The organism is Pseudomonas bananamidigenes (genome assembly GCF_001679645.1).
In the GTDB taxonomy this organism is placed as follows: Bacteria; Pseudomonadota; Gammaproteobacteria; order Pseudomonadales; family Pseudomonadaceae; genus Aquipseudomonas; species Aquipseudomonas bananamidigenes.
In genome coordinates this window covers 1-46,689 of sequence record NZ_LRUN01000044.1, presented here as the reverse complement: position 1 = coordinate 46,689, position 46,689 = coordinate 1, and the positions used below count along the sequence as shown (strand labels likewise).

General features: G+C 59.0%; 42 protein-coding genes, 1 pseudogene and 1 riboswitch. Of the genes and pseudogenes, 24 read left to right on the top strand and 19 right to left on the bottom strand.

Annotated features, from left to right (window positions below):
• Window positions 1–184 precede the first annotated feature (184 nt).
• The 5 genes from BBF94_RS16470 to BBF94_RS16450 all read left to right on the top strand — a co-directional run bounded on the left by BBF94_RS16470 (window position 185) and on the right by BBF94_RS16450 (window position 6,809).
• Window positions 185–1,045, top strand: a complete 861-nt coding sequence (locus BBF94_RS16470) for a putative selenate ABC transporter substrate-binding protein (protein WP_065260044.1) — start codon at window positions 185–187, stop codon at window positions 1,043–1,045.
• Window positions 1,042–1,839 (top strand): phosphonate ABC transporter ATP-binding protein, encoded by a 798-nt coding sequence (locus BBF94_RS16465; protein WP_065260043.1) that lies wholly within the window; start codon window positions 1,042–1,044, stop codon window positions 1,837–1,839. Before BBF94_RS16470 ends, BBF94_RS16465 begins: the two co-directional genes overlap by 4 nt.
• Window positions 1,833–2,660, top strand: a complete 828-nt coding sequence (locus tag BBF94_RS16460; RefSeq protein ID WP_065260042.1) for a PhnE/PtxC family ABC transporter permease — start codon at window positions 1,833–1,835, stop codon at window positions 2,658–2,660. The genes BBF94_RS16465 and BBF94_RS16460 overlap by 7 nt, the downstream gene beginning before the upstream one ends.
• Window positions 2,657–3,424 carry a phosphonate ABC transporter, permease protein PhnE gene (phnE, locus tag BBF94_RS16455; protein WP_065260041.1) on the top strand — a complete coding sequence of 256 codons (768 nt, stop codon included), beginning with the start codon at window positions 2,657–2,659 and terminating at the stop codon, window positions 3,422–3,424. The genes BBF94_RS16460 and phnE overlap by 4 nt, the downstream gene beginning before the upstream one ends.
• A gap of 289 nt (window positions 3,425–3,713) precedes the next feature.
• The gene (locus tag BBF94_RS16450; RefSeq protein ID WP_065260040.1) at window positions 3,714–6,809 is read left to right on the top strand and encodes a TrlF family AAA-like ATPase; all 3,096 of its coding nucleotides are present in this window, start codon (window positions 3,714–3,716) and stop codon (window positions 6,807–6,809) included.
• A 212-nt stretch (window positions 6,810–7,021) separates the two neighbouring features.
• Here the strand turns inward: BBF94_RS16450 and BBF94_RS16445 are convergent, their stop codons facing one another.
• Complete coding sequence (locus BBF94_RS16445) at window positions 7,022–10,906, bottom strand: YobI family P-loop NTPase (RefSeq protein WP_065260039.1); 3,885 nt, start codon at window positions 10,904–10,906, stop codon at window positions 7,022–7,024.
• 736 nt (window positions 10,907–11,642) lie between these two features.
• Between BBF94_RS16445 and BBF94_RS16440 the strand changes: the two genes are divergently transcribed.
• Window positions 11,643–12,002: a DUF6124 family protein gene (locus BBF94_RS16440; RefSeq protein ID WP_065260038.1), complete on the top strand. Its 360-nt coding sequence runs from the start codon at window positions 11,643–11,645 to the stop codon at window positions 12,000–12,002.
• An 82-nt stretch (window positions 12,003–12,084) separates the two neighbouring features.
• Here the strand turns inward: BBF94_RS16440 and BBF94_RS16435 are convergent, their stop codons facing one another.
• From BBF94_RS16435 to BBF94_RS16420, 5 genes are all read right to left on the bottom strand, one after another.
• Window positions 12,085–13,065: an AraC family transcriptional regulator gene (locus tag BBF94_RS16435; RefSeq protein WP_065260037.1), complete on the bottom strand. Its 981-nt coding sequence runs from the start codon at window positions 13,063–13,065 to the stop codon at window positions 12,085–12,087.
• A gap of 26 nt (window positions 13,066–13,091) precedes the next feature.
• Window positions 13,092–13,265, bottom strand: a complete 174-nt coding sequence (locus BBF94_RS27230; RefSeq protein WP_082302423.1) for a DUF2256 domain-containing protein — start codon at window positions 13,263–13,265, stop codon at window positions 13,092–13,094.
• Window positions 13,262–14,800 (bottom strand): cryptochrome/photolyase family protein, encoded by a 1,539-nt coding sequence (locus BBF94_RS16430; protein WP_065260036.1) that lies wholly within the window; start codon window positions 14,798–14,800, stop codon window positions 13,262–13,264. Before BBF94_RS16430 ends, BBF94_RS27230 begins: the two co-directional genes overlap by 4 nt.
• 149 nt (window positions 14,801–14,949) lie before the next feature.
• Window positions 14,950–16,260, bottom strand: coding sequence for an ArnT family glycosyltransferase (locus BBF94_RS16425; RefSeq protein ID WP_065260047.1), 1,311 nt, complete (start codon window positions 16,258–16,260; stop codon window positions 14,950–14,952).
• Window positions 16,261–16,592: 332 nt separating this feature from the next.
• Window positions 16,593–17,114, bottom strand: a complete 522-nt coding sequence (locus BBF94_RS16420) for an AidA/PixA family protein (RefSeq protein WP_065260035.1) — start codon at window positions 17,112–17,114, stop codon at window positions 16,593–16,595.
• Window positions 17,115–17,493: 379 nt separating this feature from the next.
• On the opposite strand from BBF94_RS16420, the gene BBF94_RS16415 reads away from it, so the two are divergent.
• The gene (locus BBF94_RS16415; protein WP_065260034.1) at window positions 17,494–17,874 is read left to right on the top strand and encodes a c-type cytochrome; all 381 of its coding nucleotides are present in this window, start codon (window positions 17,494–17,496) and stop codon (window positions 17,872–17,874) included.
• Between the two features lie 18 nt (window positions 17,875–17,892).
• Here BBF94_RS16415 and BBF94_RS16410 read toward each other — a convergent pair whose 3' ends face one another.
• On the bottom strand, window positions 17,893–18,396 hold the full coding sequence (locus tag BBF94_RS16410; RefSeq protein WP_065260033.1) for a hypothetical protein: 504 nt from the start codon (window positions 18,394–18,396) through the stop codon (window positions 17,893–17,895).
• Window positions 18,397–18,532: 136 nt separating this feature from the next.
• Window positions 18,533–19,189: an O-methyltransferase gene (locus BBF94_RS16405; protein ID WP_065260032.1), complete on the bottom strand. Its 657-nt coding sequence runs from the start codon at window positions 19,187–19,189 to the stop codon at window positions 18,533–18,535.
• A 111-nt stretch (window positions 19,190–19,300) separates the two neighbouring features.
• Here BBF94_RS16405 and BBF94_RS16400 point away from each other — a divergent pair, with 111 nt between their 5' ends.
• Together BBF94_RS16400 and BBF94_RS16395 are read left to right on the top strand one after the other, a co-directional pair.
• Complete coding sequence (locus BBF94_RS16400; protein ID WP_065260031.1) at window positions 19,301–19,933, top strand: TetR family transcriptional regulator; 633 nt, start codon at window positions 19,301–19,303, stop codon at window positions 19,931–19,933.
• Window positions 19,934–20,230: 297 nt separating this feature from the next.
• Window positions 20,231–20,974, top strand: a complete 744-nt coding sequence (locus BBF94_RS16395; RefSeq protein WP_065260030.1) for an NYN domain-containing protein — start codon at window positions 20,231–20,233, stop codon at window positions 20,972–20,974.
• Window positions 20,975–21,057: 83 nt separating this feature from the next.
• Here BBF94_RS16395 and BBF94_RS16390 read toward each other — a convergent pair whose 3' ends face one another.
• Entirely contained in the window at window positions 21,058–21,495 is a 438-nt protein-coding gene (locus tag BBF94_RS16390) for a DoxX family protein (protein WP_065260029.1), read from the bottom strand.
• Window positions 21,496–21,656: 161 nt separating this feature from the next.
• Here BBF94_RS16390 and BBF94_RS16385 point away from each other — a divergent pair, with 161 nt between their 5' ends.
• From BBF94_RS16385 to BBF94_RS16335, 11 genes are all read left to right on the top strand, one after another.
• The gene (locus tag BBF94_RS16385) at window positions 21,657–22,565 is read left to right on the top strand and encodes a LysR family transcriptional regulator (RefSeq protein ID WP_065260028.1); all 909 of its coding nucleotides are present in this window, start codon (window positions 21,657–21,659) and stop codon (window positions 22,563–22,565) included.
• A gap of 33 nt (window positions 22,566–22,598) precedes the next feature.
• A riboswitch (cobalamin riboswitch) is annotated at window positions 22,599–22,804 on the top strand.
• Window positions 22,805–22,895: 91 nt separating this feature from the next.
• On the top strand, window positions 22,896–24,833 hold the full coding sequence (locus tag BBF94_RS16380) for a TonB-dependent receptor plug domain-containing protein (protein WP_065260046.1): 1,938 nt from the start codon (window positions 22,896–22,898) through the stop codon (window positions 24,831–24,833).
• Window positions 24,833–25,192, top strand: coding sequence for a (2Fe-2S) ferredoxin domain-containing protein (locus BBF94_RS16375; RefSeq protein WP_065260027.1), 360 nt, complete (start codon window positions 24,833–24,835; stop codon window positions 25,190–25,192). The genes BBF94_RS16380 and BBF94_RS16375 overlap by 1 nt, the downstream gene beginning before the upstream one ends.
• Window positions 25,189–26,115 (top strand): ABC transporter substrate-binding protein, encoded by a 927-nt coding sequence (locus tag BBF94_RS16370; RefSeq protein ID WP_065260026.1) that lies wholly within the window; start codon window positions 25,189–25,191, stop codon window positions 26,113–26,115. The genes BBF94_RS16375 and BBF94_RS16370 overlap by 4 nt, the downstream gene beginning before the upstream one ends.
• A 99-nt stretch (window positions 26,116–26,214) precedes the next feature.
• On the top strand, window positions 26,215–26,517 hold the full coding sequence (locus BBF94_RS16365) for a hypothetical protein (protein WP_065260025.1): 303 nt from the start codon (window positions 26,215–26,217) through the stop codon (window positions 26,515–26,517).
• Between the two features lie 264 nt (window positions 26,518–26,781).
• Window positions 26,782–27,105, top strand: coding sequence for a gamma-glutamylcyclotransferase family protein (locus BBF94_RS16360; RefSeq protein WP_065260024.1), 324 nt, complete (start codon window positions 26,782–26,784; stop codon window positions 27,103–27,105).
• Window positions 27,080–27,784, top strand: a complete 705-nt coding sequence (locus BBF94_RS16355; protein WP_065260023.1) for a phytanoyl-CoA dioxygenase family protein — start codon at window positions 27,080–27,082, stop codon at window positions 27,782–27,784. The genes BBF94_RS16360 and BBF94_RS16355 overlap by 26 nt, the downstream gene beginning before the upstream one ends.
• 56 nt (window positions 27,785–27,840) lie before the next feature.
• Window positions 27,841–28,764, top strand: coding sequence for a bifunctional helix-turn-helix transcriptional regulator/GNAT family N-acetyltransferase (locus BBF94_RS16350; protein ID WP_065260022.1), 924 nt, complete (start codon window positions 27,841–27,843; stop codon window positions 28,762–28,764).
• Window positions 28,761–29,228, top strand: a complete 468-nt coding sequence (locus tag BBF94_RS16345) for a metallophosphoesterase family protein (RefSeq protein WP_065260045.1) — start codon at window positions 28,761–28,763, stop codon at window positions 29,226–29,228. Before BBF94_RS16350 ends, BBF94_RS16345 begins: the two co-directional genes overlap by 4 nt.
• Before the next feature lie 43 nt (window positions 29,229–29,271).
• Window positions 29,272–29,892: a LysE family translocator gene (locus BBF94_RS16340; protein WP_065260021.1), complete on the top strand. Its 621-nt coding sequence runs from the start codon at window positions 29,272–29,274 to the stop codon at window positions 29,890–29,892.
• 133 nt (window positions 29,893–30,025) lie between these two features.
• Complete coding sequence (locus BBF94_RS16335; protein WP_065260020.1) at window positions 30,026–30,496, top strand: arsenate reductase ArsC; 471 nt, start codon at window positions 30,026–30,028, stop codon at window positions 30,494–30,496.
• 70 nt (window positions 30,497–30,566) lie between these two features.
• On the opposite strand, the gene BBF94_RS16330 is transcribed toward BBF94_RS16335, so the two are convergent.
• The 5 genes from BBF94_RS16330 to BBF94_RS16310 form a co-directional block, all read right to left on the bottom strand.
• The gene (locus BBF94_RS16330) at window positions 30,567–30,923 is read right to left on the bottom strand and encodes a copper-binding protein (RefSeq protein WP_065260019.1); all 357 of its coding nucleotides are present in this window, start codon (window positions 30,921–30,923) and stop codon (window positions 30,567–30,569) included.
• Window positions 30,920–34,078: an efflux RND transporter permease subunit gene (locus tag BBF94_RS16325; protein WP_065260018.1), complete on the bottom strand. Its 3,159-nt coding sequence runs from the start codon at window positions 34,076–34,078 to the stop codon at window positions 30,920–30,922. Before BBF94_RS16325 ends, BBF94_RS16330 begins: the two co-directional genes overlap by 4 nt.
• The gene (locus BBF94_RS16320; protein ID WP_065260017.1) at window positions 34,075–35,322 is read right to left on the bottom strand and encodes an efflux RND transporter periplasmic adaptor subunit; all 1,248 of its coding nucleotides are present in this window, start codon (window positions 35,320–35,322) and stop codon (window positions 34,075–34,077) included. Before BBF94_RS16320 ends, BBF94_RS16325 begins: the two co-directional genes overlap by 4 nt.
• Complete coding sequence (locus BBF94_RS16315; RefSeq protein ID WP_065260016.1) at window positions 35,319–36,569, bottom strand: TolC family protein; 1,251 nt, start codon at window positions 36,567–36,569, stop codon at window positions 35,319–35,321. Before BBF94_RS16315 ends, BBF94_RS16320 begins: the two co-directional genes overlap by 4 nt.
• A gap of 99 nt (window positions 36,570–36,668) precedes the next feature.
• Window positions 36,669–37,010: a hypothetical protein gene (locus tag BBF94_RS16310; RefSeq protein WP_065260015.1), complete on the bottom strand. Its 342-nt coding sequence runs from the start codon at window positions 37,008–37,010 to the stop codon at window positions 36,669–36,671.
• Window positions 37,011–37,167: 157 nt separating this feature from the next.
• On the opposite strand from BBF94_RS16310, the gene BBF94_RS16305 reads away from it, so the two are divergent.
• Together BBF94_RS16305 and BBF94_RS16300 are read left to right on the top strand one after the other, a co-directional pair.
• Window positions 37,168–39,552, top strand: coding sequence for a DUF3772 domain-containing protein (locus tag BBF94_RS16305; RefSeq protein ID WP_065260014.1), 2,385 nt, complete (start codon window positions 37,168–37,170; stop codon window positions 39,550–39,552).
• Window positions 39,553–39,689: 137 nt separating this feature from the next.
• Window positions 39,690–41,336: an alkaline phosphatase D family protein gene (locus BBF94_RS16300; protein ID WP_065260013.1), complete on the top strand. Its 1,647-nt coding sequence runs from the start codon at window positions 39,690–39,692 to the stop codon at window positions 41,334–41,336.
• Between the two features lie 34 nt (window positions 41,337–41,370).
• Here BBF94_RS16300 and BBF94_RS16295 read toward each other — a convergent pair whose 3' ends face one another.
• From BBF94_RS16295 to BBF94_RS16280, 4 genes are all read right to left on the bottom strand, one after another.
• Window positions 41,371–41,541: a DUF2986 domain-containing protein gene (locus BBF94_RS16295; protein ID WP_065260012.1), complete on the bottom strand. Its 171-nt coding sequence runs from the start codon at window positions 41,539–41,541 to the stop codon at window positions 41,371–41,373.
• Between the two features lie 50 nt (window positions 41,542–41,591).
• Window positions 41,592–42,287, bottom strand: a complete 696-nt coding sequence (locus tag BBF94_RS16290; RefSeq protein WP_065260011.1) for a tRNA (adenine(22)-N(1))-methyltransferase — start codon at window positions 42,285–42,287, stop codon at window positions 41,592–41,594.
• Between the two features lie 64 nt (window positions 42,288–42,351).
• On the bottom strand, window positions 42,352–42,948 hold the full coding sequence (locus BBF94_RS16285; RefSeq protein WP_065260010.1) for a LysE family translocator: 597 nt from the start codon (window positions 42,946–42,948) through the stop codon (window positions 42,352–42,354).
• A 51-nt stretch (window positions 42,949–42,999) separates the two neighbouring features.
• Window positions 43,000–43,836: an AraC family transcriptional regulator gene (locus tag BBF94_RS16280; RefSeq protein WP_065260009.1), complete on the bottom strand. Its 837-nt coding sequence runs from the start codon at window positions 43,834–43,836 to the stop codon at window positions 43,000–43,002.
• Window positions 43,837–43,996: 160 nt separating this feature from the next.
• Between BBF94_RS16280 and BBF94_RS16275 the strand changes: the two genes are divergently transcribed.
• Window positions 43,997–44,191, top strand: coding sequence for a PLDc N-terminal domain-containing protein (locus BBF94_RS16275; protein WP_065260008.1), 195 nt, complete (start codon window positions 43,997–43,999; stop codon window positions 44,189–44,191).
• A 219-nt stretch (window positions 44,192–44,410) separates the two neighbouring features.
• Entirely contained in the window at window positions 44,411–45,469 is a 1,059-nt protein-coding gene (locus BBF94_RS16270) for an alpha/beta fold hydrolase (protein WP_065260007.1), read from the top strand.
• A 33-nt stretch (window positions 45,470–45,502) separates the two neighbouring features.
• Here BBF94_RS16270 and BBF94_RS27225 read toward each other — a convergent pair.
• Window positions 45,503–46,516 (bottom strand): annotated as a pseudogene (locus BBF94_RS27225) (GlxA family transcriptional regulator); the annotation flags it as partial.
• Between the last annotated feature and the right edge of the window lie 173 nt (window positions 46,517–46,689).

Here is a 46,689-nt window from a genome sequence, read left to right as displayed (position 1 = left end):
GCAAGCCCGCTCCCACAAGGACGGCGCCAATCCTGTGGGAGCGGGCTTGCCCGCGATAGCGGTAGTCCAGACGCCTTCACCCCTAACGGCAAGACACGCCGATTCAACTAACCTGACGTTGCAGCCGACGACGATTTTGCGCAGGCTGTGCACCGATCCTGACGCCCCTGAAATGGAGATTCCCATGCTCAAACGCACCCTGGCACTGACCGCAGGCCTGGCCCTGTCCTTTACCGCCGTGCTGGCGCAAGCCGCCGACGTGTTGAAGGTCAGCGCAATCCCCGATGAAGCCCCGACCGAACTGCTGCGCAAGTTCGAGCCGCTGGGGGCATATCTGGAGCAGCAACTGGGCATGAAAGTGCAGTTCGTTCCCGTGGCCGACTACCCGGCGGTGGTCGAAGCCCTGGCCACCGACCGCCTCGACATGGCGTGGCTGGGCGGTTTCACTTTCGTTCAGGCGCGGCTGAAAACCGATGCCACCACCCCGGTGATCCCGTTGGTGCAGCGTGAACAGGACGCGCAGTTCACCAGCAAATTCATCACCGCCGACCCGAACGTGAAAAGCCTCACCGACCTCAAGGGCAAGACCTTCGCCTTCGGCTCCGTATCGTCCACCTCCGGCAGCCTGATGCCGCGCTACTTCATGCTCAAGGACGGCATCAAGCCCGAAACCTACTTCAGCCGCGTCGGCTACTCCGGCGCCCACGACGCCACCGTCGCCTGGGTGCAGGCCGGCAAGGTCGATGCCGGTGTGCTGAACGCCAGCGTCTGGCAGAAACTGGTGGACGCCGGCAAGGTCGACACCAACAAGGTCAAGGTCTTCGCCACCACCCCGGCCTACTTCGATTACAACTGGACCGTGCGCGGCACCCTCGACCCGGCGCTGGCAGGGAAAATCAAAAAAGCCTTCCTCGCCCTTGACCCGGCCAACCCCGAGCAGAAGAAAATCCTCGACCTGCAGGCCGCCAGCCGCTTCATCGAAACCAGCCCGGACAACTACAAAGGCATCGAAGAAGCCGCCCGCGCCGCCGAACTGCTGAAATGACCCTGAGCCTCAAGCAAGTCGTCCTGCACCACGCCAACGGCGTCGAAGCCCTGCGTGGTGTGGATTTGCAGATCAACGGCGGCGAGCAGGTGGCGATCATCGGCCCGTCCGGCGCCGGTAAATCCAGCCTGCTCAACCTGTTGGCCACCGCCATTCGGCCCAGCCGTGGCGACATCGACGTGCTGGGCCAGCGGGCCTGGCATTTGTCCGCCCGCCAGCGCCAACGCCTGCGTGCCAGAATCGGTCTGGTGCATCAGGCACCGCCGCTGCCGCCCCGGCAACGGGTGGTGACGGCAGTGCTGGCCGGCAAGCTCGGGCAATGGAGCATGGGCAAAAGCCTGATCAATCTGCTGCACCCGCTGGACATCCCCGGCGCCCGCGCCGCATTGGCGCGGCTGGATCTGGCGGACAAACTCTTCAGCCAGTGCCAGCAACTTTCCGGCGGCCAATTGCAGCGCGTGGGCATCGCTCGCGTGCTGTATCAGGCGCCGGACGTATTGCTGGCGGACGAACCGGTGTCCGCCATGGACCCGGTACTCGCCGGGCACACCCTGACCGTCCTGTCGCGCCATGCCCGGGAGCACAACGTCACGCTGGTGGCGAGCCTGCATGCGGTGGAACTGGCGCTGGCGCACTTCCCGCGCATCATCGGTTTGCGCGAAGGGAAGATCCTGTTCGATTGCCCGTCCGATCACGTCAGCCACGACATGCTCGACAGCCTGTACGCCAACGAACAACTGCAATCCCCGGCGCCGACCGTGACGCCGCTGATTGTGCAGATTCCACGATGCTGAGTACCGACACCCGCGACCCCGCCGCCTGGCCGCGCCTGCTGCTGACCCTGCTGGCGATTGCGCTGTTGTGGCCGGGCATTCAACTCAGCGAACTCGACCTCGGCGTGTTGCTGCACGCCGACAGCCAGAGCGAAATGGGCCGCTTCGTCGCGACCTTCTGGCCGCCGGCCCATGACCGGGACTTTTTGCACCTGCTGCTGAAGGCCACCCTGCAAACCCTGGCCATCGCCACGGCGGGCATGGCCTTGGCTCTGGTGTTGGCGATCCCCGCCGGCCTGCTCGCCAGCCGCGCCTTGTCGCTGTCCGCCGCGTCCCACGGCGGCCGACCGAGCCTGATGGGCCGGTTGCTGCGCTGGCCGGTGCGGGGCTTGCTGATCTTCCTGCGCAGCGTGCCGGAAATCGTCTGGGCGCTGCTGTTCGTGCGCGCCGTCGGCCTCGGCCCGGCGGCGGGCGTGCTGGCGATCGCCATCACCTACAGCGGCATGCTCGGCAAGGTCTACGCGGAAATCTTCGAATCCACCGACCAGCGCCCGGCCCACGCCTTGCTCCAGGCCGGCAGCGGACGCCTGGCGAGTTTCGCCTACGGCGTGCTGCCCAACGTGGCGGCGGAACTGCTCTCCTACACCGTGTACCGCTGGGAATGCGCGATCCGCGCCTCGGTGGTGATGGGCTTCGTCGGCGCCGGCGGCCTCGGCCAACAGATCGACCTGTCGATCCGCATGTTCGCCGGCGGCGAAGTCGCCAGCATGCTGCTGACCTTCCTGCTGCTGGTGCTCGGCGCCGACCAACTCAGCCGCCTGTTGCGCTGGAGACTGACATGAAGCGCCTGATCAACACGGCGCTGATCCTCGCCATCGTCTTCGCCGTCATCGCCTCGTTCGCCTACCTGGGCCTCGACCTCGAAGCCCTCGGCAGCGCCGACAGCCTGAAACAGATGGGCAGCTACGCCCAACGCTTCCTCAGCCCCGACCTCAGCGCCGGTTACCTCAACGCCATCCTCCACGGCGCCATGGAAACCCTCGCCATGTCCGCCCTCGGCACCCTCCTCGCCGCCGTGTTGGGCCTGTTACTGGCACTCCCCGCCGCCGGCCGCTTCGGCTGGCCACTACAAAGCGCCGCCCGCATGCTGCTCAACGGCCTGCGCGCCATCCCGGAACTGGTCTGGGCCGCCCTCATGGTCTTCGCCGCCGGCCTCGGCCCCAACGCCGGCACCCTCGCCCTCGCCCTGCACACCACCGGAGTCCTCGGCCGTCTGTTCGCCGAAGCCCTGGAAAACACCCCGCCGGAACCGGCGGAAGCGATTCGGCTGCAAGGGGGGAATCCGGTTGTCGCGTTCTGTTACGGGACCCTGCCGAACCTGGCGCCGCAATTGCTGGCGTACTGTTTGTATCGGTGGGAGAACAACATCCGGATGGCCAGCGTGCTGGGGTTTGTCGGCGCTGGAGGGCTGGGGCAGATGTTGTATGTGAGCTTGAGCCTGTTTCAGGAGGCGCAGGCGGGGACGGTGATTTTGGCGATGTTGGGGTTGGTGTTGGGGGTGGATTCGTTGAGTGCTTGGAGTCGGGGGCGGTGGGTTAAGGCTTAGGTTGATTAACCTTTGAAACGGGCTAAAAGCAGTACTCGGAAGGTCCGCTTTCGGCCAAAAGCAGCCATTCGCATGCTTCTAGAGAGAGTCTGGAATTCACTATTCCCTATAAATTGCAACCTGGTTACGGCCACTACCCTTCGCCAGATATAGCCCCTTGTCAGCAAACTCGATCAGCAGTTTGCTGCTTTCCAAACTTGTCGGTGCTGGCATCCCAACCTAATCTCTGGCAAGCCCTGATGCTGTAAGCGAATGGGGTGGAGCAGTCTAACGCACTGGAAGGTGAGAAATGGCTATTCAAGGCGGCAGTGAACGCGGGTCAGAGTGGCGGCAGTGGGATTTGCATATTCACACTCCAGCGTCATTCGAGTGGAGAGGAGCGAAGTTCGACCGGAAGAATCCGGATTCAGCAGCGAATAAAGCTCTTGTTGATGAAATGATCGGAGCACTTAACGCAGCGAAACCTGACGTTTTTGCGCTTATGGATTACTGGACATTCGACGGATGGTTTGCACTCAAGCGCAGATTAGCTGAGCCAGACGCACCGATCCTGAAAAAGACTGTTTTCCCTGGTATTGAGCTGAGACTGGCAGCCCCAATGAGGGGACGCTTGAATGCCCACGTTCTCTTCTCTAACGAAATTGACGACCAGATTCTGAAGGACTTCCTTGCTCACCTCCGTATTGCGTTGATTGACAGACCCTTGTCTGACGCCGCTCTCATAAACTACGCACGCGAAGCACCTGAAGGCTTGCTGAAACCACACGGGATCAAGCGTGAACAGATTGCAGCCGATGATGAACAGGCTTACATAGCAGGCGCAAAAATTATTGAACTGACTTGCGAGAGCTACAAAGAAGCGATTGCCAAAGTTCCAGACGACCAGGCAATTGGCTTCATGCCATACGATACAAGCGATGGTTTAAGTGATGTGAAATGGACGGAGCACTATGCATATTTTTTGGGCTTGGTTAGGTGCTCACCGATTTTCGAGAGCCGGAACTTGGATGTGCGCTCTGCTTTCGTTGGAGAAGAAACGCCAGGAAATGCCAAATTTTACTCTGGCATAAGGAAAGGATTGAACGACATATCTCGATTGGTTGTGGCAGGTAGTGACGCTCACTGCTTTGTCGGCATACCAGGAAGTAATGATCGGCGGGGATACGGAGACTTTCCATCAGACAAGAAAACCTGGATAAAAGCTGATCCCACATTCCGTGGGTTGCAGCAGGCTATCCGAGAGCCTGCGAAACGCTCATACATAGGCGTTATACCACCGAAGCTTGACCATATTGCCGCCAACAAAACATTTTTCATCGACCATGTGGTCATTAGCAAGGTGATGGGATCCCCACTAACCTCACATTGGTTGGACGATGTCTGCCTTCCGCTTAATTCTGACCTCGTCGCCATCATTGGCAACAAGGGGAGCGGCAAAAGTGCTTTGGCCGATGTCCTTGCTTTGTTAGGCCATTCAAGGCAAACCACCCATTTTTCATTCCTTCGAAAAGATCGATTCCGGGGCAAAGCTGGTGAGCCTGCTCGACAGTTCGAAGGCTTTCTCTTCTGGCATGACGGGACAATAAACACTTGCAACCTAAATACTGACCCGCCTGCTGAGAAAGTTGAGATGGTGAGGTACATACCGCAAGGACATTTTGAAGAGCTCTGCAACGCTCATGTTACGGGACAATCTGACGCCTTCGAAGATGAGCTTAGGTCGGTCATTTTTTCGCATACCGATGACGCAATTCGACTAGGGGCACTGGATTTCAGTCAACTGATCGAGCAGCAGGAAAGCACCTTCCGTCTCCAGTTGAACGAGTTTCGAAAAGATCTGAAAAGACTCAATCTTGAGATTGCAAGATCTGAAAACCAGCTCCACCCACTAATCAAGAAAAGCCTAGTGGAACAGCTTGGGCTCAAGCAACGTCAGCTCGCCGAACACGCAGCCTTAAAGCCAGTAGAAATAGCAAAGCCATCTGCTGATCTATCGCCTGAGCAACAGGTGACGGCTACAACTCTTGAGAGAGTCGCGGCGGAACTCAAGCGTCTGGATGAGGAGCGGGTCGCAGCCAACGAGACGGCTTCACAGCTCGCCGCTAAGAACAAGGCTTTAAAGGATGTTAGGGAACAGGTTCGACTACTCCAACGCACCTACGACCAGTTCATTGCTGATACGAGAAAGGACCTCATCCTGATAGGGTTGGAAGTCGCCGACGTTGTGAAAGTCGAGAGTGATCTCGCCCCGTTGAATCAATTGGAAGAAGCAATATTGGCTGACCAAGCAGCCATAAGCACCAGCACCAAAGCTAGAGAAGACGCGCGTCAGAATTTTTTGGAGCAGCAGAAAGAGGCCAAAGCACAGCTGGATCAACCTCAGCTCATTTATCAGAATTATCTTCTCGCGGTTGACGAATGGCGGCGCAAATATCAGGACTTGGTTGGCGCAGCAGACGCCCCAGAAACAGTGAAAGGACTAGAAGCTAGGATCGCGCAGATCGATTCTCTGCCAGAGAGTCTGGAGACGCAAAAAATCCACCGGCAGCAGTTAGCAGGTGATATCTACGACATCCTTGACGCCCAGCGTCGCGCGCGAGAGGCACTGTTCAAGCCAGTTCAGGAACTCATTCAGGGAAACAGCCTGATTCGAGAGGAGTACAAGCTCGGATTCAAAGCGAAGCTCGGAGGCTCAATCGACGCTTTTGCCACCAGCTTGTTTACATTGCTCAAGCAGAACGTTGGCGAGTTCCGCGGGGACGACGAGAGCTTTAACACCGTACGACGTCTGGGTGACGCTGCGGACTTTGAACGTCGTGAAGAGGCAGTGGCTTTCGCGCAGGCTCTGCACGACAAAATTTCATTAGCGGCAGCTACGATAGGGGACAAGGTCGAATACGGCATCGACTCAATGTTGCGCAAAGACAAAACCGCGAACGAGGTTTATGACCTGCTATTCGATCTTTCCTACCTGGAGCCTCGGTATTCATTACTGTTCCAAGACGCAGAAATCGAACAGCTGTCACCTGGTCAGCGTGGAGCACTGCTCTTGATCTTCTATTTGTTGGTGGACAAGGGGCGCAACCCCATCATTCTGGATCAGCCAGAAGAGAACCTCGACAACGAGACTGTTGTAAGTCTTCTGGTACCTGTTCTTACAGAGGCGAAGAAGCGTCGTCAGATAGTTATGGTTACACACAACCCTAACCTTGCGGTCGTCTGTGACGCGGAGCAGATCATTTGGTCTCACTTTGATCGGGCTAACGGGCAGAAAATCTCCTACACCGCAGGCGCCATTGAGAGTCCTGCGATAAATGGACATGCTGTTAAGGTGCTTGAAGGAACAAAACCTGCATTTGATAACCGAAGATTCAAATATCACTGAGATTCGGTCCGATGGTTCGCGCGCATTGAGCTCTGCTCAAGCCTTTCACTCGCGAAGCTATGTTGGAGACCGCAGGGAGTCTAGTCGGCCGTATGCCGTTCAACGACTGCGTTCTGCCAAAAGCGGCCGTTTGAGAGCGGCTTCTTCCGGCCAGAAGCAGCCCCTCGAGGGAGTCTAAAAAATCAGCGCCGATTCAGTGAGCCAGCAGCAGGTCAAATCATGCCTTTAGGCTTGGCGGTGGCGCTGATGACAGCGTCTTCTTCCGCTACGGTCTGAACGAAGCCTTTCGCTTTAAGAGCGTTGACCAGCCTCATGTTGAGAACGGTATTAGGCACCCGGATTTTTTTGATATTCGGTGAAAGCTTTGTGAAACCGCCATCACTCAACATACCAAGAACTAGGGATGCCTCTGCCCAAGTGCACGATGGCAAGCATTGGATCAGAACTTCAGAGCGCTGAGCTGAGGTAAGCCCCTCCGCACTTGCAAATTTTTTGAGTGCAGGGATAAAAGCTGAAGGAAAGCTTACCGATTGTCGATTAGCGAGGCGGCAGGTTTCAACGACCTCTTTGACGGCCTCACTGTCGGTGTCGAAGAGTTCACTCGGTAACGCCGTCCACATTTGGATCTTTTCATTTAGATCAAGCGCACCGCTTTTACTGAGTGGCACCGCCATGCTGAGCGACAGTTGAGTTAGATCAATATGGTCGCGTGCCTCAACCCAATGTGCCGCGAGATAATGAACCTCCAGATCTGCACTGAAAGTCCTAATGCACTCACGGATCTCAGGGGTGTACGCCAGAAAGGGGGCGGTTGCGAGCATCTCCCAACGCTCCCTCGATTCCAGCCCTTTGAGAATCAATGTATCGCTCAAGACGATATCTGCGAACAGCACTTCAAGCGTTTCGTTAGATAACCCTGTTGGGGCGATTAAATACCTCTGCAGCTCTTGATGCAGGGAGGTATGGAGGCCCCAGAGTTCCCCTTTTAGCTCCTTTCCATGGCGCTGGATAAAGCTTGCGAAGGCATCCATATCCAAGGTTTCGCAACCATTATGGTCCAAAGCGGGTACGAGTATGTCTTTGAAGAATGTCCACACCGCGCCGACCTTCTCTTTCACCCGATCAGACTGGAGTATTTGCGCCCACAACGATGGGGTCGTGTCTTCAAGCCGGTCGAATGCGCATGTCGTTCGATCAAACAGTTGAACCACGACATCGGGCTCGTCAGTCTCTTCCACGATGGCCCATAACAGTTCTATGAGGGAGCCCGCCGACTCATCCAGCGTGCCAATTTGGGCTAAAAGTGTGATTGCAAACTCCTCCGCAGATTCAAGGAGGAGTTCATTCAGACCCTCAATCTGGAGGGCCTGCAGTCGACGATAGGAAATGATGTTTTCACTGAGATCGGCTTTACTTGCATGAGCGGATTCGCCTTTTTGGCAAATCAGCGTGAGCAGGTTCAGATTTACCTCAACACAACTCCATTCGACCAGCTTCTTGAGGTCGTCCAGAACGATGCCATCATCTAACGCCGAGAAACGCACCGGCAGTTCTCTAAGCCAAGGCCAGCCTTTACCTCCCGCTTCAAGTCCTGGCATCAAGCGCGAGACGTCTTGGAGACTCGCAATGGCATCACAGATTTTCATGTCCGGCGCCGAATCAAGCCTTCGGAGCTGTGCAACCTCTAACCCATCCATGAGTGCACTGATCAGGGTTTGCCTCAGTAAAGTTGATTCGAATCGCTCAGCGTTCAATAACGCGCGGAACAATCGAGGCTCCAGAGCAAAAACAGATTGAATGAACTTCGGTGATGTCGCGGTTGATATCAATAATTCGGTCGCTTGCGCCATTCTGCCCATTTGCCCTTCCAGCCCACTCTTGAGAATCGTCGCGAGCTTACTGCGCTCATGGCTCATGCCAGGATCGTTGTATGGACAGGCAGAAAGGTACTCAATCAGCGCGACAATGATGCCCCTGCCATCGCTCAGATCATCTATATCAAGCTTTTCCACGGCCTTTTTCGGGGCATTGATTACAGTCGCGACATCAACGGAAACACCACGTCTCAATTCCAGGATCAGGTTTTTGTCTTCGGATGTGAGGGATCCTGCGTAGAAGTAGCCGAAGTAATCCGTGTAATCGGTATCGAAGTGTCCGTGGCGCATCAGGTACACGACAATGTCCAAGCCGTTCAGCTTTTGAGAGATGACATCGCCGTAGTTTTTTTTGGCTGCTGCCCGGAAGGTTTGGTGATTAATTCGGCTTGCCTCAATTCGGTGTTCGGCCATTTCATCATCGATATCAACAAGGGTTCGTTGGAGCAAATCGAACCTTTTTGGGTATGACGTCGATGTCAGTAGCTGCTTTGAGTCAAAAGGTGCTGCCCTCTGGTCTGGGTCCCCGTACCTATCGATGATGCCCATCGTTAAACTAGTACTCTGAGAAAAAATCGACTCAAAAACATCATCCTTAACAAAGTCGGTCAGCGAAAATTTACTGCCACTTGGCATCCAAACATGGGTTGCCGCAATGCCGGATTTTTTAACAAGTTCTAGCCATACGTACGCCCGCAGCTCAGCCACACTTCCAGCGATTTCCTGTACCCGCTTTTCACGCTTTTCCCGCAATGCCTGGTAGGCATCTTCAGCCTGTTTGGACTGCTGGAATCGCCACTCGCTGAATCCTTGGATGGTCTCGTAAATGGCGCCACGTCGTTTGACCAAGTGTGCGTATTCATCAGGATGCAGATTGCGAATCGCGATGATTGAAAACAGCTTGTTCGGATCAAGCTTTAGACCGGAGCCGCCGCTGAGAATGCTGGAGAACATATCGAATTCGTTGACGATATTCTTGATCAACCGCATGTCATCGATGAAATAACAAACGGTTTCGACCAACGTCTCATTAAGCCCAACGTCCAACGCGACCCCATTGAACTGTCGCTCACGAAGCATTTTGAACATTTGCTCGCGAGAGTTCTCTGAGTTGACCACGGGGATTATCGGGATGATCAGGTCAAAAAATTTCGTTTTCTCACCGACGGCGAACAGCTCATCACGAAGCGCATAGATGAAGTAAACCGGTCTTTTGATCTGCGGGGACTGCTTGATGATGAAATTGATTTCCCGCAGGCGCGTGAAAACGTCATGAATTCCGAATCTGTCGAGATCCTCGATGACCACGATATCGATTTTACTGCGTTCAAAGCAGTAGACGATTTCGTCAACATTCTTGTGCAACACTGAGCCGTGGTGTGTCGTTTCCAGTTTTCCGCCCTTGATCGTGAAGCCGTCAATGCTGAGCAGGGACAAGAGCTTCAGAGCCGAGAACAACATGTAGATGCTACCGCCCCCGAGCACCACAACGGCCATCCACCCAGGGATCCATAGAAGCCATTCGACCAACCACGCTGGGTCAATTTTTGGCATTTTCTCGACTGTCGGGACGTAAAGCCTCAGTACGCTTACGATTATCAGCACGTAGAAAATGGTACGCACCCATAGGCTCGACGTAGATGCCTGGATGATTCGCTTCAATCTGCTCTTCGGCAGTTCATCTGACGGTACCGCGTACAGCAGTTGCTGAACGATAGTTTCCTCGATACGCGTCAAAATATCCGACTCGGTTTTTTTTTCAGCGCCTTTGAGGTCGGTGGTGTTTGAGTTGGAATCAGCGGGAGCGACAGGAGCATCAGTTGAGGCCGACTTTCCTGCCCCGCCTTTGTTTAGATCTTTGCCGAACGCGGCCAGCGATACAAATGCATAGGTAAGCTCAGGGTGACGTTCGACAAACGTACGTATGACGCTACTTTTGCCGGCGCCGTACTCACCAGTAATCGCGATATTGCGAATCTGATCGTTGCTAAGCGCGCTCAGCAGCTCATTCTCGTAACGCTGTGATCGATCCGTCTCCAAAAGTACAGGCGTTAGCGGCTCGAAGACATTTTTACCACCGGGCACAGCAAGGTATTCGCGCGCGGCGGCTACGGCTTTTTCAACAGCTTTTCTGTAGCGTTTGTACTGTCCCATCGCATGATTCACTCGCGAGATGACGCACTCGCACTTCGAAGTAAGCGCCTGAGCTATACGACGGAACATCCCTGTCTCCTATGCCGCTGAAAGGCTGTTCGGGGGAACCGCCAAATAGTCTTCACTTAATACCCAGTGTCACTGAGGTACGTGTTTTACCGATGATAGCGCACCGCCATCGCTGAATGGGACGAACTCTCTGCTGCTTCCCCTAAAGCACATCTTCTGGAGACTTCGCATGCCTAGATTTCTCGCTGGATCTCACCTCATTGTCGGCGGCGGTCTAACGTCGAGCACGATCAGGTGATCCAGTACATTGACATTGGGACGTGAGCGGAGTGTGTGAGCGTCCGCTTCTGGCCGATAGCGGACGTTCGCAATGCCCAACTTGGTCTTGAACCCCACCTTGATCGGAGGGCTGACTCACGGCCCTCCGATCAATAATCAGCGATTTACACGGCCACGTTTAAAGTCACCACTCGTAACTTCCCCAAGGCTACAACGCCTTGCGTCATTGCCTACGACTGCGCCAGAATCCGCCGGCTTGTGCGTCTGGCATGCGGGTTTTATCGTTTCGGGGTCACTGAAAAACAGTGATCGGGTTTGGTAGCCCGGAATTTCCAGGCGCATAGCGCCACCTCTTTGCAGGGATCGTTCTCGTCTCTGCATTTTTATGGTGGCCGTGCGCAGGGCTTCTTCGGAGGCGCCGGGTTCCTGGACCGGTCTACCAACCTGTGTATGGCCGCCACCCTACGTTTGGTAGCGAAGGGTGATGGCTCCTAGATAACTTTTCAGGAGATACACCATGATCAAACCAACACCCAATCCACCCGAAACCGACCCGACCTCCCCTTACGAATTTCCCGATTCGAAGAAATTCCACGACGCCGCCGAGCGTGCGCTGGACCATTACCTCTCCCCGTCCTCCCGGGTGATGTCGTGCTGCATCGATCCCGAGCCGATGTTCCGGGCCAATCCCAAGTACAACACCGAAGCCCTGTTGGCCAATGCCAGCGAAAGCCTGGGTTCGGCCAACGAGATGTTGAACAACTTTGCGTCCTCGCTCGATCCCTCACACCGTAAGACGGCGTTGGGGATTGCGCAGGTGGTTATGGTGGCCGGGTTGGCGGTGAATCAGGCGCTGGATCACGTCGAAGTGGCGTAAGCGGCTGTCGCTAAAAACAGCCCTGAGCACCTGGCATCGCGCCAGGTGCTTTTCCTTCACGGTCAATGACCCGCCCCCTGCCCTACAGCGCCCGCACCGGAATGCAGATGTCACAGCTCATTTCACCGGTGCGCGGATCGAAAACGGTGGACGCCGTAAACCGCTCGAAGAATGGGCGGTCGTCGCATTGCAGGCCGCTGGACGGCATCCATTCGCGGATCAGCCATGTCCACGCGTTGGTCATGCCTTCGGCTTTCCCTTTGAAACTGGCGACGGCATACCGCCCACCCGGCAGCGCTTGCGTATCCACCTGGCCGCTGGCGACGAAATCCGCCGGCACTTCGACGCAAGCGTCATAGCGGCATTTGTCGGGTGGCGTGATCGAGGGGTCGTCATGACCGATGCCGTAACAGGTCCGGTCACCGAGGCCATGGGAATACATCCACGGCGTGATGGTGCTGCGCCAGAATTCGCCGATGGCCGGCCCGTAAGGCCCGATCAAACGTTGATACGCGACGCGTGCTTTGGGCAATTCAATAATGCGTACTTCCATGGCAATGCCTTCCGATAGCCGATTAGAGCCGTCAGCTTCGGCGAACGGCCACTCGGCCGCCTGATGGCGATTGCCGAAGACCTGATCAGGATTGCTCTCGTGGCTGCCCGCTGGCTGCCTGATCAGTGCCGCCTGAGCCTTCAGCCGCTGAGGCGTCGTGGCGCGCCAGGCCGAGGGCGTGCAGCCGAACTTGAGTTTGAAGGCCCGCGCAAACGCCTCGCCCGACTGAAAGCCAGTGGCCAACGCGATTTCAAGCACGGTTTCCCGGCTGCCACAGGACAGCCGCAACGCTGCCTTCTCAAGCCGTCGACGCTGCGCATAACTGCCCAGCGTTTCTCCCATCCACGCGGCGAAAATGCGATGAAAGTGAAAACGCGAGAAATTGGCGATGTCGGCCAGATGCGCGCCGTCCAAAGGTTCATCAATGTGCGCGTCGATGTAGTTCAGTACACGATTGATCCGCCGCGCATACTCGGCGCGGGAGGCTTGCGCAGAGGGTTGGTTGGTCATTCCGGAGGCACCGTCCATGTGGCTGTTTAGCCATTGAGTTTCTGCGGCAATCCCGCACCGCCATCCACACTGGATTTACTACGTCGGCAACGCTCGGAGCAATAGCGCACGTCCTCCCAGCAGCGAGCCCATTTCTTCCTCCATGTGAAGGGAAGGCCGCAGGTCGCGCAGGTTTTGACGGGCAGCTCACTTTTTTTCACAGCGGCTCACCCTCGTCCAATTGGTTGAGCAACCATTCGCCGCGCTGCCAAAGCGCCTGTTGTCTGGGCTCAGGCATGCGGTCGAGGTTTTTGTAGATGATGCTCATGCGTTGATTGCCGCGCAGGCGGTCGCCGTGACGCATCAGAAAATGCCAGTAAAGCGAATTGAAGGGGCAAGCGTCATCTGTGGTGCTTTCACTGACCTTGTACACGCAGCCACGGCAATAGTCGGACATGCGCTTGATGTACTGGCCGCTCGCACAATAGGGTTTGGAACCGAGATAACCGCCACCGGCGTGCATGACCATGCCGAGCGTATTGGGCAGTTCCACCCAGTCGAAGGCGTCCATGTAGATAGCCAGATACCACTCACAGATGTCCTTCGGCGCGATGCCGGCGAGCAGTGCGAAGTTGCCCGTCACCATCAATCGTTGGATGTGGTGCGCGTAGGCATGTTCCAGGCTCTGGTTGATGGCCTGGCGCATGCAATTCATCTGGGTTTGACCGGTCCAGTAGAACTCCGGAAGCGACCGCGTATTGCCAAAGGCATTGCCATGGGCATAGTCCGGCATCTTCAACCAGTAGACGCCCCGGACATACTCCCGCCAGCCGATCAGTTGCCGAATGAAGCCTTCGGCGGCGTTGAGTGCAATGCTGCCGGACCAATAGGCAGATTCCACATCGCTGCAAAGCTTGCGAAGATCCAGCAAGCCGATATTCAGTGCCGCGCTGATACGCGCATGAAACAGAAACGGCTCATCGCTGGCCATGGCGTCTTGATAGTCACCGAAGGCTGCCAGCCCCCAATCTAGAAAGTAATCCCACAAGGCCTGAGCTTCGGCGTGGGTGACCGGATAGTCGAACGTGTCGAGGGCGCCGTAGTGGCCGGAAAAGTTGTCGGCCACTAACGCAAGCACCTCACGGGTGATTGCATCTGGCGTAAAACGGGCTGGCGAAGGCGGTCTGACGCCTTTGGGCAGGGCTTTGCGGTTTTGCTCATCAAAGTTCCAGGCGCCTCCGACCGGGCTGCCGTCGCCATTGAGCAACAACCTGCTCTTGCGGCGCATCTCTCGATAAAAGAACTCCATGCGCAGCTGTTTTTTGCCCTGCGCCCATTGAGCGAACTCGGCACGCGAGCAAAGAAAGCGACTGTCGCAATGCCAGTTGATCGCCAGGCCACAGTCCCTGAGCGAATGCTCCAGCCGCCAGTCACCGCACTCTGTCATGTGCAGCTCATCCGGTTTCAGACGTGAGTGCCAGCGCTGCAATTCGCTTGGCACGGACCCGGTATTTTCCGGGTCATCGAGCGCTACGTACTGCACCTTGACGCCCCTCTGCCGCAAGGCTTCGGCGAAGTGGCGCATGGCGCTGAATATGAGTGCGATCTTTTGCGGATGATGAGGAACATGGCTGGCCTCCTCCATCACCTCGACCAGCAGCACCGTATCGCTCTGTTGATCCAGCGCCTGCAGAGAGGCGAGATCGAACGATAACTGGTCGCCCAGGACGAGGCACAATCGGCGAGTCGTGTTCATCAATCAGGTTCCGGTTGATGGGGGCGTTCAGGCTGACTGCGTAGCGTTGATCCACTGAACGGCTTTCAACCAGCGAGAGCCTGAATTCTTGTACAAGAACACGAAAATGTACAATTTTATTGCAAGAAATTGGCTGCCTCTACAGCCATTCACCAAAACCAGTACGGCAAAAACTTCGGCGTAGGCTCGATCATCAGTTCCAGGTGATAGGTGATCGGGTTGAAGAAAAACATATCCAGAATCAAAAACGCCCCGACCCCGAACGACAACGTCACGAACTCGCGATAAGGATGCTCGGCGAAGTACTCACGCTTGGCGTGGTAGAAGCTCAAAAGTGCAATCAACCCCAGGCCGGCACCCAAATAGTTGGGCTGTAGCGGGACTTCGGCAAAGAGGTTGTAGACGCACACCGACGCCAGCATCCCCAACCCCAGCAGCGGTAACTTCAGGCAGAACTTCAGCAAGCCGTTTTTGGCGCGCACGAAGGCGGTTTCTTTACTGACGAACAGGTACGCAGCCAGCAGGGAAATGGCCGGAGTGATTGCCAGGATGTAGCGCGCTTTCTTGGAGCTGGGAATGGTGAACAGCACCAGCAACACCAACAGCCAACCGGTGAGGTACAGCAGCAGGTCGATGTCTTTGTCGCGGCTCGAACTGAAGAACAGTTTGTACTTCTTCAGGATCACGTTGATGGCGTAAAACACCGTGAAGCCGTAGGTGAACAGGCCGGCGGAGAAGTAGAAGTAATAGCGCGGCGCGTGGTCGGAGCCGAAGCGCCCGATGCCCTGCATGTTCAGCACGTCATCGAGGAAGGCTTGCCCGCCTTGCAGGTAGGCCGCCCAGGCCAGCAACGCCACTCCGGCGGCCAGAATCACACCCGATAAGAATGAAAACACCAGCAACAGGCGCCATTGGCGGCTGAGGAAGTAATAAGCCCCGATGACACAGGCCGGCCCGATCAAACCGATCGGCCCGCGAAACGCAAAGCCCAGCGCCAACCCGACGTACAGAAACGCCAGGCGACGCGGGTCTTTTTTCATTTCGGCGGAATACGCCACGTAGAAGCACATCACCGTAAACAGCGCCGGGTAGATATCCAGCGCCAGCGAGTTCACGCCGTCGAGAAAGGCCCAGGTCAACAGGCTGAACAGCACGCCGTAGGCGCCCCACCGCTTGCTGTGCAGCGCCCCCAGCCGATAAATGAACACCAGCATCAGGGACGCCGCCACGCAGGACGGAAAACCCATGGACAGAATGGACACCTGGCCAAACGGCAGAGACGCCAGATACACCAGCAAGGTGTTTAGGACGGTGTAGTCGGGATAGGGTTTGAGATCGTCGGCAATCGGGAACAGCGTGACGCCGTGCAGCAACATGTATTCGGCGAAGTCGACAAAGCGTGTGGTGTAGTTGAGGACAGCGGGTTTGTACTGCAACACCATGAACACGGCCAGTGTCATGAAGAAAATGCTCAGGCACGGATTTCTGGCAATCAATCCTTTCAACATGCCTTCCCGCCAAGTGCGCGTTACAACAAGCGGGGCATCAAATCGATCCATCGGTAACCCTTTAATGAAGTTGTTCTTTTTGGCTGAAATCCATTAAGTCCGATTGCACCGGGAATGATCGCCCGTTTACCGGAAAGTTGAATTTGAGCCTAGCCCACGAAGGGCACTATTCAAGCATTACGCGCCCCAACACTCCCTGAACGAGATGGATGAAAGTCAATAAAAATCCCGGCCAGACCCTCTTCACTGACGAAGAGTATCGGGCCGGGCTTTTTGCCGTTCAGTTACTGGTTATTGACGGTGATGTACGGGTCCCAGGTGTGGTCTGTGCCAATCTGGTTCAGGTCACGGTCGTACAGCGCAAACGTGATGGTGTACCAGAGTTTGCCTGGATTCAGAGCAGTGGCCTGCCACAGGGAGTACGTCACGTCGGTTTTGGAAATACCGCCGGGCGCCCCCTTGTTCAGGTAGATCACCACACCGGGCACGTTGAAAGAGACCGGTACCGACATGGTGCCTTTGTAGTCACCGCCCTGATGGGGGTCGCCGGGCTGGACGTTCTTGATCTGTGCAATGCGGTCGAAGTTGCGCGACAGCGTGGTGGCGCGCCAGCGGATGTTGTCGCCGGTTTTGACATCGATCCACAGTTCGTTGCCGCCTTCGCCGGTGTTGCCGCTGGCACGCGGATCGACGGCATCGCGCGTCACCAGCATGGAAATCGCACCGCCGACATCATTGGGATGGGCGATCAGGTAATCGGCATCGATATTGACGAGTACGTCATAGGTATTGGTCGCACTGGACATGTTCCTGCTCCTTGTTGGAATGGCATGACGACCGCGCCCGCAAAGGCTGTCCGGCTCATCCGGTCCCTGGATGCGGTCTGCGGAGAACGATAGGAGATGGCTGGATGGTGTCAACGTGCGATCAGTTGACGCGAAAAAGATGCAGCGAAATACGCCGCTGCCAAAGCGTTGATCCAGGACTGTCCAAGTCGATCCCCTCATCGACTACGAGGCATTTTCTGACACGTTGATCTGCCGAAAACGTATAGGCGTTGCCGGTATTCACCGAATGGCATGTACCTGAAACCCCGCCATGCCCAATGACGACAGCAACAAGGAATATGGATAGTATGGCGGCGAGTTTTTCCAGCATTCAAAACGGACGAAAGCTGATTCCACAATGAAAACATCTCTCATTGTCTTGATGACTGTCGCTCTATCAACTCAGACAACACACGTCTGCGCCGATAACACCAACGGCAAGAACCTCTACGTTCAAAGATGCGCTGTATGCCACGGACCCGATATCAAGGGAACCGGCCCGTTGGCCAAAAAAAGCAATCCCCCTACTCCCGACCTGACAACACCCGCCTTCAAGAAACGATTGAGTGACTACCCGGGCGTGATCGTGTCCTCGATCATCCTTCGCCCGAACGGCGACCTGATCCCGAAGACCTTGCGCGAGAATGGCGTGAAAATCCCGCCGCACGCCTGGAGCGTGAGCGACTTTCGCGATTTGAATCAGTACATGAACGATGTCATTTCAAAAAAGCAGCACTAAGCCGGGCAGCACTACCCTCTAGCGTTCGTCGGCGTTTTTGTCACTGCCCTTTATGTTTTCAATCAGGTCAACCACGTAGTCCTGATTGAAGCCCGCCACGAATGACCAGAACAGCAACTTGGCGTAGGCCGCATACCCTTCCGCGTGTTGGCAAAAAATATCGTTGAAGATCTGCTTCAGACACTGAGGATCTTTATCCGGAGTGATCACCGGAAACAGATCGCCTCGAATAACGCCGGAAAGAAACAACAAATACAGGAGCCCCGCCAGAATCCCGCCGATGAACGAAGGCAGTATCAACGCGAACCACGAGCGGGAGAGGTTTTCGATTTCCGGGTCGGTGAGTGCTGACAATCGCCTGTGAAACCCTACATAGCCCCCGATATTCCCCGCGATACAGACGATAAACGGCACTTTGTAATCAGGCAGGCTGTAAGTGACGGCAATCGCCAGCGCCAGCAAGGCGATGAACAGCCAGAATATGCGCTTCCAGATGATGTTGAGGTCTTCCTGACGATTCATGATCAACTCCTTGATCGCGACCCTGTGAGGACACTTCAAACGATAGACCAATCCTGTCGCACACACGGAAGACCGAACCGAAAAAGACCTCGAAGGTGTGCGTCTGGATCCGGGCACACCTTCGCCACGATCGTTGTCAGCCCAGGCGCATCGACACTTCGATGTCATCGGCAAACGGCACGCTCAGGTAGCCGTTCTTGGGCGAGCGCACGTGAGCCAGGTATTCCGGGCAGTAGTCGGTGTTGTCGGCGATCACCAGCGCACCCGGGCGCAGGTGGTTTTCCACTTGTTTCAACACCTCGCCATACAACGCCTTGGCGCCATCGAGCAGAAGCAGATCGACGGTGTCCGGCAGGCCGCTCGCCAGGGTCACCAGCGCATCGCCTTCGCGAATTTCGATCAGGTCACTGACTCCGCCCTCTACGAAGTGATGCCGCGCCAGTTCGACTTTCGATGGTTCGAATTCGCTGCCGATCAGCACTCCGCCGCCGTTGTCCCGCAAGGCCGCCGCCAGGTGCAGGGTCGACAGGCCGAACGAGGTGCCGAACTCGACGATGGCTTTGGCCTTGACGCTGCGGGCGAGCATGTACAGGAGTTTGCCGGTGTCACGGGAGACGGGCAGCCACAGGTCTTTGAGCATTCCATAGAGTTCGCGGTATTCGGTTTTGCTGTGCATCAGGCGCTCGCGTTCTTCGTTGGACACGTCATTCAGAACCGGGCTGGTGGCGGCGCTGGCCTGGGTGTAGAGGCGTTCGATCAGGGTGGCCAGAGGCTCGGCGGTCAAAGTCGTCATGGTGGTTTTCCGTCGGTTGAGGGCTAATATGCGAATGTTTCGTCGCATTCAATGATGCGAGCGAATGGCCCTGTTCGCTATTCGCATTCCCGCCCGACGCCCGAGCCGCCCATGACCGACCGCCAGACCGCCCGTATTTCCTCACGCAAACAGCCGCAGCAGGCTCGCTCCGCCGAGCTGGTGGCGGCGATTCTTCAAGCGGCTGTTCAGGTTTTGGCCAAGGAAGGCGCGGCCCGCTTCACCACGGCGCGGGTCGCGGAGAAGGCCGGGGTAAGTGTCGGGTCGCTGTATCAGTATTTCCCGAACAAGGCAGCGATTCTGTTTCGGTTGCAGAGTGATGAGTGGTTGCAGACTACGCAGATGCTGCAACGGATTCTGCAGAATCAGGATGCGCCGCCCCTGGAACGCCTGCGCACACTGGTGCATGCGTTCATCCGTTCGGAGTGTGAGGAAGCGCAGATGCGCGGTGCCTTGAGCGACGCGGCGCCGCTGTATCGCGATGCGCCAGAGGCCCACGAAGTGCGGGCGACGGGCAAGCGCACCTTTGAGGCATTCATGGTTGAATTGTTGCCCGAGGCCAGCGAGCCGAGCCGTGCTCAGGCCTGTGGCCTGATCCTGGCTACGCTCAGTTCGGTAGGAAAGGACTTCTCACTCACCCCGCGCACCGACGAAGCCATCATGGCACGCGCCGAGGCGATGGCGGACATGTTTTGCGCCTATGTGGCTTCTCTCGACGCCAGGTAAGGCTGTCGATGCTCCGTCGTCAAACTACAGCCCCCTGCGCAAAAACCTACAAATACGTCAGAAAGCGCTGGCTTGTGGGCCAGATCCTCAGGTTTTATCTTTCTCCCTCACTGCTCATCGACAACATCTAGAGCACATTCAAGATTGATGGCTAGCCCTTGATCAAAACGAAGAAGACGCGATTGACGACACTGCCATCTCTCACTAATCTGCCCCCATCCCGCCCAAGGCAGTAAGCCGTCCTAACCATCCAGGACGTGCCAAACCCTTGGGCGTTTTTGTTCTCAGGAAGAACGTATGCCCAGCGCAGTTCTGGTTGACGGTGCCTACTTCATCAAAAGATTTCGAAAGATTGAGCCCCACAATGCATTTAATGCCGAGCGTGCTGCCGATCTGGTACACCGATGGGCAACCGCTCACCTGACTCCCAGAATGCTCACTCGTCCGAATGGACAGCATGCAGGGCTGCGACAGCCCTTTAGAAGAGAACTTTACAGAATTTTCTTCTACGACTGCCCTCCTCTGGACACCAAGCAACATAACCCCATAACCAGGAAGCTCGTGGACCTCTCAAAGTCCCGAGAAGCGCTTTTTCGTAGAGAACTGCACATTCGATTGCGTAGCAAACGCAAACTGGCATTGCGGCTGGGGCATTTGTCGAAGGATGTGAAATGGACGATCAAACCCGCCAAAATCGCCGAACTGCTCAAAGGCAAAATTCAAATTTCAGATCTGACCGAAACCGATGTCAGCATAGAGACTCGACAAAAAGGCGTAGACATGAGAATTGGCGTCGATGTCGCTTGCCTTTCGTTCAAGCAACAGGTCGACCAGATCATCCTGATCGCTGGTGACGCAGACTTTGTGCCGGCGGCGAAGATGGCTCGCCGTGAAGGTGTTGATTTCATACTTGATCCGATGTGGCAAAGCATTCCTGAGGGCTTGATGGAACACATTGACGGGCTGCGTTCCACCTGTCCAAAACCTCCACCAAAACCCACCATCAATGACAGCTGCAAAGCCTTGCTCTCAGAATATTGAGAGCCAGTCAAGGCGGGTACTCAGCGTAACTCGCAAACAACAAAACGCCGCAAGGGACTCCCGTCCCTCGCGGCACTCTTCTTTCAGCGGCGGCGAGCGTCGAGGCTGAAGCGACCGGCACCGAAGGCCACGACTTGCAGCAGGCCGCCGGCCATGGCGATGTTCTTGAAGAAGTGGATGAACTGGTTCTGATCACCCAGCGCATTGTGGAAGGCCAGTGCGGTGAACACGCTGAATGCGGCCAGCACAGCGGCGACGGTGCGGGTGCGGTAGCCGGCGATCAGTGCCAGACCACCACCGATCTCGACGATGACGGCCAGTGCCAGCGCCACTTGTGGCAGAGGCAGTCCGACCGAGCTGATGTAGCCGATCATCATGGCTGGAGCGGCCAGTTTGGAGAAACCGGAAAGGATGAAGATCACACTGAGCAGGACGCGGCCGATCAAGGCAACCGAGGCTTGTCTGGTGTCGGAAGCGTTATTTACAGAACTTGCCTGAGCGATGTTTGCAGAAGTAGTCATGGGAGTATTTCCTTCAATTGGGGTCCGGTTCGACTTGAACCGTCCGGATGAAGAAATGTTGCGCCTCGACAGCTCATCTGAATAGCCGACTAATTTAGATCGTTACGTTCGAAAAAATAGGTAAGCTGCTCACCCAGTCACAACCATTCAAGGACACCGGCATGATCTCCGACCCGGGCACTCCGACACTCGATCAGCTTCGCGTATTCCTGACCGTTGTCGAAGTCGGCAGTTTTGCGGGGGCAGCGCGCAAGCTTCACCGGGCGACGTCGGTCGTCAGCTACTCGATTGCCAATCTCGAAATGCAGCTGGGCGTCACCCTCTTCGACCGGGAAACCACCCGCAAGCCGCAGCTCACCGACGCCGGCCGCACCGTGCTGGCCGAAGCCCGGACCATCGCCAACGGCGTGCACGGTTTGCGCGCCAAGGTCAAAGGCCTGCTGCAAGGGCTGGAGGCCGAAGTGCATGTGGTGCTCGACGTGATGTTGCCCGCCGAGCGCGTGGTGGATGCGCTGAAATCCTTTCGCGAGGCATTCCCCACCGTCGCCCTGCATCTGCACATGGAAGCGCTCGGCGCCGTGACAGAGCTGGTGATCAACCGCGGCGCGGTGGTCGGCGTCAGCGGGCCGATGAACGATGGCATCAACGGCCTCGAAAGAATCGGCATCGGCAGCGTCGAACTGATTCCGGTGGCGGCACCGAATCATCCTTTGGCATGCGCCGAAGCCAATGTTCCCGGTGCCGGTCGCGAGCACACGCAGCTGGTGCTGTCGGATCGCTCAGAGCTGACCAGGGACAAGGATTTCGCCGTCCTCAGCAGCCGCACCTGGCGTCTGGCAGACCTGGGCGCCAAACACATGCTGCTGCGCGAAGGCATCGGCTGGGGCAACATGCCGAGGCCAATGATCCAGGAAGACCTGGACAGCGGCCGGCTGGTGAGACTGGACCTGCCGGAATACCGCAGCGGGCAATACACCTTCGACGCGATCTACCGCACCGATGTGCCACCGGGTCCGGCGGCGCGCTGGCTGATCGAGCGGTTTGTGCAGCAGAACACGCCCGAGGCCTGACCCGAAAGTTGACGAGCGGTCATCCGGATGTTCAGATGCCGCCCTGTTTCAGGTGTCCCATGCCGCCGTGCATGGGGTGAAACGGGAAACCGGTACGTTCCTTTCGAACAAGTCCGGTGCTGCCCCCGCAACGGTAGGCGCGTGATGCTTTCGACAGACCACTGTGGCCAGACGGCCATGGGAAGGTGAAAGCCTCCAGACGCGCGAGCCCGGAGACCGGCCTGAAATGCTTTTGGCAAACTCCTGCGGTGGGCGGGCATGGGCCGGTGTCGGCGCGTGCGCGATGCCTTCTCCTGCATGCTCTTCTGCGAAGATCCTTTCGAGAAGACAATGATCAAACCTTTCAACACCAAGGCTCCATCCCTGTTGCTCGGCTGCCTGTTCAGCCCCCTGCTGCTGGCCGATGACACGCCGCTGCAACTCGCTCAGCAAATCGTTTCCGCGCCCTCCGTGGAGTCCACCACCGTCGCCGACATGGCGCAATTCGGCAGCAAGGTCGAGATCGTCACCCGCGAGCAGATCGAACGCGCCGGCCCCGGTGCCGATGTCAGCCGCGTGATGCAGATGTTCATTCCCGGTCTGTACGTCGCGCCGAAAAACGGCCCGTTCGACTACGGCACCTATTCGCTGCTGGGCGGGCGCAACGACGACACGCTGATCCTGCTCGACGGCGTGCGCCTGAACAATCGCCTGTACGGCGGCCTGTACCTGGACACCCTGCCGGCCAACGCCATCGAACGCATCGAAGTGCTCAAGGGCGGACAGAGTCTGCTGTTCGGCACGCAAGCCGTGTCCGGCGTGATCAACATCGTCACCCGCAGCCCACAGAGCCGACAGGCCTCCGGCGAAGTGAACATGGGCGTGGATACCTTTGGCGGCACCACCGAGGATGCGCGGGTCGAAAACATCTTCACCAACGGTTTCGGCGACCTGGGCCTGCGGGCCTACGTCAGCCATAACGTTTCGGACGGCTACCAGCCGTTTCGCAATCGCGACATCAGAAACAGCAGCGAAAAGAACCGCGCCTACGAAGTCACGACGTTCGGCGGAAAGGCGATTCAGTCCTTTGGCGACGACACGCGCCTGGAACTGTTCTACCAGTACGCCGACGCCAACCTCGACTTCGCCCGCCCGGTGGACAACCACAAGACCACCAACGACCGCATCCAGCAGATCGCCACGGCGACCTTCGAGCAGAACGTCAACGAACGTCTGAGCTACTTCGTCAAAGGCCACATCAACGATTGGGACACCCGCTACACGCGCATCAACAACACGTCCGATGGCGGTTTAAAAACCATCAACCATAACGACTACTGGGGCTTCACCGACTGGGGCGTGCAGGCCGAAGGCAAGGCCGAACTGCCCGGTGGACATGTGCTGGTGTTCGGTACGGACAACCAGTGGTTCAAGGGTCAGGACGACGTGCTGATCATCGACAACGACAAGGCCGAAGCCCACGCCTTCTACACCCAGTTACGCCCGAAGATCGATGCCCTGCCCGACTGGCACCCGAGCATCGGCATCCGCCACGAAGCCATGAGCGGCGGCGACAGTGCCACCGTCGGCATGCTCACTTCGCTGTATGACCTCAACGAAAACTGGGCCCTGCGCGGCCAGTACGGCACCGCCTATAAACTGCCGAACGCCGAGCAACTGTTCGTCAACGAACCGGGCGATGAACTGGGCAACCGCAACCTGAAGCCGGAGAAAAGCCGCAACGCCGAACTTGGCGTCGACTACAAAGGCCTGCTGATCGACCGTGAGTTCAGCGCCAGTGTCACCCTGTTCAAACGCAAGATCGATGACCTGATCACCCTCGACGACATCCAGTGGGTCAACGGCCAGGGACGGATCCAGATGCGTGGTTTCGAGGCGGACGCGAAACTCGCGCTCAACGAGCAATGGAGCCTGCAAGCGGACATGACCCGCAACCTCACCGAGTCCCGCGCTGGCGTCACACTCAACGATGTGCCGAGCTTCTTCGCCCGTTCGCGCATCGGTTACGAGTCGGTTGACCGAATGTGGGGCGCCGGTGGCGCGATCCGTTATATCCGCGATGTGATCAGCTCGAAACAGGTCGAGTACGGCCATTACTCGGTGGTGGACGCCGATGCTTATCGCTACCTCGACGGTGCTCATCAGCACCGGGTGAGCCTGCTGGTGGAAAACCTGTTCGACCGCGACTACGTCACCAGCCGTTCGAGCAATGTCGACAACCTTGGACGCCCGTTCACCTCCGAAGTCCGCTACACGTACCGTTTCTGATGGCCGAGATCAAAACCATCGACGGCGTCGACACGCATCCGGACTGGTCGCACGTGCCCGAGCATGCGCGCCATGTGTTCCTCTGCACCGGTCCGCGCTGCACCCGGCGCGGCGCCTTGCAGCTATGGAAAACCCTGCGCCGACACTTGCTGACCCATGATCGCATCGAGACACCGGGCGGCGTTTTGCTGACCCGTACGCACTGTCAATTCCCGTGCAACCTGGGGCCGATCGTGACGGTGTATCCGGAGACCTGCTGGTACGGCGTGCGCAGTCACGCGGATGCGCAGCGACTGGTCGAGGTGCATCTGGTGGGCGGTGAAGTGGTCGAGGATCTGCTGATCAGGTCGCGCTCATGAGAATGCTCGGCTTTGTGGCTGCTCTGTTCTGTGCGCTGCCCGTTTTGGCCGACAGCTACCGCAATTGTGGCGAGACCTGGAACGCACCGGCCACGCCACCGTCGCGGATCGTCGCCCTCAATCAGCATGCGGCCGATCTGCTGCTGGCGTTGGGTGCGGGCCCGGCGCTGGTGGGCGTCGCCTATCTGGACGACACCGGTGTGCCGCAGTCCGAATATTTCGGCGTGCCGGTGATTGCGCCACGCTACCCGGCGAGCGAAGTGCTGTACGCGCAGAATCCGGATCTGGTGATCGGCGGGTTCGCCTCGGCATTTGGCCATGGCGTGACGTCGCGCAGCGGGTTGGGACGCAATGGCGTGGCTTCCTATCTTTTGGAGTCCGCGTGCAACGGACACTCGCTCGACTATTTCGAACACATCCGCAACGACCTCTCGACCCTCGGCGCCTTGCTTCACAAGCAGCCGCAAGCCCGGCAGCTGAGCAAGGCGCTGGATGCAGACCTGAAACGTGCCCGGTCACTGGCCGGTTCGGACAGACCGTTGTCGGTGTTTTATCTGGACAGCGAGATCAATGGCCTCGACAGCGAAGGCCGAAGAGGCTTCGTCACCCCGCTGCTGGCCGCCGCCGGGGCGCGCAATCTGCTGGCCGACATCAACCAGTACCGGGTCACGGTAAGTCGCGAAACACTGCTCGCCAGTGACCCGGACGTGATCCTGATGGCCGACGCGCAGTGGTCGCCGGCCAGCCGCAAACGCCGGCTGTTGATGCAGGACCCGGTGCTGTCGACCCTGCGTGCCGTGCGTGAGGGAAGGATGATCGATATTCCCTTCACTCATCTGCTGCCTACGGTGAACAGCGGTGGTGTGGCACTCGGATTGGCGCAACAGTTCAGAGCACTTCGGGTGATCGAAGCCAACCATTGACTGCGTCGATAACGATCATTAACTCAATGAAATTCTCATATCAAATCCGAAGCGTAGGATCTGCTCCATACCAACCCACTGCACACGGAGTACAGAACCATGAAACGCCAAACCCTTATCGGTATCGCCTTCTCGCTCTTCGCCCTGAATGCTTTTGCGGCGACTGAAACCGACCCTCTGTTCAGCGATGCGGTTGCCGCAGCCACTCAAACCGACCCATTGTTCAGCGACGCGGTTGCTGCTGCGACTCAGACCGATCCACTGTTCAGCGATGCCGTTGCCGCCACTGAAACCGATCCTCTGTTCAGCGATGCCGTTGCCGCCACTGAAACCGATCCTCTGTTCAGCGATGCCGTTGCCGAAGGTGGTTCCGACCGTCTGATCGAAAGTCGTAACGCCTGAATGCAGGGTTTTACCGCAGCATTGGACGAAAGCCCGGCCTTATCCGCCGGGCTTTTTTTATTTGGGGACAGATCTATTTTTCTAATCACCGGGTGACGGCATGATTTGCGGGGATGGCGGCGGTCGTTCGCGTGCGGTGATCCAGCAACAGGTGGTGGCATTGATCGACGGCTTTCTGAACCGGTCACTTCCCTACTGATGGCGGTGTTGCCTGTGCATTCGTGATACGTCAGGATCCCACCCTTTTGACCGTCAGGAGCAATCGTGGAACGTCTCTTCGTTTATGGAACCCTGGGCCCTGGCCGCCCGAATGAGCATGTGATGCTGAACATCGGCGGCACCTGGCAGGCCGCTTCATTGAGGGGGCGTCTGGCGAACGCGGGCTGGGGCGCCGATATGGGCTTTCCCGGACTGGTGATCGCAGAGGATGGCGATGTCATCGAAGGCTATATTTTCTCGTCAGACAACTTCCACCTGCACTGGGCGGCGCTCGATGAGTTTGAAGGCGCCGAGTATCAGCGGGTTTTGACCAGGGTGACTCTGGATGACGGGACGGCAATGGATGCCTGGGTCTACGCCCTGCGCTAGACAACTTCACGAGAACGGCTACGCCCTGCTCCGCCGGGCAATCCCGGCGGCATGGCTGACCGGACTTCGGCACACATTCGACACCGGCGTAAAACCCTCAAGCGAATGGCCCGTACCTCGTGGCATCGACTGGCGCCATTCGCTGCTGGACACCGACCCGACCGTCCAGGCTGTGTGCCGGTTGCCACCCTTGTTGGCCGTGGTGGGCGAGTTGATTGGCGAGCGCTTCTTTCTCTCCCAGGTGGAAGGCCGCGAACCCCTCGCCAACGGCGGCCACCAGCAACTGCACCGCGACCTGTCGGCGCAGCGTCCCGGCGACACGGCCATCGCACTGGTCTACCTCGATGACTACGGGCCCGAAAACGGCGCCACCCGCCTTGTCCCCGGCAGCCATCGCCCGGCGCCCGGCGCACCGCCCGTCGACTTCGCCGACGAGTCCCGGTCTGTACAACTGACCGGCAACGCGGGCGACATCCTGACCTTCGACGCCGACCTGATCCACGCCGGCAGCCTGAACCCCACCGGTGCTCGCCGCCGCACACTGCTGATCACTTATTTTTCTGACACGCTCTACGCATCACACCTGGAAACGGTGAGCCTCAGGAACATACGAATGGACACCAGCGAACGGTTCGACCCTGCGGAGTTTGCCTTGGCGAATCCCGGACAATTCATTTGACTTGATTGCCTTCGGCAACTATATAGTTGCTCAAGGCAACCATTCGAGTATCCGCCATGTCCATGCCCATTCTCATCGAACGCGCCGACACCGTCCGTCAGTTCAACCGTTTCTACACCCATCAGATCGGCGTTCTGCAGGAGCACCTCCTGCAGAGCGACTACTCGCTGACCGAGCTGCGTATCCTCTACGAACTGGCCTCCGGCGGTGATCTGACCAGCGCCGACCTGCGGCAGATGCTGGGCCTCGACGCCGGTTACATGAGCCGGATCATCAGCGGCTTCGACAAAAAAGGCCTGATCCGGAAAGTCCCTTCCGCCACCGACGCCCGCGCCAGCCTGTTGCACATTACCGATCTGGGCCGCGAAATCCTCGCCCCGCTGGAACAGGCCTCGCGACAGGAAGTCATCACCCTGCTCGAACGCCTGGCCGAGCCGCAGCAGCTGCAATTGATCGAGTCCATGAGGCTGATCCAGACCTTGCTGGAGGGAGGCAAACCGACGACCTATCTGCTGCGGGACCCGCAACCCGGCGACATGGGGCTGGTGGTGCAGCAGCAGACCGTGATCTATACCCGCGAATACGGCTGGAACTCGGAGTTCGAAGCGCTGGTGGCCGAGGTCGTGGCCAAATACCTGCGCGAGTTCAATCCCAAAAACGAACGCTGCTGGATCGCGGAAAAGGACGGCAAGGTGGTGGGTTCGGTATTCGTCATCCGACATGACGAAACCACGGCAAAACTGCGCATGCTGTTTGTGGACGCCAGCGCGCGCGGGCTGGGGATCGGCAATCGACTGGTCGAGGAGTGCCTGAGGTTTGCCCGGGATGTCGGGTATAAAAAGATGATTTTGTGGACGACCAGCAATCTGGTGGATGCGCGCAAGTTGTATCAGCGGGCGGGGTTCGAATTGGTGGAGGAAGAGCCGATTCACAGCTTCGGGAAGGATCTGGTGAGTCAGACATGGGCGATCGAATTGTGAAAGCCGGCATCCTCTCCGACACCCACAACCTCCTGCGCCCCGAAGCCCTCGCAGCGTTGCAAGGCTGCGACCGGATCATCCACGCCGGCGATATCGGCAACCCGGACATTCTCGCCCGACTGGCCGACATCGCGCCTGTGCAAGCCGTTCGGGGCAACAACGACCTGAACAGTCCGTGGGCCGGCGATATTCCCGATCTCCTGACCTTCGACCTGAATGGCTGGCAAGCCCTGCTCGTGCATGACATCGCCGATGTGCCGGCCGATCTCGACCCGCAGATCAGACTCATCATTACCGGCCATTCCCATAAGCCGCTTATCGAATGGCGCGGCGACCGGCTCTACGTCAATCCCGGCAGCGCCGGCCCTCGCCGTTTCAAGCTGCCGGTCACGCTGGCGATCCTTGAGATAAGTCCTGACGGCATCGAACCGCGCCTGATCTCCCTGCTGGATCCTCCTGCCTGAAACCGCTACCGTTCCCCCATCCAGCACAGGGAACACACTTGCCATGTCCATCGCCGACAACCTTCTCGCCTTCACCTTCGCCGCCACGCTGCTGACCCTGACACCCGGCCTCGACACCGCGCTGATCCTGCGCACCGCCACCGTCGAAGGCAGGCAACAGGCCTTGCGTGCTGCGCTGGGCATCAATGCCGGTTGCCTGTTGTGGGGCGCGGCGGTGGCGTTCGGGCTGGGGGCGTTGATTGCCGTTTCGGAGCTGGCCTACAACCTGTTGAAGTACTGCGGCGCGGGGTATCTGGCGTGGCTCGGCTTGAACATGCTGCTGCGCCCTCGCCGCTCGCTGGCGCCTGCCGAATCCAACGGCAAACCGGGGAGCAACTGGTTCTTGAAGGGCATGCTGGGCAATGTGCTCAATCCCAAGGTGGGAATTTTCTACGTGTCGTTCCTGCCCCAGTTCATTCCCCAAGGGCAGCCACTGGTGCCGTGGACGTTCGGTCTGGTGAGCATTCATGTGGTGCTGGGATTGATCTGGTCGCTGGTGCTGATTGGCGCGACGCAACCGTTGTCGGGTTTTCTGCGCCGGGAGAAAGTGATTCGCTGGATGGATCGCACCACCGGCATGATTTTCGTGCTGTTTGCGGCGCGGTTGGCGTTCAGCAAGCGCTGAATCGCCCAACGCCTTCTTTCGACGCGCCTGGTGTCATCGATTCAAGCGCTTGCCCTATACATATGCAAACAGTGCGCGACTCGCCGCTTCGTGCGACCGCCCGCTCAATACATCCGCCTGCTGAGGACCGATCATGCGCGTTCTATTCATGTGCACCGCCAACAGTTGTCGCAGCATTCTGTCCGAAGCGATGTTCAATCACCTGGCGCTGCAAGGTTTCGAGGCGGTCAGCGCCGGCAGTTTCCCCAAGGGCCAGGTGTTGCCACGCAGCCTGACCACGTTGCAGGAGGCCGGTATTTCCACCGTCGGGTTGAGCAGCAAGGGCAACGACGCTTTCGAAGACAACCCGCCGGACATCGTCATCACCGTGTGCGACAAGGCCGCCGGTGAAGCCTGCCCCGTCTATTTCGGGCCCGCCTTGAAGGCCCATTGGGGGCTGGAGGATCCGTCGGAAGTGCGTGGCGATGAGACCACTGTCAACGCAGCGTTCCACGCCACCCTCGCCCGGATCGAAACCCGCTGCCGGGCCTTCCTCGCCCTGCCCTTCGCCGAGCTCGACCGCGATGCCCTCAAGCGCGAGCTCGACCGCATCAGCCTGCTATGACCGGAGTCGTCATGACCGACCTGCCCAACTAAAAAAAAACGGCGCGAATGTTCGCGCCGTTATTACGACCTTACTTGCTGATCGAAACCAGCATCGCCTTGCTGCCCTCCATCCGGAACGAAAACTTCACCCGGTCGCCCACCGCCAACCCGGCCAGTTGCTCCTGAGTCGCGGCGAAGCCCATGGTCATCGGCGGCCACTGCAACGCAGGAACGGCGCCGTGTGCAATGGTCACGGTCACGGTGTACTTCGCGGCATCGATCGCCTTGATCGTGCCCTCGGCATTCGCGGCAGGTGCCTGTTGCGTCGCGGCCTGCATCTGCATGCCTTGCATGTCGTCCATTTTCATGCCGGGCATGTCTTCTGCCTGCACCGTAAAAGCGAACGCAACCAGCGTGCCTGCAAAGGTGATCGGGATCAGTTTCATGAGCTTTTTCCTTCAGGTGGGAGGGTTTCAGCGGACAAACGACGACGGCGCATCAACCGATACGCCGCCGGAATGACGAACAGGGACAACAGGGGCGCTGTGACCATGCCGCCGACCATGGGCGCGGCGATGCGGCTCATGACTTCGCTGCCGGTGCCGCTAGCCAGCAGGATCGGCAACAGGCCCGCGATGATCACGGCCACGGTCATGGCCTTCGGGCGTACGCGCTGCACGGCGCCTTCGCCAATCGCCGCGACCAGACCGCGCTCGGTATGATCGCCGCAGTTTTTGCGTTCGGCCCAAGCGTTTTTCAGGTACAACAGCATGATCACGCCGAACTCGGCCGAGACCCCGGCCAACGCAATGAATCCCACCCCAGTGGCGACCGACAGGTTGTAGCCCAACAGATAGAGAAACCAGGCGCCGCCACTCAAGGCGAACGGCAACGTGGCCATGATCAGCAGTGCTTCGTCGAAACGGGCGAAGGTCAGGTAGAGCAGCACGAATATGATCAGCAACGTGGCCGGCACCACCAGTTTCAGGCGAGCGTTGGCCCGTTCGAGAAACTCGAATTGCCCCGAGTAACTCAGGCTCATGCCGGGCTGCAATTTCACCTGCTCGTTGACCGCTCGACGCAAGTCACCCACCACCGAAGCGATGTCCCGTCCTCGCACGTCGATGTACACCCAGCCGGACGGTCGGGCGTTTTCGCTCTTGAGCATTGGCGGGCCGTCCGTGACCCGGATTTTCGCCAGCATACCGAGGGTGACCTGACTGCCCGAGGGCGTGTAAATCGGCAGCTGTTGCAGAGCATCCGGCGAGTCGCGCCACTCTCGTGGATAACGGATGTTGATCGGGAATCGCGCCAGCCCCTCGATGGTTTCCCCGACGGTTTCTCCACCGATGGCGCCAGCGACGATGGATTGCACATCGCTGATATTGAGCCCGTAGCGACCGGCGGCGGTGCGGTCGATATCGACGTCGATGTAGCGGCCACCTGTGAGGCGCTCGGCCAGCGCCGAACTGACGCCGGGCACGTCTTTGGCCACGCGTTCGACGGCCTGGGTCACCGCATCGATCTGCGCCAGGTCGTTGCCGGCGACTTTTACCCCGATGGGACTTTTGATCCCGGTAGCGAGCATGTCGATGCGGTTGCGGATCGGCGGGATCCAGATGTTGGTCAGCCCCGGTACTTTCACCACGCGGTCCAGTTCTTCCACGAGTTTTTCCGGGGTCATGCCCGGACGCCATTGTTCGTGGGGCTTGAACTGGATGGTGGTTTCGAACATCTCCAGCGGCGCCGGATCGGTAGCGGTTTCGGCGCGACCGGCCTTGCCGAACACATGCTCGACCTCGGGCACGGTCTTGATCAGGCGGTCGGTCTGTTGCAGCAATTGCGCAGCTTTTTGCGCTGACAATCCCGGCAAGGCCGAAGGCATGTACAGCAAATCGCCTTCGTCCAGTGGCGGCAGAAACTCACCCCCCAGGCGCGACACCGGCCACGCCGCGCTGATAAACACCAGCAGCGCCACCAGCAGGGTGAGTTTCGGCCGCTGCAACACCGCATCCAGCGCCGGCTGGTAGATCCGGATCAGCCAACGATTGAGCGGATTGTGGCGCTCATCCGGAATCCGGCCGCGAATCCAGTACCCCATCAGCACCGGCACCAGTGTCACCGACAGTCCCGCTGCAGCTGCCATGGCATAGGTCTTGGTGAACGCCAGCGGGCCGAACAATCGTCCCTCCTGAGCCTGCAAGGTAAACACCGGGATGAACGACAGCGTGATGATCAACAGGCAGAAGAACAGCGCCGGCCCCACCTCTGCCGCCGCGTCGGTCATCACCTGCCAATGGCGTTCGCCCTTGAGCGCCTGCCCCGGATTGGCGGCGTGCCACGCTTCGATTTTCTTGTGGGCGTTCTCGATCATCACCACGGCGGCATCGACCATGGCACCAATGTCGATGGCAATCCCGCCCAGTGACATGATGTTGGCGTTCAGCCCCTGATGACGCATGACGATGAACGCAATCAGGACACCCACCGGCAACGAGATGATCGCCACCAGTGACGAGCGCAGATGCCAGAGGAAGATCCCGCAGACCAGCGCCACTACGATGAACTCTTCGAGCAGTTTGTGGCTGAGGTTGTCCACGGCGCGATCGATGAGTTTGCTGCGGTCGTAGGTGGTGACGATCTCCACGCCGGGCGGCAGGCTGCTTTTCATGTCATCGAGCTTGGCCTTGACCGCCGCGATGGTCTCCCGGGCGTTTTTGCCGCTGCGCAAAACCACCACGCCACCGACGGTTTCGCCCTGGCCGTCCAGCTCGGTGATGCCCCGACGCATGTCCGGCCCGGTCTGGATCGTTGCGACATCGCCCAGGGTCACCGGCACTCCGCCCGCACCGAGTTTGAGCGGGATTGCCCGGAAATCATCGAGGGTTTTCAGGTAGCCGGACGCACGCACGATGAACTCGGTCTCAGCCATTTCCAGCACCGCACCGCCGGTTTCCTGATTGGCCTTGCCGATGGCTTCACGCACTTGCGCCAGGGTGATGCCGAGGCTGGCCAGTTTTACCGGATCGGGCTGCACCTGATACTGCTTGACCATGCCGCCAAGGGTGGCGACTTCGGCGACGTTGGGCAGGGTCTTGAGCTCGAACCTGAGGAACCAGTCCTGCAAGGCGCGCAGTTGCGCCAGATCATGCTGCCCCGTGCGGTCCACCAGCGCGTACTGGTAAATCCAGCCGACCCCGGTGGCATCCGGGCCCAGCGCCGGTTTGGCACTGGCCGGCAGACGACTCTGGATCTGGCTCAGGTACTCCAGCACCCGCGAACGCGCCCAATACTGATCGGTGCCGTCCTCGAACAGCACGTACACGAAACTGTCACCGAAAAACGAATAACCACGGACGGTTTTCGCCCCCGGCACCGACAGCATGGTGGTGGTCAGCGGATAGGTCACCTGGTTCTCGACGATCTGCGGTGCCTGCCCGGGGTACGGCGTGCGGATGATCACCTGCACATCGGACAAGTCCGGCAATGCATCGATCGGCGTGCTCTGCACCGACCACACCCCCCAACCGGTGACAAACAACGTCGCCAACAGCACCAGAAAGCGGTTGGCCACGGACCAGCGAATCAGCGCGGCGATCATGGCTGGCTCTCCGAGTTTTCGCCTTCCCTCTCAAGCGGCGCGGCGACGATACCTTTCAGGCTGGCTTCGGAGTCGAGCAGGAACTGGCCGGAGGTCACGACCTTCTGCCCTTCTTCCAGGCCTTGAAGGATCAGCGTCTTGCCGTCGCTTTCCTGCCCGGGCCGTACCTCCAGCGGGCGATAGTGCCCCGCGTCCTCGGCCAGCATGACCAGGGCCCGCTTGCCGGTGCGGATCACCGCCTCGCTCGGCACCCACAGGCTGTCCTGGCCGGTCGAGCTGTTCAGCCTTACCTGAGCGGTCATCCCCGGCCGCAAGCGACCCTCGGTGTTGGCCAGTTCAACCCGCACGCGCAGGGTACGGCTGTCGGGGTTGGTGTCCGGCAGAATGGCGCTGACCTTGCCGTTGAACACGGCGCCGGGAAACGCCGACAGCCGCGCCTCGATGGCTTGCCCTTCACTGATGGCGCCTGTCTGCGCTTCCGGCACCGCCACGGCAAGCCATACGCTTTCCAGGCCATTGATCCGCGCCAGCGTCTCGCCGCTCGCCACGGTCATGCCGGTGCGCACGTTGAGTTCCTGCACCACGCCACCCACCGGGCTGGTGACGGTCAGGTTCGGCTGAACCTTACCGCTACGCTCCATTTGTGCGATCAGGCTCGACGGCATACCGGTCAGTTGCAAACGCTGGCGCGCCGCCGAAATCAACTCCCGCTCACCGCTGCGCTTGAGGGCCAGAAACTCGGCCTGCGCTGCCGCCCAGTCCGGTACGAGAATGTCCGCCAATGGCGCCCCCGCCGCCAGCACATCCCCCGGCGCCCGGGTGTAGACCCGTTCGACAAAACCGCTGGTGCGGGTCTGGATCACCGCCACATCACGCTCGTTGAAGGCCAGCACACCGCTCACATCGAGGCTGGAGGAAAACCGCCCGCGCACAACCGTTGCCGTGCGCAGCCCGAGATTCTGGCTCAGGCCCGGATCGATACTCACCGTCGCATTGCCCGCGCCTTCGCTGGCGTATCGAGGTACCAGTTGCATGTCCATGAAGGGCGACTTTCCGGGTTTGTCGAATTTCTGCTGCGGGTACATCGGGTCATACCAGTACAGGGCCTTGGGTTCGGTGCCCTGCTCCGCTGCCGCTCCGGTTGCGCCAGGCATGCGCTGAAAAGCCACGCCATAGCCCGCTGCTACCCCCACAGCAAGGGCGAGGCCGGCCAACCAGAGGCTGTTGTGTTTTGGTAGGTTCACAGGCTGGTCTCCCCATAAGCGAAATGCAGACGCGCAGCGCTCAGTGCGCGCTGTTCTTCCACGTCGATCTGTTTGAGTCGTGCGTCGATGAGTTCACGACGGGCGCTGACGACAGCGTTCAGATCGCCCTTGCCGGCGCGATAACTGGCGAGGCTCAACTCGACCTTCTCTTTGGCCAGCGGCACCAGGCTTTGCTGGTTGCGCAGCACCGCGCGGTCGAGGCGTGCGTACTCGGCCAGCTCGTTTTCCAGTTGTTCGCCATGCTCCCGGGACAGGGCTTCGCGCTGTGCTTCGATCTGGCTGAGTTCAGCCTGGCGGGCGGCGATCTTCGGGTTCTGTCGCGATTCGGGAAACAGCGGCAGGTCCCAGGCAAACTGCACGCTGACCATGTCGCCGAATTCGCGACCACGGTGCTGGTAATCCACTTCCCAGCTCCAGTCGGACTTTTTCTCGGACACGGCTTCCTGCACCTTCGCCTGTGCTTCGCGGGCCATGGGCGCAAACGCGGCCAGTTCGGGATGGTGTTGCAGTTGATGATTGAAGTTCGCAGGGTCGACCGGCCACTGCGGCAGGCTGCCTTCGGGCTTGTCGTTGGCGGCAGCGCCGATCCAGCGTTTGAGGGCCGCTTGGGCCTGTGTGCGTTCCAGCGTCAGGTTGTCTTCTTGCTCGGCCAGTCGGGCGGCTTCCTGCTTCGGCGTCACCGCGTCGGCAGGTTGCGCGCGGCCACCAGCGATCTGCGCCCGCACGGTATCGCTCAGCAAGCGGTTTTCCTTGTAGAAGTCCTGAAGCAGCGCCTGTTTGCGCTCCACCGAATAGCGGCCGATCCACGCCAGTGCCGTGGCCTGCCGGACCTTGAGGCGTTCAACACGACGTTCCGCCGCCGCCCGCTCGACGGCTGCCTCGGCGACTTCGATGCGCGCCTTGCGCTTGTCGTTGTTGGGCATGTCCTGACGCCAGCCGACCATTTGCATGGTCATGAAGTCCTTGTCGAGGCTGTATCGATCCGGCCCTCCCACGGGGTAGTTCTGCACACCCAGCACCAGTTTCGGATCAGGCAACTCCCCCGCCGGGATGGCAGCGCTGCTGGCGGCCTGGAGTTTTGCATCTTGAGCGTTCAGCGACGGCGCGTTGGCTTCCGCCAGCCGCAGCGCTTCATCGAGTGTCAGCGCGGCGGCGAAACCCGGCCACGCGAGCACACTTGCCGCAAGGCCGGCCACGAGTGGCCAACCTGTGCACTTGAATTTCATGGTTACGATTCCTGTGATCGTGCGCTGCACGCGGCGTAAAACACGCGCACAGCCAATCCACTCCGCCAGGGCGGAATGAGTTTTCAAGGGAGACAGGAATCAGACGCGGGGCGGTCGCCAGACCCCGGACGGGGTCGCTACGGGCAGGGAATCACTGAAGAAAGAATGCGTCACGGGGCTGAACACGGTGACGGGCGGTTTGAAGATCGCGACTTGCAGCACACCGCCGGTCTTGCACTCCTGGCCAGGCTTGCAAGGCGCGCCGTGATCGTTGGGGCTTTTCATGTCCTTGCAGCAATCCATGCCCATGCCATCCATCATCGCCATGCCCATGGCCTGCATCGGGCAGGGTTCCGTCGGCGCCTGCACGCCCGCCATCCCGCTGAGGGGAAGCGCCAGGCTGATCAGGAAGACAAGACAAAACCGCAGACAGCGTTTCATGGCCGTGAGTCTAGTGACGAAAAAAGGGATTCACAATCAAGTGCCGGCGATATCAGCGGATGAACATTAAGCCAGGATTAGCCACGGAAAATCATGCAGCACTCGAACGATCACCTAACCTGAGTGTTTGTGTGCTCAACCGGAATCCGTCAGCCCCATGCGCCCTGCCTTGAAGTCATTGATGTTGGTTGTCCTGATCCTGCTCGGCCCGGGCCTGACCATGGTGTCGGCGGCCGACCTGCCGGGTGTCGCCGACACAGGCGCCCCGCTTCCCGGCGTCACGCAAAGTGATCTGCAAGCGTTGCAGCTACGCCTCGACGGCCTCAAGCAACAGATCTCGTCCGCCAACAATTACAACCAGCTCGAAGGTCCGCAGGATCGGGTGCAGACATTCATTCTCGACATCGATCGGCTGTCGGCTTCGCTATTGCCGCAGCAGGCGCAACTGACCGTGCAACTGGGCGTGCTGGGCGCGGCGCCGACGGAAACAGTCGCCGCCGAACAAGCCGATATCGCCGCGCAACGGGCGACGCTGATCGAACAGAAAAACAAGGTCGACACCGCGCTGAAGAATCTGGCCACGCTCAAACAAAGCGCCACGGAGCTGATCACCCAGATCGCCGGCATACGCCGCACGCTGCTGGAAAGCGAACTCACCCTGCGCACCGACAGCGTGCTGAGCCCGGATTTCTGGTCGCCCGTGGTCGATCCCGCCCCTGAGGATCGCCAACGCTTGCAGGAGTTCGTCCAGCAGGTCAAGGAAACCGGCACCGAGGCCTGGCAACCGGGACAACGGTTCTACACCGCCGTGCTGGTAGTGTTGTCTTTCGTCATCTGGACGCTGGGCCGGCGTCTGGCCGACCGCTGGCTGGCGTGGGTATGCATTCATCGCATGCCCGAAGGCCGGCTGCGGCGCAGCTCGCTGGCATTCGCCTCGGCGCTGGCGACACTGGCAACCACTGCGATCGCCCTGGAACTGCTGTATTACGCCTGCACCCGCCATGTGCCGCTGCCGCCGATGCTGGCGACCTTTTCCGACGAATTCCAGAAAGTGGTGTACGCCTGCGTGATGATCACCGGCCTGAGCCGGGCGTTGCTTTCAACCGAACATCCGTCGTGGCGGCTGCCGGTGATTGCCGAACCCGTTGCTCTGACGCTCAAGCCCTTCGCACGGATCCTCGCCGCGACACTGCTGGTGCTGGTGACCGCAGTGCAAGTCGGCAATTCGTCCGGCATGAGCAGCCAGATCGTGATCACCGGTCGTGGCGTGATCGCGCTGGTGGTATTGGCCATTGTCACCGTGCTGCTGATGCGCGTCGGCAAGGTGCGCAAGGCGCTGGCGGCCGCCGGGGATGCGCAGGTGACGGGCAACACCCTGGCCGGCGTGATTTACAGCCTCACCACATTGGCGATGGTCATTTCCCTGGGCGCATTGCTCACCGGTTATGTCTCGCTGGCGCGGTTCATCACCTATGAACTGGTGTGGGCGTTTATCGTGCTGTCCGGCTTCTACCTGTTGATGCAGTTGCTCAAGGACAGCTGCGAGTATTTTTTCTCCCCCCGCCACTCCAGCGGCAAGGCCTTGAAGCAACTGCTGGGCGTGGGTGACCGGCGCCTCGAACAGGCCTCGACCCTGTTGGCCGGCGTGGGCCGCGCCGCGCTGTTGCTGCTGGCGGGGATCACCTTGTTCGTCGGCGGCATCGGCACCACGCTGGGCCAATTGGCCGCCAGCATCGGTACGATTCTCGGCGGCGCCGGCCTGCGCAAACTGCACATAGTTCCCGGCCACCTGCTCAACGCGGCGCTGGCGCTGTTGATCGGCATCTACCTGATTCGCGCCCTGCGCCGCTGGCTCGACAACGAGTTCCTGCCCAAGACCGACATGGACCCGGGCATGTGTGCATCGCTCAGTACGCTGTTTTCCAACATCGGCTACGCAGTGGTGATTCTGTTGACGCTATCGTCACTGGGCGTGCAGTGGACCAACCTGGCGTGGATCGTCAGCGCACTGTCGGTGGGGATCGGTTTCGGTCTGCAGGAGATCGTGAAGAATTTCGTCTCCGGGCTGATCCTGCTCACCGAGCGCCCGGTCAAGGTCGGCGATCTGATCAGCATCAGCGGCGTCGAGGGCGACATCCGGCGGATCAACGTGCGCGCCACCGAGATCCAGCTCAGTGACCGCTCGATCGTGATCGTGCCCAACTCGCAACTGATCTCGCAGAACCTGCGCAACGTCACCCTCGGCGGCAGTGCCCAGGGGGTGGCGACGCTGGAGCTTATGTTCCCGCTGGACATCGATCCCGAACAAGTCAAAAGCCTGTTGCTCGATACCTACAAAGAACACGAAACCATCCTCGGCAAACCGGCGCCCTTCGTGCGCTTCAGCAAGCTTTCGCCCGATGGCATCACCCTGACCGTGACCGGCTACGTCGACAGCCCGCGAATTGTCGGCAAGACCAAGAGTGATTTGTTGTTCGAGATACTCAAGCGGCTGGGGGCGGCGGGGATTGAGTTGGCCAAGCCACCGCAGCCGGGCAGTTGAGGACCTTCAGCCCAATGGCCCGATACCATCTATAGTCACATCGTTCACCTCATGGGGATTTGTCAGAAGTTTGCTGTTGGCCGTGTTCGATCAGAACTCCAGTTCCCCTGGCAACCCAAGTGAAAATGGAGAAAGTCATGGCCTTGGTCGATCCGCGGAACAACGAATACGACGTGAATAAACTGGGCACTGCCAGCATCGTCGGTCACGTGAGCACTGACAGCGCCCGAATCTGGGTTCGTGTCTATAAGGCAGGCGAATGGGCGCTGGTCTGGTCCGAAAAGGCGTTGGTCGGGGACCTGTTCACGCTTGATGACAAACCCATTGAACTGTTTCTCAAAGGTCAGGGGTGCGACCCGAAAAACATACTGTCGTACAAGTTCAGTGAAGACTCGGACCTGACCAACACCTTCGACATTACCAATCTGAAACCGAACACCACTTACTACTATTACTTGATGAGTCAGAAACCGACGTCAAAGAGTATGTGGCGCAGGACAGAAATCGGATATCAGAAGGTCTACTCCTTTACCACCATGGCGCAATCCATGCCCGATTTCAGCTTCGGGTTCTATAGCTGCCATGACCCGTTCAACGCCAATAACAGCAATGGTGCGTGGCCCTTGTTTCTCAACAGAGCCAATAACGCGAAAGTCAGATTCGTGATTGGCGGTGGCGATCAGGTCTATGTGGACTGCCAGAAAAACAAATACTTTCCGGACATCTGGGAATGGCTGCAGAACAACAAGGACGATCTGATCGCGGCGTTCACAAAAGACGGAAAACTGCTCACCGCGGGTCTTGATGCTTACCTCCTTAGCCTCTACCGCTGGTACTACCGCGTGTACTGGAATTTCCCTCAAATGCAGGAGATCTTTTCGAAAACGCCTCAATACATGATTTGGGATGACCATGAAATCATGGATGGCTGGGGGTCGCGAACCAACGAGGAGCGCCTGGAAATTCTTTCAAGGTACTTCAAGAAAGACGACCCTGAAATCGACCAGCAACTTATCGACTCGATGTGGAATGCGGCAAGAACAGCCTATTTCGAATATGGCCATAGCCATAACCCTCCCACCAACATTGTCAGGTCGTTATTGAAAACACCCGAAAAATGCGTCTGGGACTATAACTTCATAAAGGGCACGACCCCATTCTATGTGCTCGACCTGCGCGGGCATCATGATGTGGAAAGAGCCCGGAACAGGCTGCTTGGAGACGATCAGGTTGCCCGCTTTCTAGGCTGGCTGGATACGTCGCCTGTCAAAAGGTCAAAAATCGTGTTTGTGGTCAGTTCCGTTCCAGTTGTTCACTGGCGATCCATCGTGCTGACGGCGGGTACTTTGATCAACAGTCTCAAGGACGATTTCATGGATGAATGGGATCATGAGTCCAATCACGTAGAAAGAAACCTGCTGCTGGAAAAAGTATTCGCGGCCTTCGATGCCCAGGGCCGAACGTTGGTGTTCTTGAGCGGCGATGTTCATTGTGCTGCCGCCTTCAGGTTGCAACACAAAATCTATCGCCAGGCCAACGTTTACCAGATTACCTCGAGTGCCATTTCGCGAATGCCCGCCGGGCAGGCTGTCTCTGCCGGAATAGCCAAATCCGGTACGCTGAGTGGTAATGAAAATGTCCAGTTCGAGCACCTGTTCAGTCACTCGGAAGACAAGAACTTCGCCATTTTCCATGTGAAAAACAGTGATTCGATCAGCGTCGATCTTTGCTGGCCGGGTGGTACCGAGGGCGAAGCCGTCATCAAGACCCTCGAATTGAAATAACCGCCTGCATCCGGTTCCGTAAGCGCCGCAGCGGTCACGGAACCGGGCAGTCCTCAACATTTGCTTCGGGTGCGGCTTCCAGTTCCATCTTCAAACGATCGGCCTTGCTGATGTACCTGGGCTTGTTGCTTTTCGGCGCCAGTTTGGCGTTGGCCTTTCTGGTTTTTTCCTTGAAGAGCTGTTGCAGTTTCTTCTGACGGTTCATGGTTCTGCCCTGCGTGAAAATGGGTGAATGATATCAGCCTCGGGCCGGTCTCAAGCCAGCACGTCGGTAATCCACCGCACCTGACGGACCAGGTCTTGCACCTTGTGCTCGCAAACCCCGTGCCGCGCGCGCCCGAAGTGATGCAGGGTCTGTTGTTTGTGGCGCAGGCGATGCTGCCATTTGCCGATGAATGCCGGGCAGCGCGTCTGCAAATGCAGCGGGCCGAAGTAAAGCTCCTCGGCGGTGTACCTCACCGGCCCGCCACGCTCGGCGACGATGATTTCGTAATCGAAACGGTTTTCCCGCAGGACTTCTTCGCAAAGGATCCGGTAGCCGTTGTCCATCAACCATTGGCGCAGCGGTTGCTCGCCGCCGTTGGGTTGCAGGATCAGACGCTCGCGGCCGCTGAGGCGCGCCTTGCCGGCGTCGAGAATGTCACGGATGGTTTCGCCGCCCATGCCACAGAGGCTGATTGCGGTGATTGCATCTTCTGGTTCGATGGCCATCAAGCCATCAGCCAGGCGCACAGTAATCTGTTCGCCCAGATCGTTCTCGCGCACGGTGCGTTCAGCCGAGCGAAACGGCGTCAAGGCCATCTCCCCCGCCACTGCCGCTTCAATGGCACCGCGACGCATCAACGCCACCGGCAGATAGCCGTGATCCGAGCCGATATCCGCCAGCCGCGCCCCCACGGGTACGTGTGCCGCCACCCGTTCCAGGCGCCTGGACAATGTCTGTTCGTTCAACCGCAACCTCTTTTACTTTCAACCCCCGGCACCTGTGGCCGGATCGGGGCGCGATTCTGGGGGGCTACACCAACACCGTCAACCAGGCCGACAACAACAGCAAAAACGCCAACCCGGCATTCATGCGCCTGAATGCCCGTGGCGAGCCAAAGAGTCGCGCACTGCCCACACCTAGCATCGCCCACACCGTCATGCACGGCAGGCAGACCAGCAGAAACACGAAGGCCAGCAACAGCATCCGCGTTTGTTCGTCGCCGCTCCCGCCAAACACGCTGACCACTGCCACCGCCATCATCCAAACCTTGGGGTTGATCAGTTGCAGGCCGGCGGCGCCATAAACGCCGATCCCTTCTTCACCCGTCGTTGCCGGGTCAAGGGATGGCGGCGTACTGCGGAAGATCTGCCACGCCAGCCAGCTCAGCCACAGCACCCCGGCCCAGGCCATTGCCTGCTGCACCCGGGGATAGCGCAGCAGCGTTTCACCCACGCCGAGCCCGACCACCAGCACCACCAGTGCCGCCGACACACAGGCACCGAAGATGATCGGCAGCGTGGCCAGCATTCCGCGCCTTGAGCTGTGGCTCATCACCAGAATATTGGTCGGCCCCGGGGTGATCGAGGCGACGAAGGAAAACAGCAGAAAAGGCAACAACGATTCCATGGCATGGACTCCGGATCAGGACAGGAGTCCATGGTCGCGGTTGCATGAGGTTCAGTCTGGAAGGTTTGAGCAGCGCTTGCGGTAATCCGCCGGGGTCAGGTGATAGGCGCGGCGAAACCAGCGGCCGAGATGGCTTTGATCGGCGAATCCCAGCGCACTGGCGACGTTGGCGGGCGTTTCGCCTCGCGCCAGCATTTGCCGGGCCCGGGCCAGTCGCAACTGGATCAGGTAACCATGGGGCGCCAGCCCGAAGGCTGACTTGAAGGCGCGGGTCAGACGAAAGCGGTCCACTCCGCAGACCCGGGCCAGATCATCCAGACCGACGTCCTCGAAGGCATGGGCATGCAGATATTCCCGCGCAACTTGCGCCACCCGTGGCAGGCGTGGATCGAAGGCCTGACGCTTGCGCCAGTCGAGATGAGCGGTCAGTGATCCGAGCAAAGTGTCGATCGCACTCTGCCGGACGATACGCAAGTCGCCGTGATGCAGTGCGTGAAAGGCCTGATTGATGGACGTGGCCAGACGCGGGTCCTGGCTCAGGGTGTCGGCGAAACCGAGCTGACAGTTATCCGGCGCCTGCTCGAACAGCGCCAGCAACTCGCGTTCCAGCCAGTTCGGATCGAAGTAGAGCATCAAGTAAGTGAAACCCTCTTCGGTCGGTGCATGCCCGTCGTGGATCTCCCCCGGCTCCAGCATGATCGCCTTGCCCGGCGTACTGAAGTGCCGCACGCGCCGGCAATCGAACTGCTGCACCCCTTGCTCGGTGACGCCCACCAGAAAGCTGTCATGCCAGTGCGGATCGTAGGCATGACCCTGGAAATGGGCACGGATCGTCTCGATGCCGGTGTCGGCATCCTGGGACAGATCGATCCAGTTGCGTTTGTCCACGCAAAGGCTCCGAAAAATGGGGGATGGCGACTAACTTACCGCGCTTCAGGTCAATGCGTTTAGAAGATTTGTGCAGGTTATCCGACGCATGCGGGACGCAAATTTAATGAACCCCCGGTTTCACCAGCCGCCTAACCGAATGACCATCAGGAGGTAGCTCATGCAAATCGAAACCACGTGGATCGTGTTGGCCATCATTCTTTTGCTCGTGGAACTGTGGGCAATCAACCGGGTGCGCAAGAGTGAGGGAAAATCGAGCAACAAGGGCGTCTGGATCGTACTGATCGTGTTCGTGCCGTTGCTGGGCCTGATCGCCTGGGCGCTGGCCGGGCCGAAGCACGTCACCCAGACCTGACCCCACCAGGCATGCAAAAAACCGGGCCCCGATCATTCGGGGCTTTTTCATGGATCACGGGTTTGTATCGCACTGTGTACGCAATGCCTGCAGATACACACGCCACTGACTCGGGAGCAAAACCGAAACAGCACGGATACACCGACAGGCTTTACTGGACTCCAGTTCAGAAGGGTTCCCCAGAACCCCATCCCCGTCGATTGCAAAAGGAGCCGCCCCATGAAACCTGCACTGCACACCACCGCTGCCGGCAAAACCCGTCGCCTGCTGGGCCTGTCGATTCTCGCCACCGCCCTGATGCAGTTCGGCGCATTCGCCAACGCACAATCGGCTGCGCCGGAGCCGGTCAAGACCGAAGCTGCCAGTGTGAAGGCCGACCTGCCCTTCGGCGCGCTGAAACATGTGAAGGCCGGCGTGCTGGACGTGGCCTACGCCGAAACCGGCCCGGCCGATGGCCCGGTGGTGATTCTGCTGCACGGCTGGCCCTACGATATTCACAGCTACGACGAAGTCGCACCGATTCTGGCGGCCAAGGGTTATCGGGTATTGATGCCGTACGCCCGGGGTTATGGCGACACGCATTTCCTTTCCGACACGACTGTGCGCAATGGCCAGCCTGCCGCGTTGGCCAGCGACGTGATCGATTTCATGGATGCACTGAAAATCAAACAGGCCGTGCTCGGCGGCTATGACTGGGGCGCGCGCTCGGCGGACATCGTCTCGGCGTTGTGGCCTGAGCGGGTGAAGGCGCTGGTGTCGGTCAGCGGTTATCTGATCGGCAATCAGGCCGCCGGCAAGAACCCGCTGCCGCCCAAGGCCGAGCTGCAATGGTGGTATCAGTTCTACTTCGCCACCGAACGTGGTGCCGCCGGTTACGCCAAAAACACCCACGATTTCGCCAGGCTGATCTGGCAGACCGCCTCACCGAAATGGGCCCTCGACGACGCCACATTCGACCGCAGCGCAAAAGCCCTGGAGAACCCCGATCACGTCGCCATCACCGTGTTCAACTACCGCTGGCGTCTGGGGCTGGTGCAGGGGGAAAGCCAGTACGAAGCGCTGGAGCAGAAACTCGCCACCGCGCCGTCGATCAGCGTGCCGACCATCGCCCTGGAAGGCGATGCCAACGGCGCCCCGCACCCTGCGCCCGAAGACTACGCCAAGCGCTTCACCGGCAAATATGAGTTCCGCCTGATCAGCGGCGGCATCGGTCACAACCTGCCACAGGAAAGTCCGCAGACGTTTGCCAAGGCGATCATTGACGCTGACCACCTCTGAAATCGCACCTGAAAACGGCTCGTCATTTGACGAGCGTTTTTCCTTGGACGGTCGATAACCGAAATAGGCGCTGTAGCACTTGCTGAAATGGCTTGGCGAAACAAATCCGCAGGCCACCAGCACATCCACCTGGGACAGTTCGGTGTGTTGCAGCAACCGCCGCGCCTCGGTGATACGCAGCTCCATGTAATAACGCTGCGGGGTGGTGCCCAGTTGTTCCTTGAACAGCCGTTCCAGTTGTCGCCGGGAGCGCCCCGCATACACCGCCAGCTGCTCCAGCTCCAGCGGCTCTTCGAGATTGGCGTCCATCAGCTTCACCACTTCACGCAGCGGCGCACTGACACTGATGTTTTCGGTCGGTTTGATCCGCCGGTAACGCGATTCCTCGAACGCCAGAATGTCTTCGATGCCTTCGACCAACGCCTTGTCGTGCAGACTCTTGATCCAGTCCAGCGCCATGTGGAACGCCCCGGACGGGCTCGATGCCGTCAAGCGGTCACGGTCAATCACATAGGGCTCGCTGCTGACTTGGGTGGCCTTGGAGATTTCCGCCAGCGCCGGGCGATGTTCCGGGTGAATCGCACAGCGATACCCTTCCAGCACCCCTGCCCGCCCCAGAAACCAGGCGCCATTCCACAACCCGGCCAACAGCACGCCCGCCTCGGCGGTCATTCTCAAAAGACTGATGAACTCGTCGCTGGCCTTCAATTCCGTGCGGTAGCCGCCGCAGACCACCAGCAGGTCCAGTTCCTGCAACACACTGGTTTCCAGACGCGAGTCGGGGCGGATCACCAGCCCCAGATCGCTGATCACCTCGCCGTCGCTGAGGCCGAAAGTGCGGGTGGAAAACAGCCCGGGGCGCAGCAGGTTGGCAGTGACAAGGGTGTCCAGCGCCTGGGTGAAGGCCGGCAGGGAAAAGTGCTCCAGCAGCACAAACCCGGTGCGGGTCATGCGCCCCGCCCCGGAGGAAGGTTCGTTCAGGTAGCGCAGGTTCTTGCCCTTCATGCCACCGCTGAATTGACGTCGTTCGATCAAGATGCGGTCCATCTGTTACTTGTTATGCCGCCATGCTAACTGGCGCCGCAGCAAATTACTCGCAAACGGTACAAGCACGCTCTCAAGGGATCGTTCCCACGCTCCGCGTGGGAATGCCTCCATGGACACTCAGCGTCCGGCGTTGGAAGGGACGCGGAGCGTCCCGGGCTGCATTCCCACGCAGA

Bases quoted from the DNA above. Each gene is read 5' to 3' on its own strand.
- BBF94_RS16470 (WP_065260044.1), top strand. From the start codon at position 185: ATGCTCAAACGCACCCTGGCACTGACCGCAGGCCTGGCCCTGTCCTTT.
- BBF94_RS16465 (WP_065260043.1), top strand. From the start codon at position 1,042: ATGACCCTGAGCCTCAAGCAAGTCGTCCTGCACCACGCCAACGGCGTC.
- BBF94_RS16460 (WP_065260042.1), top strand. From the start codon at position 1,833: ATGCTGAGTACCGACACCCGCGACCCCGCCGCCTGGCCGCGCCTGCTG.
- phnE (WP_065260041.1), top strand. From the start codon at position 2,657: ATGAAGCGCCTGATCAACACGGCGCTGATCCTCGCCATCGTCTTCGCC.
- BBF94_RS16450 (WP_065260040.1), top strand. From the start codon at position 3,714: ATGGCTATTCAAGGCGGCAGTGAACGCGGGTCAGAGTGGCGGCAGTGG.
- BBF94_RS16445 (WP_065260039.1), bottom strand. From the start codon at position 10,906: ATGTTCCGTCGTATAGCTCAGGCGCTTACTTCGAAGTGCGAGTGCGTC.
- BBF94_RS16440 (WP_065260038.1), top strand. From the start codon at position 11,643: ATGATCAAACCAACACCCAATCCACCCGAAACCGACCCGACCTCCCCT.
- BBF94_RS16435 (WP_065260037.1), bottom strand. From the start codon at position 13,065: ATGACCAACCAACCCTCTGCGCAAGCCTCCCGCGCCGAGTATGCGCGG.
- BBF94_RS16430 (WP_065260036.1), bottom strand. From the start codon at position 14,800: ATGAACACGACTCGCCGATTGTGCCTCGTCCTGGGCGACCAGTTATCG.
- BBF94_RS16425 (WP_065260047.1), bottom strand. From the start codon at position 16,260: ATGACACTGGCCGTGTTCATGGTGTTGCAGTACAAACCCGCTGTCCTC.
- BBF94_RS16420 (WP_065260035.1), bottom strand. From the start codon at position 17,114: ATGTCCAGTGCGACCAATACCTATGACGTACTCGTCAATATCGATGCC.
- BBF94_RS16415 (WP_065260034.1), top strand. From the start codon at position 17,494: ATGAAAACATCTCTCATTGTCTTGATGACTGTCGCTCTATCAACTCAG.
- BBF94_RS16410 (WP_065260033.1), bottom strand. From the start codon at position 18,396: ATGAATCGTCAGGAAGACCTCAACATCATCTGGAAGCGCATATTCTGG.
- BBF94_RS16405 (WP_065260032.1), bottom strand. From the start codon at position 19,189: ATGACGACTTTGACCGCCGAGCCTCTGGCCACCCTGATCGAACGCCTC.
- BBF94_RS16400 (WP_065260031.1), top strand. From the start codon at position 19,301: ATGACCGACCGCCAGACCGCCCGTATTTCCTCACGCAAACAGCCGCAG.
- BBF94_RS16395 (WP_065260030.1), top strand. From the start codon at position 20,231: ATGCCCAGCGCAGTTCTGGTTGACGGTGCCTACTTCATCAAAAGATTT.
- BBF94_RS16390 (WP_065260029.1), bottom strand. From the start codon at position 21,495: ATGACTACTTCTGCAAACATCGCTCAGGCAAGTTCTGTAAATAACGCT.
- BBF94_RS16385 (WP_065260028.1), top strand. From the start codon at position 21,657: ATGATCTCCGACCCGGGCACTCCGACACTCGATCAGCTTCGCGTATTC.
- BBF94_RS16380 (WP_065260046.1), top strand. From the start codon at position 22,896: ATGATCAAACCTTTCAACACCAAGGCTCCATCCCTGTTGCTCGGCTGC.
- BBF94_RS16375 (WP_065260027.1), top strand. From the start codon at position 24,833: ATGGCCGAGATCAAAACCATCGACGGCGTCGACACGCATCCGGACTGG.
- BBF94_RS16370 (WP_065260026.1), top strand. From the start codon at position 25,189: ATGAGAATGCTCGGCTTTGTGGCTGCTCTGTTCTGTGCGCTGCCCGTT.
- BBF94_RS16365 (WP_065260025.1), top strand. From the start codon at position 26,215: ATGAAACGCCAAACCCTTATCGGTATCGCCTTCTCGCTCTTCGCCCTG.
- BBF94_RS16355 (WP_065260023.1), top strand. From the start codon at position 27,080: ATGCCTGGGTCTACGCCCTGCGCTAGACAACTTCACGAGAACGGCTAC.
- BBF94_RS16350 (WP_065260022.1), top strand. From the start codon at position 27,841: ATGTCCATGCCCATTCTCATCGAACGCGCCGACACCGTCCGTCAGTTC.
- BBF94_RS16340 (WP_065260021.1), top strand. From the start codon at position 29,272: ATGTCCATCGCCGACAACCTTCTCGCCTTCACCTTCGCCGCCACGCTG.
- BBF94_RS16335 (WP_065260020.1), top strand. From the start codon at position 30,026: ATGCGCGTTCTATTCATGTGCACCGCCAACAGTTGTCGCAGCATTCTG.
- BBF94_RS16330 (WP_065260019.1), bottom strand. From the start codon at position 30,923: ATGAAACTGATCCCGATCACCTTTGCAGGCACGCTGGTTGCGTTCGCT.
- BBF94_RS16325 (WP_065260018.1), bottom strand. From the start codon at position 34,078: ATGATCGCCGCGCTGATTCGCTGGTCCGTGGCCAACCGCTTTCTGGTG.
- BBF94_RS16315 (WP_065260016.1), bottom strand. From the start codon at position 36,569: ATGAAATTCAAGTGCACAGGTTGGCCACTCGTGGCCGGCCTTGCGGCA.
- BBF94_RS16310 (WP_065260015.1), bottom strand. From the start codon at position 37,010: ATGAAACGCTGTCTGCGGTTTTGTCTTGTCTTCCTGATCAGCCTGGCG.
- BBF94_RS16305 (WP_065260014.1), top strand. From the start codon at position 37,168: ATGCGCCCTGCCTTGAAGTCATTGATGTTGGTTGTCCTGATCCTGCTC.
- BBF94_RS16300 (WP_065260013.1), top strand. From the start codon at position 39,690: ATGGCCTTGGTCGATCCGCGGAACAACGAATACGACGTGAATAAACTG.
- BBF94_RS16295 (WP_065260012.1), bottom strand. From the start codon at position 41,541: ATGAACCGTCAGAAGAAACTGCAACAGCTCTTCAAGGAAAAAACCAGA.
- BBF94_RS16285 (WP_065260010.1), bottom strand. From the start codon at position 42,948: ATGGAATCGTTGTTGCCTTTTCTGCTGTTTTCCTTCGTCGCCTCGATC.
- BBF94_RS16275 (WP_065260008.1), top strand. From the start codon at position 43,997: ATGCAAATCGAAACCACGTGGATCGTGTTGGCCATCATTCTTTTGCTC.
- BBF94_RS16270 (WP_065260007.1), top strand. From the start codon at position 44,411: ATGAAACCTGCACTGCACACCACCGCTGCCGGCAAAACCCGTCGCCTG.